Raw genomic sequence first — 57,671 nt, 5'->3', positions numbered from 1 at the left:
GTAGGTGCGCAGGTACGTGTCGTGAGCGCCCGCCGAACGCAGAACCGTCACCCACGCCGGCGACGACGGTCGGTCGCCCGCGCGGGACAGCAGCATTCGCGCCAGCATGTCGACACGTTCGATCGAGCGGCCGAGCAGCAGGAAGCGGTAGCCGTCGTCACGACTCATCGTCGAGTCGGCGAGACCGGCGAACATCGCCGCGCGCTCCTCGACGTAGCGGAAGAACTCGTGCGGCCCTAGGCGTTTGGCTGCACGTTCGCGTTCCGCCAGACCGTTGTACGTGGCGTTGAGGCACTCCCACATCTCACTCGACGTAACTTCGCGGGCACCCCTAGCGTTCTCGCGCGCACTGGCGAGCGAGTCGATGATCGAGCCGACCTGATTGCGACTGAAGGCGACGAGTTCGGTGACCGAGCGCACGTCGAGTTCCGTACTCGGAGCAGGGATTCCGAGAACCCGCAGGAGCAGCCGGGACGTTCGGTCCGGATTCACCGACGCATCGTCGAGCAGTTGATGCACCGCGACGTCGAGAATCCGCGCCATGTCGTCGGCACGCTCGACGTACCGGCCGATCCAGTACAGCGATTCCGCGTTTCTCGCCAGCATCAGCCCTCACCCCCACACTTCTGCTGCTGTTGCTGTTGCTGCTGCTGTTGCTGTTGCTGTTGCTGTTGCTGTTGCGACGTACTGAGTTCGGGACCCTGCTCGGCTTCTGCGGTCTGCGCAGGTTCGGTGACGAGTTCCTCGCCCGCGAGTTCCTGTTCCTCATCCGAGGTTCGGCTGGCGAGCACCCAAGTGTCCTTGCTGCCACCGCCCTGACTGGAATTGACCACGAGAGAACCCTCGGGCAGGGCAACCCGGGTCAGTCCCCCTGGCAGCACCCACACGTCCTCGCCGTCGTTCACCGCGAACGGGCGCAGGTCGACGTGCCGGGGCACGAGCTCGTCACCGATCTTGGTGGGCACCGTGGACAACTGGACCAGCGGCTGGGCGATCCATCCCCGCGGATCTGCCCTGATTTTCCGGGTGATCGTGTTCAGTTCCTTGGGTGAGGCGTCGGGACCGAAGACGATGCCGTAGCCACCCGAGCCTTCCACCGGTTTGATGACCAGTTCGTCTACGCGGTCGAGCACCTGCTCGCACTCGTCGTCGAGCCAGCACCGGAACGTGTCGACGTTCGCGAGCAGCGGTTTCTCACCGAGGTAGTAGTCGATGATCTGCGGCACATAGGTGTAGACCAGCTTGTCGTCGGCGACACCGTTTCCGACGGCACTCGAGATGACGACGTTGCCGGCCCGCGCGGCGTTGAGAACACCGGCCACACCCAATACCGAATCCGGCCGGAAATGCATCGGGTCGAGGTAGTCGTCGTCGATGCGGCGGTAGATGACGTCCACCTGGCGCTCACCCTCGGTGGTGCGCATGTAGACCATGTTGTCGCGGCAGAAGAGGTCGCGGCCCTCGACGAGTTCCACCCCCATCTGGCGCGCGAGCAGTGAATGCTCGAAATAGGCAGAGTTCGCGACACCGGGAGTGAGCACCACCACGGTCGGGTCGGCCTCGTTGAGCGCGGCGGACGCCCGCAGCGCGCGCAGCAGATGCGTGGAGTAGTCGCCGACCGAACGCACGCGATGGGACATGAACAGGTCGGGGAAGACGCGCGCCATGGTGCGGCGATTCTCCATCACATAGGACACTCCCGACGGCGACCGCAGGTTGTCCTCGAGTACGCGGAACACCCCGTTCTCGTCACGAACGAGGTCGATACCGGCCACGTGAATGCGCACACCGTTGGGTGGAACGATGCCCGACGCCTCCCGGTGGAAGTGCTCACACGAGGTGACCAATCGTTTCGGGAGGACGTGATCGCGCAGGATGCGCTGCTCCCCGTAGACGTCGTGGAGGAACATCTCCAGCGCTTTCACGCGCTGCTTGATCCCTTTCTCGAGGCGCGTCCACTCCGCGGCGGCGATCACCCGGGGGACGAGATCGAGCGGAAACGGCCGTTCCTGACCGGAGAGGGAGAATGTCACGCCCTGGTCGATGAAGGCCCTGCCCAGCGCCTCGGAGCGGGCGGCGAGATCGGCGCTGTCGGCCGGCTCGAGGGCCTTGAAGACACCCTTGTAGGGCGGCCGGACACTGCCGTCACGGTCGAACATCTCGTCGAACGCCAGCCCGTACCCTCCCACGTCGACATAGCCGTCGAACACGTGCGCGGCCCGCGCCGGCTTGCGTGATCGGGTCGTCACAGAGGCTCGCGCCTGAGCTGCTGACGCTTTCACGCCCTTCTGTCTGCTGTCGCCCGAGATGGGAGCCGGCGCCTTCGTGCTTCCCTGCGACTTCGTTACTGTTGACGACTTCGATGCTGGGGGCGTCATCCCAGACATGCTGCTACATGTACACCCGTTCAGCAGCGCAGCCGCCCTGTCCCCGGCGCGTCCGGGGTCCGGTTTGAGATCGGACCCCGATCACTGGTAATCTCGCCTGTCGGTGCATAAGTGTGCGCCCACAGCTTTCTAGACCGTATCCAGCTTAAGACGACAGGATTTTACGCGTGGCCAACATCAAGTCCCAGGTGAAGCGGATCCGTACCAACGAGGCGGCCCGACTCCGTAACCAGTCGGTGAAGTCCTCGCTGCGCACGGCCATCCGCTCGTTCCGCGAGGCTGCGGCGGCCGGTGACAAGGACAAGGCCAACGAGCTCCTCGTCGCCACCAGCCGCAAGCTCGACAAGGCGGCCAGCAAGGGCGTCATTCACGCCAACCAGGCTGCCAACAAGAAGTCTGCTCTCGCGCAGGCTCTCAACAAGATCTGACGACACCTTCGTCGTAGCTCTCCAACAGCCGCTCGGTCCTCGGATCGAGCGGCTGTTGTCGTGCGCCGATCAGAGCTGCCGTAGCAGCGATACGCGTCCGACCGCGCTCTCGACGGCATAGTCCGCGTCTGCAGCGGCACCTTTCACGTCTGCGTTGAGAGCGGCGACGATACGCAGCGCTTCGCCGACGGACGCCGGAGTCCACCCTTTGGCGATAGCCTGCACCTTCTTGATCTTCCAGGGCGGCATGCCCAGCTCGGACGCCATCCGAAACGGATCCCCCCTGCCTGCGGGCGCCACGCGCGCAATCGAGTGCACCGCGTCGGCGAGCGCGTCGGCGAGCAGCACGTGCGGTACCCCGCGCAGCATTGCCCATCGCAGCGCTTCCCTGGCACCCGCCGTGTCCCCGGCCACAGCCTTGTCCGCGACATCGAACCCGGTCACCTCGGCCTTGCCCGAGTAGTACCGCTGAACGGCAGCCACGTCGATCTTCCCGCCGGTGTCGGCGGTGAGCTGTGAGCAGGCGGCCGCAAGTTCCCGCAGATTCGAGCCCACACCCTCGAACACGGTCTGGACCACTTCCGGTGACACCCGGACGCCGAGCGTTCGGAACTCGCCGCGGATGAAGCCGATGATGTCACCGGACTTCAACTTGGCGCACTGGTGAGTGACCGCGCCGAGTTTCTCGAGGGAGCCGGTCATCGCCTTCGCACGCCCACCGCCGGAGTGCAGAACCACGAGTACGACACCGGGCGGCGGGTCTGCTGCGGCGTCGAGAATGAGCGCGACCGCATCCTTACCCGCCTCCGCTGCGGACTCCAGCACCACCACCCGGTCTTCCGCGAACAGGGACGGACTCAGCAGCTCGGCCAGTTCTGCTGCACCGGCATCACCGGCCCGCAGACGGTTGACGGGCAGTTCGGCACCCTGCGCGACGGCAGCAGTGGCCCGGACCTGGGCGACCACGGTCGACACCGCGCGTTCGACGAGGAATTCCTCGTCGCCGAGGACCAGGTGAAGTTGTTCGAGCTGGGTTGGGGTGCTCACGCGACAATCGTGCCACGGGCGGCGGACACGGACGGCGACCCCCGGCGCCTATCGGACGGACGCGACCTCAACTGATCACCTCTCGCGTCAGGAATGCCAGTACGTCGGCCAGTGAGCCGCGCCGTTCGAACTCGGCGCGTTGCTGCTCTGCGCCCGTTCCGTCACGGAGCATCGAATCGAGTCCGGCCTCGAGGAAGGTCCGATCCTCGGCGCCGAGGACGTCACTCACCGTTTCGTGCAACAACTCGAGTTGCCGCCGGATCGCCAAAGGCCGGGTCGAAACCGGACTCGTGCATTCCCCGTCCAGCCCTTCTCGGGCCGCCCGCCACTGCTCGGCACGTAAGAGTTCGATCCTCGGTGAGTCGACGGACACCCCGTCGTCGATATACCGCAACGCCCGCGCGACCAGCCCCTTCACCGCAATGGCGTACACGGACGCGTGCGCGGCGGTCATGGCGACGTCCGCGATCCGAATCTCGATGGTCGGCTGCGCGTCGGACAGTCGAACGTGCCAATAGATCATGCCGCGGTCGAGAGCAGCGCCGCTGGCAATCATCGCGGTCACGGTGTCCTCGTACTCCTCGGCGGAGTCGAAACGCGGCGGCGGGCCTGCGGACGGCCAGCGCGACCACAGGATGTGACGCCAGCTGTGGTAGCCGGTGTCCTGCCCGCTGTGAAAGGGCGAGTTCGCGGCCAGCGCCAGGACGACGGGCAGCCATCCTCGGATGTAGTTGCTCACCTGTACACCGATCTGACGGTTCGGTATCCCCACGTGAACATGGCAGCCACACGTAGTGACCGAATCGACGATCGGCCCGAAACGACGCGCCATCTTCTGGTAGCGCGGTGTCGGCGTGATCGCAGCGGGACCTTCCTCGACCATCAGCGGGGTGCCACTGGGCAGGAGCAGGAGATCGCGGTCCGCGGCAACCTTCACCAGACTGCTGCGCAGAGTGCGCAATTGCTCGTGCACCTCTTCACCGGTGGAGCACACACCGGTCGCCGTTTCGATCTGGGGCCGGGACAGTTCCCGCTGCAGTCCCTGGATTTCCTCACCGGCTTCCGCCACCACATCGGGTCCCGCGTCGGAGAGATGCCCCGAGGAGTCGACCAGGAAAAACTCCTCCTCGACGCCGACGGTGAGGTTTCGAACCGATTCCCTTGCTGCAGCGCCCATCCGAGAGGTATCCCCCGATCGGTCGATACGAAACCGGAGCACCCGCTCACGTGAAGCCGATCACCTCTTCACCCCACGCACGGCGAAGATCCCGATCGGGGTCCGCCGCCACCGCATCCGCCTTGCCGATCAACAGCGTGGCGCGGTCCGTCTCGTCGTACCGTGGCCAGGGCGTTTCGGTTTCCCCGCCGTCCGGGTTGCCCGCCGACGCGAAGGACAGCCACCGCCGCTGAATCCGATCGGATACGTGAGCGGCGGCCCGGCGGCCACCGAGCTTGAAGGTGGGGTCCCGGGGGACGACACCGAAGTTCCCGAACACATAGGGCACTTCCGTCCCGTGGGTCGCACCGATTCGCGCCGCCCGGAGAAAAGGCGTGGCGTAATCGAACCGATACAACCACGTGGGTGCGACGCGACTGTGGGCCTCTGCGATCCACAAAGTGGGCATCCGGAAAGCAGCGTCCCGTGAGATCTCCATTGCGGACCGCCTCTTCGGGTAATCGGGGTATGCCGCCTCCACCTGCTGCTCTTCGTCCACCGGCAGGTCGGGGTTGTCGGCCGCGATCGCCACGAACATCTGGTGGACGGCGTCCGGGGTGATGGGCATGAGCGGAGACTTCATCAGCCGGAACATCGACGCCTCGTCCTTGTTGGTCCCGATCAGCAGCGGCACCTTGTGCGCGAGGCCGTGACGGAACGCGGCCACCGGGTAGTGCGGTACCACGTCACCGTCCACGGTGGGCGCAACCGCCAGCGTGCCGGGGACGCGAGCAGGCACCTGCTGCACGAGTTCCACGCAGGCCGCAGTCAACACGTCGACGGGAAGATCGCGGAGACGTCCCACCTCGGCGGGAGCCAGGCCGACCAGTTCGAGGAACGACTCGGCAATAGACGCCGCGCGGTCGCTGCCGTAGACCGAGGTCGCGGGTGAACTTTCGGCGATCGCCCGGTGGAAGAGTCCTTCCGCGGCGGGCGACGTCATCAGCGTGGTCACCGCGCCGCCCCCCGCGGACTCGCCGAACAGTGTCACATCGGCCGGGTCGCCACCGAACGCGGCGATGTTCGCTCGCACCCACTTCAGCGCCTCGATCTGATCGCGGAGACCGAGGTTCGTATCGAAAGGCTGCTCTGCCGTCGAGAACGACGAGAAGTCCAGGAAACCGAGAGCACCCAGTCGATAATTGATCGTGACCACCACGACGTCGCCGCGCTCCACCAGATGGCAGGCATCGAACATCCGCTGCGCCGAGGACCCGAGGTAGTAGGCACCACCATGAATCCACACCATGACGGGGCGTGGTCGATTCTGCGGACCTTCGGGGGCCCAGATATTCAATGACAGGCAATCCTCGTCGACCGTGAGGCCTGGGTCGATGGGCAGCGGCCCGTGCTCGTTCTGCGGTGCTATCGGCCCGAACACCGAGCAGTCGCGCACGCCCTCCCACGCCGCAGCAGCCTGTGGGGCGCGGAAGCGCAGGTCGCCGATCGGCGGAGCCGCATAGGGTATCCCCTTCCACACCAGTGCGCCGGCGAAGCGCACGCCTCGCGCGGTTCCCTGAGCGATGGTCACGAGTGGACTATCGGTGGACGGCACCATGCCGCCATCTTCTCTGCCGACAAGAATTCACGAGTCGGTTCCAGCAATTCTTCCGGCCGGGGCACGGCCCGACCCCCATCTGGCAGACTGGGCGTCAACACTGGGCGTGCCCGGATGTGGAGGACCCGATGCGGGACGACGAGCAGGAAGCGACTCGCTCACAGCCTGTCGACAAAGCGTCGGCATCGTTGACAGGATTGGCCGAACTGGTATACGCTGGCGCGGACTTTCGGGATGTCCAGCAAGCAGTCTGCGATGTCGCCCCCATTCTCGTCGACGGCTGTTCCCACGCCAGCCTGATGCTTCACGAGAAGGGTCGATTCGTCACCGCCGCGGCCAATGACACCATCGCCGCCCGGGTGGACGAATTGGAGCGGAGCGAAAACGAAGGTCCGTGTGTCGATGCCATCGTCGAGGAGACACCGCAATTGGTACCGGACCTGACCGCCGCACACGAGTGGCCACGATTGGTGCGCCGGGTGCTCGCCGAGACCCCGGTTCGCGGTGCAGCCGGGTTCCGCCTCGTCGTCCGGCGTCGGAAGGTCGGCGCCCTCAACCTCTTCGCCGATACGCCCGGCGCGTTGACGGCAGCATCCGTCGAACAGGGGATCATGCTCGCATCGTTCGCCGCCGTGGCCCTCACCGCGGCGCATGAGCACCTCGAAGCGGAGACGTTACGGGCGGGGTTGACCAGCAATCGGGAGATAGGGAAGGCATTGGGCTTGATGATGGCGTTTCACAACATCACCGAAGACCAGGCGCTGGCGATCCTGCAGGCGACATCTCAGGAAATGAACGTCAAGATCTCGGCGCTGGCTGAGGAAATCATCGTTCATCACCACAAGAACCTGAGCTGACCGGCACCAGTTCAGCCCCCGACTTCACTCCAGCTCGGCGGCCTCCGGGTTCCCGGCAATGCCCAGCATGGACAGCAGCAACCGGCAATCGTCGGCGTCCAGCGATGATGCGGCGACAACGCGCTGCGCCCGGCGAACCTGACCCGCGTCGAGGACATCGTCCACATCGAGATCTGCCTGCTCAGCTTCCGACATACCTCTCACCTCCAATGCGGATGCACTTCAGGACCATTCGCCGCAGTATTTGTCACCGGATGGTAGTCGCAGTTGCCGCGCGGCATACACACATCGCGCATCGAATCCGCAATCGGTGCGGCCTACGGAAGTGCCCGTAACGGTTCGCTCAGTTCGTTCGCGAAGAATTCGAAGAATCCATCGACGTCGGGACCCGCGTTGATCAGCGCCAGACGATCGAACCCGGCGTCGACGAACTTACCTGCCACCTCCAGATGACGCTGCACGTCAGGACCACACGCCATCCCTTCCTGGACATCCTCCGGACGTACTGTCGCCGTGGCCGCCTCGAAGTTGATCGGGTTCGGCAGCTCCGCCTGCACCTTCCATCCCGTCATACCGAAACGGAACTTGTCGTGCGCCGAGTTCACGGCCGACTCCACGTCCGGCGCCCACGCGAGCGGCACTTCACCGTACTTGGGCCCCGATCCGCCGGCGTCGGAGTACGCCCGCACCAGTTCGGCGTCGGGTTCGGTGGCGAACAACCCGTCCCCCAGTTCCGCGGCGAGCCGCGCGGCGTCCGCGCCCCCTGCCGCGACGGCAATCGTGGGCGGCACCTCGGGCAGGTCGTGCACGCGGGCGTCGTCCAACGTCAGGTGCTTGCCCTCGTAGGAATGGTAGCCACCCGACCACAGCAGTCGAATGATGTCGAGCGATTCGCGCAGCATCTCGTGCCGCACCCGCACCGACGGCCACCCACCGCCCACCACATGTTCGTTGAGACGCTCTCCCGAGCCCAGACCGAGTGTGAAGCGCCCTTCGCTCAGCACTGCGGTGGTGGCGGCGGCCTGCGCGATGATTGCGGGGTGGTAGCGGACGAACGGGCAGGTGACACCCGTTGCCAAGCCGATCGTGCTGGTTCGGGCGGCGGCCGCGGCGAGCATCGACCACACGAATCCCGAGTGGCCGTGGCTGTAGAGCCACGGATGGTAATGATCGCTCACCTCGACGAAGTCGAAACCCGCACGCTCGGCCTCCACCGCTTGGCGCACGATTTCCCGTGGATCGAACGTTTCGGCCATGAGCTTGAAACCGACCTGCATGAGGAATCCTCCTGTGTCGTCGAGTTCCGAGCAGGTTGCCCGCACGGCGGCGTACTCACACAGCGCCGGCGAGAGAGGCAGGCCACACCGGTGCCCAGAGCAGCGCGAGACCGACCGCGGCCCCGAACAGCAGCAGGCGGAATCGTCGGAAGCGCAACGCCACCCCGATCAAGACTGTGCAGGCGAGGACGGACAGTGCGCCTACCGGCCCCGACGGGACCGGTATCGACGCCCCGGGGATCCGCGACCCCTGGTCGGCCACGGTGACGAGCCACCAGAGTGGCCACTGCGTCAGGCGTACCGTCACTTCCGCGACCGGCACCGAGACCGCTGATACGAGGGCGGTGACGGCGCCGAGCACCGTGACGATTCCGATGACAGGCGCGACCAGGAGATTGGCCCCCACCGACACCGCGCTCACGGTCCCCGTCATTGCGGCGACGATGGGCGCGGTCACCGCGAAGGCAGCCACTGCGACGGCCACCATTTCCGCTGCCGCGCGCGGCCATCGCCGCTCAACGAGAAGGTCCACCCAGACCGGCGCGACGACGATCAACGCCGCGGTGGCCGTGACGGACAGGAGAAACCCGAAGTCCACAGCCAGCGCCGGAAAGCACATCAGCAACACGATGACACCCGCGGCGAGAGCCGGTACCGCCTGCTTTCGCCGACCGCTCACGAGAGCGAGCAACGCAACCGAGCCCATCGCCGCGGCGCGCAGCACGCTGGGCGACGGCCTCGCCACCACGACGAAAGCGACCAGCGCGCCGACCGCCAGAACGGCGCCGGCCCGCGGGCCGAGTCCGAGCGCCCGGACCAGGAGCAACACCGCCCCCAGGAGGATGCTGACGTTCGCGCCGGACACCGCCGTCAGGTGTGTCAGTCCGGTTGTCGTGAAATCGTCCTTCACTTCGGCCGACAGCGACGACGTATCCCCCACCACCAGCCCAGGCAGCAGTCCGGCCTCGTCGGGCGGCAGAACGGCGGCCGCGACTGTGAACCGGGCGCGCAGGGTGCCCGCCCATCGCTGGTGAGGAGGTGCCGGTCCCACTTCCGAGGGTGGACCGGACACCCGGACCGTGGCCAGAGTCAGATCGCGGTGCATCGGCGGGCTCACCTGCCCTCGCAGGACCACCTCCTGTCCCGGCAGCAGACCGGACCACCCATCGGACGGGGCGAGTACGACTATCGACCCACTCGCGTGAACAGTCTCGGTGGCTTTGCGTATCTCGCGCAGATGCGCGTCGACGCGGACCCGTCGGCCGAAACTCGCGAGCTGCTGTGGGTCGTCGGCGATTTCGATCACCAACGTCACCCACGCACCGTTCGACGCCAGGTTCACCATCGGGTGCGTCTCGGCGGCCTGTACCCGCACGGCGACGGCCGTGCTACACACGCATCCGAACAGAAGAAACGCCAGTGCCGTCGTCCGATGCGCTGTCCACTGGGAGTCACCCGACCGAACACTCGCCGCGACCAGCGCGACAGCAACGAGAAACGAGCCACCCACCACGCACCACGCGGTTCGTGAACCCCACAGGATCCCGCCTCCGGTCGTTGCCCAGCAGGCCGCAGCGAAGGGAACGAGGCGGACGTCGAGCCGGTGCGACTCCCGCTCGGACCTCACACGGTGACCTGCGACCGTAGCTTCTCGAGGCGCACCGGCCCGATCCCGTCCACCTCGCCGAGTTGGGCCACGTCCGTGAACTTCCCATTGGTGGTGCGCCACGCAATGATGGCTGCCGCGGTCACCGGGCCGACGCCGGGCAAGGCATCGAGCTCGGTCTCCGTGGCCGTGTTCAGATCGACGAGCCCGCCCGTCGTTGCCTTCCCGTCCGCCGGTGCGGCGCCCGGAGTGGAGACGCCGCCCACCGCACTGGGCGCCGCTCCGGGCGCGGCCACCCCAACCACGATTTGGTCACCATCGGAAAGTCGTTGCGCCAGATTGAGAGCGAGAGTGTCTCCGCCGGTGCGCACTCCTCCCGCGGCGGCGAGTGCGTCGGCAACCCGTGAGCCAGGCGGCAGCCGCACGAGCCCGGGCGTGCTCACCAAACCGACCACGCTCACCACGATTTCGTCCACCGGCGGCGGAAGCTGCGGCCGAGCTGCCTCGGCCGGCTCCGCGGCGGGGGTGGCCTCCGAACGGACGTGCGCAAGGGGAAGGGAGGGCACGGCCTGCGCCTCCGGCTGACCGCTGCGAACACTGATCACGGCGACTGTCGCCAGAATCAGCCCCACTATGACGAGGACGGCTGCGCCTGCGCGGCCGGGGTCGACGCGCGCATCCCGCCAGCGTTCCGGAAGGGCGCGGGACCATCGCCCTTGCGCAGACCACGACGGCGCGTCCTCGGTTTCGGCGTCCTCGGCGTGCGCCAACCATCCCGGTGTGGAGGGGCCGGACGGGGCTACCGCACCCGGAGGAAGATGCGCGTCCTCCCCCGACGTGATGAACGTAAGACGGCTCCGTCCTCGCGAACGCTCTTCCCTGTTGCCCATGCAGAGAAGGTAGAACGTCGCGGCGGCCGATCAGCGAGGTTGTGGGTGAGAAAAATTGGCCTGTGGATCAGCTCGAGGTTGTGGATGAATCGGCGTCTGCATAGCCCTCGGCGGGCTCCGGGCAGAGAACGACGCCGATAGCGCCTGCCCCCACGTGGGCCCCGATCACCGAACTGAAATCAGTGACTACGAGGTCGCTGACCTGCGGAATTCGTTCTTTCAGCCGCTGCGCGACCGACTCGGCCCGGTCGGGTGCATGCATGTGATGCACAGCCACCGAGGTTCTGTCCACCCCTGCCAGCTCGACGGCGGAATCGATCATCTTCGCCATCGCCTTGGTGGAGGTCCGGGTTTTCTCCTTCAGGACGAGTCGTCCATCCACGAGATGCAGCACCGGTTTCATCGCCAGCGCGGTGCCGAGCAACGCGGCCGCCGCGCCGATCCGCCCCCCGCGGCGCAACTGATCGAGCCGGTCCACGACAATCAGGCAACGGCTGCGACCCGCTACGTCGACAGCCCGCCGGTACACCGTCTCGAGGTCGGCACCGCTCATCGCCAACCGTGCTGCTTCCAGCACCGGGTATCCCAAACCCATTCCAGCCGACTGGGAATCGACGATGCGCACGCGACCGTCGAACTCCTGCGCCGCCTGTCGTCCGGCCTCCCAGGTTCCCGACAACTGGCGGGAGATGTGCACGGCGACCACGCCGGCGCCCTCGCTCGCTTCCCACGCCGCCGCGTAGGCCTCGGACAGCTCGCCGGGCGAGGCACCCGCGGTGGTGACGCCGGCGAGGTCCTCCGGAATGACGTCGATTCCCTCGCGAAAGTCCTCGTCGCCACTGAGAACATGAAGGGGCACGACCTGGATTGCTTGCTCCTCGACGACCTCGGGAACGAGCGAGGCCGACGAATCGGTGACAACGACAACGGGCATGGGACTACTCGGCCCTGCTCGACACCGCGTCCGCGGCAGTGATGTCTTCGCCCAGCGTCGGTGCCGCTCCGGTGGCACGAAGAGCGGTCAGCATGGCCGCCGCTACCTGGGCGTGACCGTCCCAGCCCCAGTGGATTCCGTCCGGATTGCCTCGGCCACCGAAGATGTCGGCTCGCACAGCCTCCGCGAGGTCGACGAGCGGAACGTTCTTGTCCTCCGCCCACCCCGTGATGGCCGCGACAGCACCCGGCCGGCCGGAGTGCACCTTGCCGTAGGCCTCACTGCGGTGGACGGACGGGAGAGTGCCGACGACGGGCAGTTCCGGTCGCATGTATTCGAGCGCCGCCCGGGAGCTTTCGAGGTACTCGACGCTCAACTTCGGGGGCAACGCGACCGGCCATCCGAGCGGAGACAGCCGCGGCTGCAACCATTGGTAGGCAGTACGCACGACCCTGCGCAGCGCCGGCGGACGAATGTAGCGAAGCTGCTCCCGCATCGCGGTGGGCAGCGGGGACGGCAGAGAGTCCATTCCCCCGACCGCGAACACGACAGCACCCGCCCGCGGGACGGCCGACCACACACGGGGGTCCTGGGTCAGGGCCCACCAGACGTCACGACTGGTCCAACCGATCCGCGCAACAAGCTCCACGTCCCAGTCCAGCTCGCGCCCAACGATGTTGGGCCAGATGTCGGGATGGTTGGACGGCAAGCCGCCCTTGGGCCCGTAGTAGGACAGTGAATCGGCGAGCACGAGAAGGACCGGCCGCTCTCCGGAACCGGCCTCCATGTCAGAGGACGTCACTTGCCACGCTCGCGGATGCGTTCCAGACGTCCAGGCGCCAGCTCGGCGAGTCGGAGTTTCCGTGCGCACTGAGCTGAACCCAGCTGGTGTTACCGAGACCACCGAGCACCGGCCAATGACTGACAGGAAGATCGAGAAGCGCCGCGGTGAGTGCAGCAATCAATCCGCCGTGGGCAACCAGCACGACGGGCTGTTCGGCCCAATCCTCGTACTTCTCGAGAAGCTCGGCCACCACCGGCGTGCTGCGGCGCGCGACATCGACACGGCTCTCTCCGCCGGGCGGTGCCCACGTCGCGTCGCTACGCCACGCCGCGCGAGCACCCGGCGCCCGCGCGTCGACGTCGAGGTGAGTCAGCCCCTGCCACTCACCGAGATGGGTTTCCCGCAGACGCTCGTCGATCTGCACCGGCAGTCCGGCGTTGTCGCCGATCTCCACCGCCGTGTCGTACGCACGCCGCAGGTCCGAGGACACGATAGAGATCGGTGAGCGACCGACGAGGACGGCGGCAGCAGCGCGGGCCTGCCTCCGGCCGAGTTCGGACAGGTCGGTGTCGAGCTGACCCTGCATGCGGTTTCCGGCGTTGTACGCGGTTTGGCCGTGCCTCAGCAGAATGAGCCGTCGCGGGGCGCGCGGAGCGTCCGTCACTGCTCGGATTCCTCACTGTTCGCGGAGCCGGGATCAGCACCGTTGGTCGCGGGGGCGTGCAGGCCGATCCCGTCGACCGGGACGGTGGGGCAGTCCTTCCAGAGCCGCTCGAGTGCGTAGAAGTTACGTTCCTCGTTGTGCTGCACGTGGATGACGACGTCCACGAAGTCCAGCAGCGCCCACCGACCCTCCCGGGTGCCTTCACGGCGCACCGGCTTGTGACCGGCCTCACGCAGACGTTCCTCGATGTTCTCGACTATCGCGTTCACCTGGCGCTCGTTGGGCGCCGACGCGATGACGAAGCAGTCGGTGATGACCAGCTGCTCGGAAACATCGAGCACCACCACATCGGAGGCCAGCTTCTCGTCGGCCGCCACTGCCGCGATGCGTGCCATCGCGATGGCTTCGGTCGTTGCGCTCACTCGATGTTCTCCAGTTCGTTGAAAAAGTGCTAGCTCTTGGTCTTGCCGGGGGCCGGTTCGGACATCGTCGTCGCACCGTCCAGGCGCTCGGCGTCCGGCGGCCGATACAGGTTCCGCTTCGAGATGTACTGGACCACGCCGTCCGGCACCAGATACCACACAGGCCGGTGCCGGCTGGCGCGCCGCCGACATTCCGTCGAGGAGATCGCCAGCGCCGGTATCTCGATCAACGTGACCGCGTCCTCCGGCAGCGCGTCGAGATGAGCGGCCAGATGTTCGGTATTGAGATCGAATCCCGGGCGCGACACTCCCACAAATTTCGCCAGTGAGAACAGTTCCTCCCAGTCCTGCCACGACAGAATACTCGCCAGGGCATCGGCACCGGTAATGAAGTACAGCTCGGCGTCGGGATGGAAGCTGCGGAGATCGCGCAGAGTGTCGACGGTGTAGGTGACTTTCCGGCGGTCGACGTCCACCCGGCTCACCGAGAACCGTGGGTTCGACGCAGTGGCGATGACCGTCATCAAGTACCGGTCCTCCGCGGGGCTGACCACTTTCCCCTGCTTCTGCCAGGGCCTGCCGGTGGGTACGAAGATCACCTCGTCGAGGCCGAACCGGTCGGCGACTTCGCTGGCGGCCACGAGGTGACCGTGGTGAATGGGGTCGAAGGTGCCGCCCATGACCCCGAGACGGCGCCGACGTGCGCCCGTTGTTCCCTGTTCCACGAGTGCCGAGCTTACGTGGTCATACCGGGAGCAACCCGGCGACCACCGAGGCGAGCTGCTGCGCGGAGCGGCACTCGTGCATGCTGATGACCTCGTTGTACACCTTGGCGGCCGAATCCCCGGAACCCCACTGTCCGCGTGGCTCGGGGTTGAGCCAGTGCGCATGCTTGGCCACCGACACCAGACGCGCCAGCGCCTCCAGATTGGGGTCGCGATAGTTGTTGCGGCCGTCCCCGAGGACGAGCAGTGAGGTGCGCGAGGTAATGCTCGAGGTGAACCGCTCCGCGAACACACCGAATGCGTTGCCGTAGTCGGAGTGCCCGTCGTAGCTGACGAGGTCGGCCTCGCGGATCATCCGCGACATCGCGTTTCCGAGGTCTGCGCCGGTGTCGAAGAATCGGGTGACTTCGTCGGTGGTGTCGATGAAAGCGAACACCCGCACCCGCGAGAACTGCTCCCGTAGCGCATGGACGAGCAGCAATGTGAAGTGGCTGAACCCCGCCACCGAACCCGACACGTCGCACATCACCACCAGTTCCGGGCGGGCGCGTCTCGGCTTGCGCTGGACGAGATCGATGGGCACTCCCCCGGTGGACATCGACTTGCGCAGGGTCCGCCGGAGATCGATCGACCCGGCGCGATGACGACTGCGGCGCACCGCGAGCCGGCTGGCCAGCAGTCTGGCGAGCGGGGTGACGTTACGTTTGAGAGCGGTCAGCTCGGAGTCCGACGCGCGCAGGAAGTCCACTTCCTCGGCCAGCCGCGGCACGCCGTACGACGCCACCCGCTCCTTGCCCAGGTTCTCGGCCGACCGCCGACGCGTCTCCTTCTCGACCATCTTGCGGAAGTCGGCGATCCGCTGCGCCGCGGTGCGTTTGGCCACCTCGGATTCGTAGCTCTCCGTCATTCGGGCTTCGCCGACCTGCTGATTGCCCAGGAGTCCGTCGAGGATCTTCTTCAGCAGGGTCTCGGGCGCCACGTCCCGCAACGCCTGGTAGGCGGAGAACGACGGCCCGTTCGCCGACTGGTACTGCCCGAGTTCTTCGACCATCTGCGCGGTCAGGAGTTCGGTGAGTTCGAGCGCTTCGGGCGACCCGTCGGCAAGGAGTTCGACGATCAACTCACGCAGGGCGTCGTAATCGATGTCGCCCTTCTCGGTTCGCGGAAGCCTGGTGTCGACGGCCCCGCTCGACCGATTCCCGACGGCCGCGGGGAACCACAGATCGAAAAGAGCGTCGAACGTGGAGCGGTGAGTGGGACGGCGTAGCAGGGCGCACGCCAGTCCCTCTCGGAGTGCCTCGCGGTCGAGGAGATCGAGGACGGACATGACCTGCCCGGCGTCGACGGTCTCCGACGGGCCCACCATGATGCCGCGCCGCCGCAACGCCTCGACGAAGTCGACCAGGTGGCCGGGTAACCCGTGCGGCGCGGCGGGCCCCGATGTTGCCGACCGGGACGTGGGAGGACCACCTGCAGCCATGGGAACCCTCAGTTCAGTCGCAGTTCGGCAGCGGCGCGCTGCTGGTCGGATTGGTGTTTGAGGACCACGCCCAGGGTGGCCCGCACGGCGTCGTCGTCGAGGGTGTCCAACCCGAGCGCGAGGAGCGTGCGGCCCCAGTCGATCGTCTCGGCTACCGAGGGCAGTTTCTTCAACTGCATTCCGCGCAGCACCCGGATGGTCGCCACCAACTGCTCGGCGATCGCTTCCGGAAGCTCCGGGACTCGACTCGCCAGAATCTTGCGTTCGAGTTCGGCATCCGGGAAGTCGAGGTGGAGGAAGAGGCAGCGACGCTTGAGCGCCTCGGACAACTCACGGGTGGCGTTTGAGGTGAGAAGCACGAACGGCTTCCGGACGGCCGTGATCGTTCCCAGCTCGGGAACGGTGACCGCGAAATCGCTGAGCACCTCGAGGAGCAGGCCCTCGATCTCGACGTCCGCCTTGTCGGTCTCGTCGATGAGCAGCACCGTCGGATCCTCGCGCCGGATCGCAGTCAGCAGCGGACGCGACAGCAGGAACTCCTCCGAGAAGACATCCGCCTTGGTGGAGTCCCAGCTGCTGTCGCTGCCGTGAACATTCCCCGTCGCTGCGCTCGCTCCGGCCTGGATGCGCAGGATCTGCTTCGCGTGGTTCCACTCGTAGAGCGCGCGAGCCTCGTCGACGCCCTCATAGCACTGCAACCGCACCAGTTCGGCGTCGGTCGTCTGTGCGACGGCTCGGGCCAGCTCTGTCTTGCCGACACCCGCCGGTCCCTCGATGAGCAGGGGCTTACCGAGCCGGTCGGCGAGAAACACCGCGGTCGCGGTGCCCTTGTCTGCCAGGTAGCCGGTTTCGGCGAGCCGGGCGATCACGTCGTCGACGCTCGCGAACAACGGCGTCGTGGTGGGTAGTGCGCGATCCACGCTCGCTCCTTTCGATGGGCTTGCGGAAATTGGTGGTCGAACTGCGGTGCTAGGCCGGACGCGTGTGCCCGTCCCCCCACACGATCCACTTCGTGGAGGTGAGTTCCGGCAGCCCCATCGGACCGCGGGCGTGGAGCTTCTGGGTGGAGATCCCGATCTCGGCGCCGAAACCGAACTGCTCGCCGTCGGTGAAGGCGGTCGACGCGTTGACCATGACGGCGGCGGCATCGACGCGGGCGGTGAACTCGCGCGCGGCCGACAGGTCGGCGGTCACGATGGCCTCGGTGTGACCGGTTCCATATCGATCGATGTGCTCTACCGCGGCATCGAGATCGTCGACGACCTTCAGCGCCACATCGAGGGTGAGATATTCGTCCGACCAGTCTGTCTCGGTGGCGGGCACCATGCCGGGAAGATCTCCGTGGACGGTGACACTGTGCGTCTGCAGCGCCTGCAGGAGCTTCGGGACGGCGACGTCGGCAATGGCGGCGTCGACCAGAACCGTCTCCGCGGTATTACAGACGCTCGGCCGCCGCGTCTTCGAGTTGAGCAGGATTCGTTCGGCCATCTCCAGGTCCGCGGCGGCATGGATGTAGACGTGGCAGTTACCCACGCCCGTCTCGATGGTGGGGACGGAGGCGTCTCGTACGACGGCGCTGATCAGTCCGGCGCCGCCCCGAGGGATGACGACGTCAACCAAACCGCGCGCCTGGATGAGATGGGTGACACTCGAGCGGTCCTCGGTGGGCAGTAATTGCACCGCGTCTTCCGGCAGCTCCTGCGCAGCCAGCGCGGCGCGCAATGCGACGACCAGCGCCGCATTCGACTTCGCCGCGGACGAGGATCCACGCAGAAGCGCAGCGTTGCCCGACTTCAGGGCCAGGCCGAACGCGTCCACGGTGACGTTGGGACGGGCCTCGTACACCATGCCCACCACACCCAGCGGCACTCGGAGCTGTCGCAGTTCGAGTCCATTGGGCAGTGTGGATCCGCGCACCACTTCACCGATCGGATCGGGCAGACCCGCTACTTGACGGAGTCCGGCGGCGATTCCCTCGATCCGAGCCTCGGTCAGCCGGAGCCGGTCGAGAAGGGATTCCTCGGTGCCGGACGCCCGGGCCGACTCGATGTCGGCCGCATTGGCGGCAAGGACGTCAGTCGTAGCTGCCAGCACCGCATCGGCCGCGGCGTGCAGGACCGCGTCTTTCTGCGCGGTGGTGAGCAGAGCAAGGACCCGCGACGCGGTGCGGGCACGACGAGCCGCCGCGTGAACGGCCTCACGGGTGTCCACGGCACCGGTCGACGCGGTGGAGGTCACTGCAGTCATGAAGACAGCCTATATACCGCGGTCTGTGCAGCGCGGCGCGGGAACGACCGGGAATGATTTCGTCCCCCGCGCAGGTTGCGACTGGTCGAGACCATCAGAGGCAGGAGTGCTGTAGTGGGCGTGTTGTTCGAACCCATCACCTTCCGCGGAGTCACCGTCCCCAATCGGGTGTGGATGGCGCCGATGTGCCAGTACTCGGCCGACGTGACGGGCCGCGATGTGGGAGTTCCCAATGACTGGCACCGGACGCACCTCGTGACGCGCGCCATCGGCGGTGCCGGCCTGATCCTCACCGAGGCGACGGCAGTCAGCCCGGAGGGCCGCATCAGCCCCGCCGACATCGGCATCTGGAACGACACCCAGGCCGAGGCCTTCGCGGAGATCAACGCACAGCTCGAGTACTTCGGCGCGGTCCCGGGCATCCAGCTCGGTCACGCCGGGCGCAAGGGCTCCGCGCACGTCCCGTGGCGCGGGGGTGGGAGCCTCGACGGCGACGATCGGTTGTCCTGGCAGACGGTGGCGCCGAGCGCGATCGGTTTCGGCGACCACACCCCGCCTGCCGCGGCGACGTCCGCCGACATCCGGAAGGTGGTCGCCGATTTCGCCGCCGCCGCCGAGCGGGCGTCGCGGGCCGGTTTCAAGGTGGTGGAAATCCATGCGGCACACGGCTATCTGCTGCACCAGTTCCTCTCACCGGTCAGCAATCACCGCACCGACGAGTACGGCGGCAGCTTCGCGCGCCGCATTCGCCTCCTGCTAGAGGTCGTCGACGCGGTACGCGGGGTCTGGCCGGCCGAGTTGCCCGTCTTCGTCCGGTCTCGGCAACCGACTGGCTCTCGGAGGAGCCCGGCCTCGACGCGGACAGCTGGACGCCGGATCAGACCGTGTCCCTCGTGCAGGCCCTCGCGGACCTCGGCGTCGACCTCGTCGACGTGTCCAGCGGTGGCGTCGCGTCCGCCCGGATCCCCGTCGGGCCCGGCTACCAGGTGCCGTTCGCCCGTCGCATCCAGAACGAGACCACGGTCCCGGCCGCCGCCGTCGGGCTCATCACCGAGCCGGAGCAGGCCGAGCGAATCGTGGAGTCGGGAGAAGCCGTCGCCGTGTTCCTCGGGCGCGAACTGCTCCGCGACCCGTATTGGCCGCGAAAAGCCGCACTGGCATTGAATGCGCAGGTGACGCCGCAGATTCCGGCGCAGTACGCCCGGGCGTACTGAGGCTCGAGCCGACAAGCCCCCGCATCCTTTGCTACGGTAATCGCTCTTACAGCTGGTAGTCCCGCACCCCGGACGGTGGGCGGGACCAGCCACGAGCCAGAGCCGATCGGCGGGGGCCGCATCGCGCCGAAGGGTCCGTGGCCAGGAGACCCGACCAGCACTTCACCCGGCGGGCGACGAAAAGATGCGTGCATCAGGTACGTGCCCCGCGTGGGTGATACCGGCGCTGGGGAGCGCACGACTCATGAATGCACCAGATCACTCCATCACCGCGGACGAGGTGGCGCAGTCACCCGACGTCACCGTCATCGACGAGGCCTCGGTCTCGCGGGCCGTCAAAGCGACCATGCTCGGCAACGCCATGGAATGGTTCGACTTCGGCGTCTACGCCTACCTCGCGACCACCATCGGCCAGGTGTTCTTTCCCGAGGCCAGCGGCACGGCGCAGCTACTGTCGACGTTCGCAATCTTCGCCGCAGCCTTCATCGTCCGGCCGCTCGGCGGTTTCTTCTTCGGTCCGCTCGGCGACCGTATCGGCCGCAAGAAGGTGCTTGCCACCACCATCATCCTCATGGCGGGAAGCACTTTCGCGATCGGCGTGATCCCGAGCTACGAATCGATCGGCATCCTGGCACCGATCCTTCTCGTACTCTTTCGCCTCGTACAGGGATTCTCGACCGGCGGCGAATACGGTGGCGCCAGTACGTTCGTCGCCGAGTACGCGCCCGACAAGCGTCGCGGCTTCTTCGCGAGTTTCCTCGAATTCGGCACGTTGGCCGGGTATGTCGCGGCGGCGGGGCTCGTCACCGTCATCAGCAGCGCAGTCAGCGCCGACGCTCTGGTCGACTGGGCATGGCGAATCCCGTTCCTGCTCGCCGGTCCCCTGGGACTCATCGGCCTCTACCTGCGCCTGCGGCTCGAAGAGACGCCGGCCTTCCAGCAGCAACAGCAGGCTGAGGAACGTTCTCTCGCAGAAGAATCCACCGGCCGAAAATTGCGCGAGACACTGGTCGACAATTGGCGGCCCCTCGTACTGTGCGTCATCCTCGTCGCCGCCTACAACATCGCGCACTACGGTCTGCTCAGCTACATGCCGACGTACCTGTCGAACACGCTCGGCTACGACGAGTCGCACGGCCTCGTCCTCATGATCGTCGTGATGCTCATCATGATGGTGTGCATCAGCTTCGTCGGAAAGCTGTCCGACCGGGTGGGTCGTAAACCGTTGCTGCTGACCGGCTTCGTCGGATTCTTCGCACTGTCGCTGCCCGCGTACCTGCTGATCGGTGTCGGGCACTACGTCACCGTCTTCGTCGGCCTCGCGATGCTCGGCGGACTACTGCTGCTGTTCGTCGGCGTCTTCCCCTCGGTCCTTCCTGCACTCTTCCCGACGGGAATCCGCTACGGCGGCCTCGCGATCGGATACAACCTCGCCGTCTCGATCTTCGGTGGTACCACGCCTCTGGTGCTGACCGCCCTGCAGGACGCGACCGGCAGCGATCTCGTCGCTCCGATGTACATGATGGTGGCCGCAGTGATCGGGGCCATCGCGGTCCTCCTCATCTCCGAGACCGCCCGCAAGCCGCTCGACGGATCGCCGCCTGCCGTCGCCACGGAGGCGGAAGCTCGTCGTGTCCTCGGCCGGTTGCGGCGGACGAAGGCCGGCGAGTCACCGAGGTCCGAGCACGAGGCGGACGCCGTCGACGCGGGATAGTCTTTCCATCATGTCCGCTCCCAGGATCGCCGTGGTCGGCAGCGTCAACATGGATCTGCTGACGGCGACCGAACGATTACCCGCCCCCGGCGAGACCATTCTGGGCAGCGCCTTTGCCGCCACCCCCGGCGGCAAAGGCGCGAATCAGGCCATCGCCGCGGCGCGGGCAGGGGGACGGGTCACATTCATCGGCGCCGTCGGATCCGATACGTTCGCCCTCGAACTGCGCCAAACCCTGGTGGAGGCCGAAGTCGACACCACCCACCTCCGCGAGGTCGACGGGCCGAGTGGAATCGCGACCATCACCGTCGACGCCGCCGGACAGAACAGCATCGTGGTGGTCCCGGGCGCCAACAGCACCCTGACCGATCTCGAACCGGCAGATCTCGAGGCCATCGCGGCCGCCGACGTGCTCCTCTGCCAACTCGAGATACCGGTCGCGACCGTGCTCGCCGCAGCCGCGCACGCCGCCGAACACGACACGGTGGTGATGCTCAATCCCTCACCCGCTCAGCCGCTTCCCCGAGAACTCGTAGCACTCGTCGATGTGCTGGTGGTCAACGAGACAGAAGCCGCGCAACTCGGACCCGACGTGATTTCCGCCGTCCCCCACCTGGTGACCACACTCGGCGGATCCGGCGCCGAGTACACGAACCCCGGCGGCGCCGCCGTACATGCCGACGCCCCCTCGGTCGAGGTAGTCGACACGACGGGTGCCGGTGACGCGTTCGCAGGCGCTCTGGCGGTGTCGTGGATGCGCGGCCCCGAGGCCGCGCTGCCGTTCGCGACCGCGGCAGGCGCACTCGCGACCACCCGGCGAGGAGCCTCGACATCCTCCCCCACCCGCACCGCCATCGAGACAGCTCTGCACCGCTGAGCAGGCCGTTCCCCCTCGCCGCAGGTGGAGTGTCACAGCAGTCGTGCACCATGGGGTCATGACCACCGCCACCACGCCCGCACTCCGCGACGAGGCCGAACGCCTGCTCCGAGAGCTGGCAGGACCCGAAGCGCGGCTGCGGGACGACCAGTGGACTGCCATCGAGGCGCTCGTCGTGGGCCGACGACGCGCGCTCGTCGTCCAGCGGACCGGGTGGGGTAAATCAGCTGTCTACTTCATCGCGGCCAAGCTGTTGAGGGCCGACGGGCACGGGCCGACCGTCATTGTGTCGCCGCTTCTCGCCCTCATGCGGAATCAGGTGGCGTCGGCAGAACGGGCGGGGGTCCGGGCCGCCACGATCAACTCGGGCAACGTCACGGAGTGGGACGACATTCACGCCCGTGTCGCGGCGCAAGAGCTGGATGTCTTGTTGGTCAGCCCGGAACGCCTGAACAACCCCGACTTCCGCGACCAGGTTCTTCCTTCCCTCGCCGCCGACGCCGGCCTGGTCGTCGTCGACGAAGCCCATTGTGTCTCGGATTGGGGCCACGACTTCCGCCCGGACTATCGGCGCATCCGCACGCTCATCGGCGAGCTCGGGCAGGGTATTCCCGTGCTTGCGACCACGGCTACCGCAAACGACCGCGTGGTCACCGATGTCTCGACCCAGCTCGGGGTGGGCGGCGGCGAAACGCTGGTGTTGCGCGGCGGGCTCGAACGCGAATCGCTACATCTGTCGGTGGTGCAGATTCCTGAGGCCACGGCCCGCGCCGCGTGGCTCGCCCAGAAGCTCGACAGCCTGCCCGGGTCGGGGATCATCTATGCGTTGACGGTGTCGGCGGCACGAGATCTGGCTAGCTTGCTCACCGAGCAGGGGCACACCGTCGCCGCCTATACGGGACAAACCGATGCCGGCGAACGGGAAGGCCTCGAGCAGGATCTACTCGACAACCGCGTGAAAGCCCTGGTGGCTACGTCGGCGCTCGGCATGGGCTTCGACAAGCCCGATCTCGGATTCGTGGTGCACCTCGGTGCCCCGTCGTCACCGATCTCGTACTACCAGCAGGTGGGCCGTGCGGGCCGTTCCACTGATCGCGCCGAAGTGATCTTGCTCCCCGGCTCGGAAGACCGGCAGATCTGGAGCTATTTCGCATCGGTGGCGTTTCCCCGTGAGCACATCGTGCGGCGGGTCATCGAGGTTCTCGACCCCGACCGGCCGCAGTCCACGCAGGCCCTGGAGCCACTGGTGGAACTGGGGCGGACGCGGCTCGAGATGGTGTTGAAGGTTCTCGATGTAGACGGTGCGGTTCGCCGGGTCCGTGGGGGCTGGGTGGGAACCGGGCAGCCTTGGACCTACGACGCCGAACGCTACGAACGTCTCGAACGGGCCCGTGAGTCCGAGCAGCAGGCCATGCTCGACTATCAACGCATCACCACGTGCCGGATGGCGTTCCTGAGGGAGCAGCTCGACGATCCGGGACTGGTCGAGGGGGCGTCCGACTGCGGCCGGTGCGACAACTGCACCGGCGCGCACTACGACACCGCTGTGGATGCAGACACCGTGGCTCAGACCCGATCGCGGCTGGAGAGGCCGGGCATCGACCTGGCGCCTCGGAAACAGTGGCCTTCGGGACTGAAGAAGCTCGATGTCGCGTTATCGGGGAAAATTACGGACGGTCCGGAACCGGGCCGTGTCCTCGGCCGATTGTCCGACCTCGGCTGGGGACAACGACTGCGCACTCTGATGGACGGACCGGACGGTCCGGCACCGGAGAACGTCTTGCAGGCCTGCATCGCCGTGCTGGCATCGTGGGACTGGACGCAGCGGCCCACCGCCGTCATGGCCGTCGAATCGACCACCCATCCCCTTCTCGCGGCCTCCTTGGCGGAGCGGCTCGCCCAGATCGGACGGCTCGAGCATCTGGGAGTCCTGAGGCAACGACCCGGCCATCCGCCAGTCTCTGCGGCGAACTCCGCCTACCGGGTGGCCGGTCTGGCAGACGCGTGGGAAACCCCCCAACTTTCGGGTTCCACGGGGCCTGTTCTCCTCGTCGACACCCTCACCGACACCGGCTGGACCCTGACGATGGCTGCCCGGACGCTGCGGGCGGCGGGCGCCACCTCGGTGCTGCCTTTCGCCCTGGCAGCCGTGAAGTGACTCCGCAGCGGCGGTCGAGTGCCCTGAGATCTCGAAATGGACAAGTGTGTCGCTTGCGGATCGTCGAAAAGTTACATAACGTGAGCAGCGTCACATTGCCCGTCTCACCTGCGAAGGCTCCGTGCCCGGACGGGCCAATTTCGCGACGCACGTGAAATCGGCATAGATGGTTGTTAGGTTGGTTTTTCCAATGACGCCTGTTCAGAAGAGTGCCATCCCGACCACCGCGCCGGACGCGGTGTTGTTTCGAAGTCCACAGATCTCTGATGGAGTCCGGCTCTGGGAGATCGCCAGGAACACGGAAGTGCTCGACCTCAACTCGAGTTATGCCTACCTGTTGTGGTGCAGAGATTTCAGCCGCACGTCGATCGTCGCAGTGGTCGACGAACGAGTAGTGGGATTCGTTTCGGGCTACATCCGCCCCGAATCCCCGGCGACACTGTTTGTCTGGCAGGTCGCCGTAGACGCAGACCAGCGTGGCAAGGGAATTGCCGGACGCATGCTGGGCGCCTTGCTCGATCGTCTTGCGCCTGAAGGGATCACCCATCTCGAGACGACGATCAGCCCCGACAACGAGGCATCGATCGCGTTGTTCACCGCATTGGCGCGTCGCCGAGATACGGCGATCACTAAGCAGACGTTATTCTCGCCCAACGATTTTCCCGATGGACACGAAGCCGAAGATCTGTACACGATCGGCTAAGAGCATGCCCCGGAGGAATGCAGCAACATGACTGACAGCAGTACGACTAACGCTCATACCGATATCTTCGAGAGCCTCGAATCCGAGGTTCGCAGTTACAGCCGCGGGTGGCCCACCGTTTTCGAAACGGCGTCCGGATCGTGGATTCGCGACGAGAACGGCAAGGACTACCTCGACTTCTTCGCCGGAGCCGGCTCGCTCAACTACGGGCACAACAACCCGGTGCTCAAATCGGCACTCGTCGACTACATCGTCGGTGACGGAATCACCCACGGTCTCGACATGTCGACCGTCGCGAAACGCGAACTGCTCGAGACCTTCGAGGACAAGATCCTGAAACCGCGGGGCCTCGACTACAAAGTCCAGTTCCCCGGCCCCACCGGCACCAATACCGTCGAGGCCGCGCTGAAGCTTGCCCGTAAAGTCACGGGCCGTTCGTCGATCATCAACTTCACCAACGCGTTCCACGGCATGACGCTCGGCGCGCTCTCGGTCACCGGTAACTCGATGAAACGTGCCGGGGCCGGTATCCCGCTGGTGCACGCCACTCCGATGCCGTTCGACAACTACTTCGACGGGGTCACCGAGGACTTCCACTGGTTCTCCCGGGTCCTCGACGACTCGGGCAGTGGCCTGAACCGTCCGGCCGCCGTGATCGTCGAAACCGTTCAGGGCGAAGGTGGCGTCAACGTTGCTCGGGCCGAGTGGCTGCGCGCCTTGGCGGAGCTGTGCGCGGAGCGCGACATCCTGCTGATCGTCGACGACGTTCAGATGGGGTGCGGGCGCACCGGCCCGTTCTTCTCCTTCGAGATTGCCGGCATCACCCCCGACATCGTCTGCCTGTCGAAGTCGATCAGCGGTTACGGGCTCCCTATGGCGCTCACGCTGTTCAAACGCGAACTGGACGTGTGGGGTCCGGGCGAGCACAACGGCACGTTCCGCGGCAACAATCCCGCATTCATCACCTCCAAAGTGGCGTTGGACCAGTACTGGTCCGACGACGCCCTGCATCAGTCGACGCTGGCCAAGGGCGAGAAGATTCATCAGGCGTTCACCGCACTGTCCAACCAGTTCGAGGGCAAGGTCTTCACCCGCGGTCGCGGCCTCGTTCAGGGTCTCGTCTTCGACGAGGCCGAGAATGCGGGCAAAGTCTGCAAACTCGCCTTCGACGAGGGACTGCTTGCCGAAACCTCCGGACCTTCCGACGAGGTGGTCAAGCTGCTACCGGCGCTGACCATCACCGACGAGGAACTCGACCACGGACTCGGCATTCTCGCCGAGGCCACCGGCAAGGTTTGCAGCTAGAGAGGATGGGAGTACCCATGATCGTTCGCACCACCGCAGAAATCACCGACACCGAGCGCGACATCACCAGCGAGGACGGCAATTGGCGCAGCAAGCGCATCGTCCTCGGCGGTGACAAGGTGGGCTTCTCCTTCCATGAAACCACGATCAAGGCGGGAACTGTCAATGAGTTCCACTACGCCAACCATGTCGAGGCCGTGTGGCTGGTCGAGGGCACGGGCAAATTGGTCGATCTCGACAACGACAAGGTTTACGACCTCGGACCCGGATCGATGTACCTGCTGAACGGGCACGAACGGCACCGCGTCGAGCCGGAGACCGAAATGCGCATGCTCTGCGTGTTCAACCCGCCCGTGACGGGACGTGAGGTACACGATGAAAATGGTGTCTACCCGTTGATCGAGGTTCCCGCGTAGCGTCGAACCATGGCCGACGACGTTGCTGTTCCAGCTGTTGCCATCGGACCCGCCCCGGACCCGCTCCTCGAGGACGCGGTGCGCCGGGGCGGCGCCCGTCTGTCGCCCTTCGAGTCCGCCGATGCGTTGGTGTGGACCGCGGGCCCGATCGGGTTTCCCGACCCGCTCCCGGACAATATTCGGTGGGTGCAGCTCGATTCCGCCGGAGTCGAGCAGTGGTTCGATGCGAAACTCATCACACCCGATACCCAGATCATGTGGACGTCGGCTGCGGGTGCGTTCGCGGCCACAGTCGCCGAACATGCCCTGACGCTCCTCCTGGCCGGAGTGAGGGTGCTGCCGGAACACATGGCGGCCCGAACGTGGCGTCAGCACGATTTCTACTCCAAGGTCGGCACGCTGCGCGGTGCGACGGTCGCCATGGTGGGAGCAGGCGGCATCGGCCGGGCACTCATTCCCATGCTGGCTGCGCTCGGAGCCGACGTGATCGCCGTGAATCGCTCGGGCAGCCCCGTTCCGGGTGCCATCGAAACGCTTCCGACCACCAGGTTGAACGAGGTGTGGCCGCGGGCCGACCATTTCGTCATCGGGGCGCCCGCGACGTCCGCGACGCATCACCTGGTGAGCGCCGCCGAACTGGCTCAGATGAAGTCGACGTCGTGGGTGATCAACGTGGCCCGCGGGTCGCTCATCGATACCGATGCTCTCGTGCACGCATTGCGGAACGGCAGCATCGGCGGCGCCGGGCTCGATGTCACGGATCCGGAGCCGCTTCCCGACGGTCACCCGCTCTGGGAACTGCCCAATGTGATCATCACCCCCCACGATTCCAACCCGCCGTCCGTGCGTCCGCCCGCTTTCGCCGATCATGTGGCGTTGAACGTGACCCGTTTCGTCGCCGGTGAGCGGCTCACCGCCCTGATCGATCCGGTCGTCGGTTACTGACCCGGCGCTACCCTGGAGTGCGTGTTCGACCGACTGCTCGACGTACTCAGCGGCCGGCGTCTGTGTGTGGTCACCGGCGCCGGCATTTCCACGGATTCCGGAATCCCCGACTACCGGGGTCCCGACTCTCCCCCGCGCAACCCGATGACCTTCCAGCAATTCATCGGCGACCCGGACTTCCGTCGTCACTACTGGGCCCGGAATCATCTCGGCTGGCGGCACATGGACGCAGCCCGGCCCAACGCCGGTCATCGGGCCCTGGCCGGTCTCGAACGCGCAGGCGCCGTGCACGCGGTGATCACGCAGAACGTGGATCTGCTCCACACCAAGGCGGGCAGTCGCCGGGTCATCGATCTACATGGCACGTACGCACAGGTGCGTTGTCTCTCGTGCGGTGCACTGATCTCGCGGGCAACACTGGCCGAGCGTCTCGAGCGAGCCAACCCCGGGTTCGCCGAGACCGTGGCCGCGGCGGAGGGAGTCGAGATCGCACCCGATGCGGACGCCGTCGTCACCAGTACGGAGCACTTCCGGATGGTCGACTGTGAGGCCTGCGGCGGGCTCCTGAAACCGGACATCGTGTACTTCGGCGAGTCGGTCCCCAAGCCGAGGGTCGCGGCTGCCTACGCCGTGGTCGACGAAGCGGAAGCGCTGCTGGTGGCCGGTTCGTCGCTCACCGTCATGTCGGGACTACGGTTCGTCCGGCACGCCGCCAAGCGCGCAATACCGATCGTGATCGTCAACCGCGGGTCGACGAGAGGTGACGAGTTCGCCACCCTCACACTCGATGCGGGTTGCTCGGACGCGCTGCGGGCGCTGCTCGACGTATCCACCACGATGTCGGCGTGACAGGCACCCCCGTCAGAGCGGTACGAGGTCGTCGGCGTGCACCACGGGTCGCTGCATCTCCGGCGGTAACTCGGTTGTCGACTTCCCCAGGATGTCGTTGATCTCGGTGGAGTCGTAGGCCACCACGCCCCGCGCTACGGGACGCTCCTCGGGTCCGAGCAGGGAAACCACGTCGCCGCCGTAGAACCGGCCCGAAACGGCAGTGATCCCGGCGGGCAGCAGCGACCGCCGCTTGGTGACGACGGCACGGACCGCGCCCTCGTCGATGTGGAGGATTCCCTGTTCGTCCGCGGCATGCCGCACCCAGAACTTGCGTGCGGACAGCCGGGTGGGCCGAGCCGCGAAAGCTGTTCCCACGGCGGCGTCCTGCAGCGCCGCACCCGCCTGCGAGGCTGCCGCGAGCAACACCGGCACACCGGCATCCGAGGCGAGGCGGGCCGCGGACAGTTTGGACGCCATGCCGCCCGTCCCGAGGGCACCACCCGAACCGGCGACCACTCCGTCGAGGTCCTCGGGGCTGTTCACTTCCGGGATCAGAGTGGCGTTCCCCTTGCGTGGATCGCCGTCGTAGAGACCGTCGACGTCCGACAACAGGATGAGTGCGTCGGCACCGACGAGGTGCGCCACGAGCGCAGCGAGGCGGTCGTTGTCACCGAACCGGAGTTCGGCGGTGGCGACGGTGTCGTTCTCATTGACGATCGCCACGGCATGCAGCGCCCGCAGACGGTCCAGGGTCCGCTGGGCATTGCGATGCTGCGCACGGCGCGCGATGTCGTCGGCGGTGAGCAGCACCTGCCCCACGGTGCGGCCGTACCGGGAGAAGGACGTTCCCCAGGCGTGGGCCAGGGCCAGCTGCCCGACACTTGCCGCGGCCTGCTTGGTGGCCAGGTCGCGCGGTCGCCGCGTGAGCCCCAGTGGCGCCAGACCGGCGCCGACGGCACCGGACGACACCACGATCACGTCGGAGCCGGCACGCATCCGTGCCTCGATTGCGTCGGCCAGCGCATCGAGACGACCCACGTCGAGTCCGTCGACCAGGCTGGTCAGCGCCGACGATCCGATCTTCACGACAATGCTGTCGGCCGACGCAATCGTGCGCCGGGTGGCGCTCACTGCTCTTCGGGGTCGAGGCCTTCGAGACCGCGACGGATCCTGTGTGCGTGCTTGCGCTCCGACGCGCCGATACGTTCCACCTGATCGAGACGTGGGTCGGTACCGCGGCCGGTGCGAGTGAGATCGACACCTGCGGGCGTCTGAGGTTCCCACTCGAAACTCACGTCACCGATCGTGACGGACGCGCCGGGTTCGGCTCCCTGCTTGACGAGGGCGTCCTCCACTCCGAGTCGAGCGAGACGGTCGGCCAGGTAACCCACAGCCTCGTCGTTGTCGAACTGGGTCTGCCGCACCCAGCGCTCGGGACGTGTTCCCCGGACGATGAAGCCGCCGGGCACCTCCGGGTCGGCTATAACGCTGAAGCTGTTGTCCTTGTTGGCAATCGGGCGAATCACGGGCCGCTTGGGGACTTCCGGCGGATGTGCCGTGCGGTACTCCTCGACGAGTTTCGCCAACGCGAAGATCAGCGGACGCAATCCTTCGCGGCTCACCGCGGAGATCGTGAACACCGGCCAACCGCGGGCCTCGAGGTCGGGGGTCACCATCTCGGCCAGCTCAGCAGCTTCCGGAATGTCCGCCTTGTTGAGGACCACGATGCGAGGACGATCGGCGAGGTCACCGAGGCTGGCGTCACTGGACAGCGCGGGTTTGTAGGCCGCGAGCTCAGCTTCGAGGGCGTCGATGTCGGAGATCGGGTCACGACCGGGGTCGAGGGTCGCACAGTCGACGACATGCGCCAGCACAGCACAGCGCTCGAGGTGGCGCAGAAAGTCCAGACCCAGGCCACGTCCCTCGCTCGCCCCGGGGATCAACCCGGGCACGTCGGCGACGGTGAAGGTGGTATCACCGCTGGATACGACACCGAGGTTGGGGACGAGAGTGGTGAACGGGTAGTCGGCGATCTTGGGCTTTGCCGCCGAGAGCACGGACACGAGGGAGGACTTGCCGGCCGAGGGAAAGCCTACGAGCCCGACGTCGGCGACAGACTTGAGTTCGAGGACGAGCTCGCGTTCGACGCCGTCCTCACCGAGGAGGGCAAAGCCGGGCGCCTTGCGTGCCTTGGAAGACAGCGCGGCGTTTCCGAGCCCACCACGCCCACCCTGGGCGGCCTCGAACCGGGTGCCGATACCGATCAGGTCGGCGAGAACCTTGCCGTTCTCGTCGAGGACGACGGTGCCGTCCGGGACCTTCAGGACGAGGTCGTCACCTTGGGCGCCGTCCCGGTTACTTCCCATCCCCTGCTTGCCGTTGGTGGCCTTCGCATGGGGATGGAAGTGGAAGTCGAGGAGGGTGTGGACATTGCCGTCCACCTCGAGCACCACGTCACCGCCACGCCCGCCGTTACCGCCGTCCGGGCCGCCGAGCGGCTTGAACTTCTCCCGGTGTACGGAGGCGCAGCCGTTGCCGCCTTTGCCGGCGCTGACGTGCAGCACGACGCGGTCGATGAATCGGGACATGACTGCCGGATCCTTCCTCAGTCAATAAATGAACTCTGAAAAAACAATAGGGGCGGACCGGGTATCTCGACCCTGGTCCGCCCCTATTCGGGAGCTTGGTACGTCCTATGTCAGGACGGTACATACTCGCGGCAGGACTAGGCCTCTGCCGCCGCCGGAACGATGTTCACGGTCTTGCGTCCACGCTTGGTGCCGAACTCGACGGCACCGGCGGAGAGAGCGAAGAGCGTGTCGTCGCCGCCACGTCCGACGTTGACGCCGGGGTGGAAGTGGGTTCCGCGCTGACGCACCAGGATCTCGCCGGCGCTGACGGACTGACCGCCGAAGCGCTTCACGCCGAGTCGCTGTGCATTTGAATCGCGCCCGTTACGGGAGCTGGATGCACCCTTCTTATGTGCCATGTTTCTTGACCCTCCTCGGGTGAAATCAGCTCTGAAGCTCTAGTTACTTGATACCGGTGACCTTGAGGACCGTCAGCTTCTGCCTGTGGCCCTGACGCTTGTGGTAGCCGGTCTTGTTCTTGAACTTGTGAATGCGGATCTTCGGGCCCTTGGTGTGCTCGACGACCTCGCCGGTGACCGAGATGTTGGCCAGCTTGTCGGCATCGGTGGTCAGATCGGATCCGTCGACGACGAGAACGGGAGCAAGCGAGACAGCAGTGCCGGGCTCACCCTCGATCTTCTCGACCTTGACGAGGTCACCAACAGCGACCTTGTACTGCTTTCCGCCGGTCTTGACGATCGCGTACGTTGCCATCGGAGGGCTACCCCTTGCTTCTTCGAACTTGCTCGCGCCACGAAGTGCGCGACTGGTCTGTTGGTACGGCTAGCTCGGTCGAGATCGCGCAGCCTTCACAAGTGAAGGCACAGCTGACCCTTATCGCCGAGTAGCGACTGGTCAAGGTTACAGGAAGGCAACCGTTCCATACAAACTGGGCGGATTGCCTTCCCGCAGCCTCTGATCAGCTGTCGGCGTCCACCGGCGGACCGGCGGGACGCGCCGCTGCGCGACGCCGCTGCCGACGAGGCGCAGGCTGCACACCCGTGCCGGTGGGCGAGGAACCGGCCGACCCGCTCGGCGCCGATGAGGACATCGCCGGTTCCGGAGTTGATTCCGGAGCCCTCTCCGACCGAGACTCCGACTCCGACTCCGACGAGGCAGGAATCACGAAGACGGTGCCCGCTGCCGGGGTTTCGGACACCGGTGCGGCCGCTGCCCTCGACACTCGGCGACTACGACGCCGCTGCGGAGTCACGGGTCCGGATGTCACAGCAGGTTCCTGTGCGACAGCAGGTTCCGGTGTCACCGCAGTCTCCGGCGTCACCGCAGTCTCCGGCGTCACGGGCTCGACCACGGGTTCCGGTGCGGTCACTGCTTCGCCGGCGACGGCCGCCGGTGCCTCGGCAACAGCTTCTTCGATTCCGGCCAGGTCCGCCGTGGGCGTCCCCTCCGTCGTCTGCTCCGCCGCGGTAGAAGCGACGAACGGTTGCTCCGTAGCCTCGGCGGCCACCGCGGCCGGAGCATCCATCTGCGCCGCCTCGGCAGCACGCACGTCGTGCACAGCCTCGCTACGAGGTGCGTCGTGCACAGCCTCGTCACGAGCGTGCTGCGCTGCCGTTTCGCGGGGCCGCTCGGGCGCTGCCGCGTCCTCGTGATGGTGGTGCGCCATCGCCAGAGCCACCGGATGCGCCCGCTTCACGGTGGCATCCACGGCCGGGACGACAGCCTCCTGCGGGGGCGTCGGCGACACATCGGCACCGGCGGACTTGTCGCGACCGCGCTTCTTGCGGGAGCCGCCGGCGTCGCCGCGGGAGGACCCCCGTGCCCCGTTGTCCTCGGAGACCTTCGCGTCGATCGGCTCGGTGTGGACGATGATTCCGCGTCCGTGGCAGTGCTCACAGGTGGTGGAGAACGCCTCGACGAGGCCGGTACCCAACTTCTTACGGGTCATCTGCACCAGGCCGAGGGACGTGACCTCCGACACCTGGTGGCGGGTGCGGTCGCGGCCCAGGGCCTCGGTGAGACGTCGCAGCACCAGGTCCCGGTTCGATTCGAGCACCATGTCGATGAAGTCGACGACGATCATGCCGCCGATGTCGCGCAGGCGCATCTGCCGCACGATCTCCTCGGCGGCTTCGAGATTGTTACGAGTGACGGTCTCCTCGAGGTTGCCGCCGGCGCCCGTGAACTTGCCGGTGTTGACGTCGACCACGGTCATGGCCTCGGTGCGGTCGATCACGAGCGTGCCACCCGACGGCAGCCACACCTTGCGGTCCAGTGCCTTGGCCAGTTGTTCGTCGATGCGGTGCGCTTCGAAGACGTCGATACCGTTGTGTCCGGTGTGCTGCTCGAGCCGCGGCAAGAGGTCGGGAGCCACGGACTTGATGTAGGACTCGACAGTCGACCACGCCTTCTCACCCTCGATGACGAGTTTGGAGAAGTCCTCGTTGAACAGGTCGCGAATCACCTTGACCAGCAGGTCCGGCTCCTCGTAGAGCGCCTGCGGGTTCCCGGACTTGCCGGCGTCCGCCTTGGCGGCCTGCTCTTCGATTCCGGCCCACTGCTCCTGCAGACGGGTGACGTCACGCGCCAGCTCTTCCTCGCTCACACCTTCGGAGGCGGTGCGGATGATCACACCGGCGTCCGCCGGAACAATGTCGCGGAGGATGTCCTTGAGGCGCTTGCGTTCCGTGTCGGGCAGCTTGCGGCTGATTCCGGTGGAGGTGCCGCCCGGCACATACACGAGGAATCGGCCGGCCAGGCTGATCTGCGTGGTCAGCCGCGCACCCTTGTGCCCGACCGGATCCTTGCTCACCTGCACGAGGACCTGGTCGCCCGGCTTGAGCGCCTGCTCGATCTTGCGGGAGTTCCCACCGAGCCCGGCGGCCTCCCAGTTGACCTCACCTGCATACAAGACGCCGTTACGGCCGCGGCCGATGTCGATGAACGCCGCCTCCATGCTCGGCAGAACGTTCTGCACACGTCCGAGGTACACGTTCCCGACCATGGAGGCCGACGCGGACGTGGTCACGAAGTGCTCGACGAGAACCCCGTCCTCGAGAACCGCAACCTGCGTGGTGGCGTGGGGCTGCCCGGTGGCGATCCGGTCACGGACCACCATGACGCGGTCCACCGCCTCGCGGCGAGCCAGGAATTCCGACTCGGTGAGAATCGGCGGGCGACGGCGGCCGGCATCGCGACCGTCGCGGCGACGCTGACGCTTCGCCTCGAGTCGTGTCGACCCGGTGATGCCTTGGACTTCGTCCTTCGCCCGGCTCTTGTTGCGGGGCTCACGCTCGTGGACGACGGTATTGGGCGGATCGTCCTCGGAAACGCTCTCGCCGGAAGCATCGGTACCCGACTTGCGCCGACGACGGCGGCGACGGCGACGGCTCGAACCGTCCGAGTCGGCGTCGCCGGAATCCTCGTCACCGGTCTGATCCGAATCCGTCTCGTCCGACTCCGCGGCCTCGGCCTCGGCCGGCTCCGTCTCGGCTGCTTCGGCGGATTCGCGGGCAGGCTTCTCGGCGGTCTTCTCGTCCCCCGCCTTCTCTTCCCCTGTCTGCTCGACCGTGTCGACAGTGTCCGAGGACTCGGTGTCCGAGTCGGTCTCGGTGCCCTGCTCGTTCTGCTGCTCGCCGCGGCCGCGGCCGCGGCCACGGCGTCCCCGGCGGCGGCGCCGCGGCTGGTCGCCATCGGCATCGGCATCGTCGGATTCGGCTTCTGTGGTTCCGGTGTCGGCGGACCGTGCGGGCTCAGCGGGGACGTCCCGCTTCTCGGGGGCGGGTTGCGCCTGCTCGGAAGCGGCGTCCGGCGTTCCGGCGTCCCGACGGCTGCGACGACGACGCGGCGTCTCGACCGCAGCGGGGTCGGGCTGCAGGAACAACGGAACCTGCGCGACGACGGGAGTGGTCTCGGGGCCGGGCTCCGCTGCGGGGGCTTCGACCTCGTACGCCGAGGTCGTGAACAGGTCGCGGCCGAGTTCCTTCTCAGCCCGTACCTGGTCGGGCGCGCTCGCCTCGGGTGCGGCGTCCTCGACCGCCGCCGCCGGCTCGGCTGCAGCTACTGGCTCGGCTGCAACTACCGGCTCGGCCTCGACGGCCTGTTCGGCTTCAGCGACCGGTTCGGCTTCAGCCGCCGGTTCAGCTTCGGCGACCCGTTCTGCTTCAGCTGTCGGTTCTGCTTCAGCTGTCGGCTCGGCTGCAGCTACCGGCTCGGCTTCGACGGCCTGCTCCGGTTCGGAAACGGCCTGCTCCGGTTCGGAAACGGCCTGCTCCGGTTCGGAAACAGCCTCAGGGGCGACTGCCGGTTCTGGTTCAGCCGCCTGCTCGGGCTCAGGAACGGCCGGTTCGGCCTCGACGGCCGGCTCAGGGACGTCGGCGGGCGCGAACGCTAAGTAAACGCGCTCGGCTACCTCACGTTGAAGACTGGACTGCGCGCTGCGCAGTTCGGTTCCGAGGGCCGCAGCCTCGGCGAGAACCTGCTTGCTGGTGACGCCCAGGATCTTGGCCAGAGCGTGGACGCGCATCTTTTCCGGAAGAACAGGAACCGTACGTCCTGCGCTGTCGGCGTTCGGTTCTGAATTTGTGGGCGGCGCTTGATCGGCCACGTAGTCTCCTCAGCCCCCGGGCGCGTCCACTCCCCTGTCTGGGAATGTCACGCGGCCACGCGAGGGCGCAGTGTGTGTACTCGCGCCACTGCTGTGAGCGCGAGATTGTCTGGTCTCGCTCCACACGGCGCATGCAGTGTCCGTTTTCACTGCACATCCATGTAGTGCCTTGCGGATGGCGTGAGTCCGCGGCGCGAGCGCCTGATCATCCAGCTTGCCGATACGCCCAGGTACTTCCTGTTGACGTAGGGGCAGCGATGAAGGGCATCGAGCCGAGGTGTCATCCGGTCGAAGCCGCGTGAAGCACAATTTGCGGTTCAACCGCCCTCAGTATCCCACACGTGTGCCGCACTCCGTGCCAGCGGCGCACCGATCCGTCTGCAACACGTTCTGACGGACGCCACGCCGCGGCGCGGGAAGCATTGGTCAGCGTGAGGCGAGGTGCGGGAACCAGAGGGCGATCTCCCGCTCGGCCGACTCGACCGAGTCGGAACCGTGCACCAGATTATTCTGGGCCTCCAGCCCGAAGTCGCCGCGGATCGTTCCCGGCAACGCCTTCTCCACGGGGTCGGTGCCGCCGGCCAGCTGACGGAACGCTGCGATTGCCCGCGGACCCTCGAGTACCGCCGCGACGAGCGGTCCCGAGGTGATGAACTCGAGCAGGCTCGGGTAGAACGGACGTCCTTCGTGTTCGGCGTAGTGGGTTGCCGCGACGTCGGTGGGTGCGGTGCGCAGGTCGAGCGCAGAGATCGTCAAACCCTTCCGCTCGATCCGACCGAGGATTTCTCCTACATATCCGCGGGCAACAGCATCAGGCTTGATCAGTACAAGGGTGCGCTCAGTCACGGCGGACAGCCTAAATGGTCAGTCCCGTTGCCCAGGAAGCAGGCCCCGCTCCATTCTTTCTCGGACATTCTTCCGAAAGTAGAGAAGGTATCCCCACAGGATGGCGAAGACCACGCCGACCGCGCCGATCGACACGTGCACGAAAAAGCCGAAAAGGAGCGCGACCTGCAGCAAGAGGTTGTAGGTCATCGCCCAGGACCGGCCTTGCAGGCCGGCTCCGAGGATCATCAGCACGGCGAGACCCACCAAGTAGGAACCCGACACCCAGGTGATTCCCCCACCCACGGTGGCGACGACGGGCAGGGCGAGGAGCACGACGATCGCTTCGAGGACCAGCGATCCGGCGACCACACCGCGGAAACCTTTCCAGGGATCCTTGGCCGGCGGGCCGAAGTCCGGGGCACTCGAATCTGGCTCGCTCACGCTGGGTCCTTTCCGAAGAGGGTGCGGGCCGAACCGGCGGTCACCACGGATCCGGTGACCACGACGCCCGCACCCGATACTGCCTCACCCGGTTCCGCAACTTCCTCGGCCAGACCGATGGCTGTCTCCAGCGCATCCGCGAGAGTGGGAGACACGACGACGCGCTCGTCACCGAACTTCGCGACCGCCCGATTGGCGAGGTCCTCGACGTCCATGGCGCGAGGCGAGCCGTTGTGGGTCACCACAAGTTCGTCGAAAACGGGCTCCAGCGCTGCGAGGATGCCCTCGACGTCCTTGTCCCCCATGACGCTGACGACTCCGACGAGCTTGCGGAAGTCGAACTCGGCGGTGAGCGCCGCGGCGAGCGCCCTTGCGCCGTCGGGGTTGTGGGCGGCGTCGAGGAAGACGGTGGGGGCGCTGCGCACACGCTCGAGGCGACCGGGGTTGACCACCGAGGCGAAGGCCGTCCGAATCGCCTCCTGATCGAGTTGGCGGTCGGGGCCGGCACCGAAGAACGCCTCGACGGCAGCCAGTGCGAGAGAGGCGTTGCGCGCCTGATGTTCTCCGTGTAGTGGCAGGAAGATGTCCGTGTACACGCCGCCGAGGCCCTGCAGTTCCAACTGCTGACCGCCGACGGCGATCTGCCGCGCCAGGACAGTGAATTCGGCCCCTTCCCGAGCCACGGCAGCGTCGACCTCCACGGCTCGGCGCAGGAGCACGTCCATGACTTCGGGCGTCTGCTCGGCGATGATGGCGACCGCGTCGCGCGGCACGACGGCATCCTCGCGCCCCTTCTTGATGATCCCGGCCTTCTCCGCGGCAATTCCGGCGAGATCGTCGCCGAGATACTCGGCATGGTCGAGGCTGACAGGTGTGATCACGGCGACCTCGCCGTCGATCACGTTCGTCGCGTCCCAGCGTCCGCCGAGACCCACCTCCACCACGGCCACATCGACCGGCGCTTCGGCGAAGGCCGAGTAGGCCATCGCGGTGAGTACTTCGAACTTGCTCATCCGCGGCCCACCCGCAGCTTCCGACTGCTGGTCGATCATCTGGACGTAGGGTTCGATCTCGCGGTAGGTGTCGACGTACCGACGGGGTGACACCGGACGCCCGTCGATACTGATCCGCTCCGTGGCGAGCTGCAGGTGGGGACTGGTGGTGCGTCCCGTCCGGCGGTGCAGTGCGGTCAGCAGGGCGTCGATCATCCGCGTCACCGACGTCTTGCCGTTGGTTCCGGTGACATGGATAGCGGGGTATCCCCTGTGTGGCGAACCGAGCACGTCCATCAACGCTGCGATCCGAGTGAGAGAGGGTTCGATCTTCGTCTCGGGCCAGCGTTTGTCGAGTTCCGCCTCGACCAATGCCAGTTCGGCGAGGTCGACCGGGCTGACTTTCTCCGGTGTGGAGTCGGGCGAGGTCACGCGCCTTCCAGCTCCTTCAGTCGCTTGGTGATGCGTTCGATCTCTTCGGTGGCGATCTGCCGGCGGGTGCGGATCTTCTCCACGACAGCGTCGGGAGCCTTCGCCAGGAATGCCTCGTTGGACAGCTTTGCGGCAGTGCCCGCGAGTTCCTTCTCCGCCGCAGCGAGGTCTTTCTCGAGCCGGGCCTTCTCCGCGCCGAGGTCGACGTTCCCGGAGGTGTCGAGGTCGACGGTGACGGTGCCCTTGCTGAGGCGCACCTCGACGGACGCCGATACCTCGAAACCCTCCTCCGGCGCCGTCAGCCGTGCCAGCGACGTGATGGCGGCGACCTGGGTGTTCAGGTCCGCCTCCACGATGCCGCTCACGCGGGCAGGCACGCGCTGCGAGGGCTTGAGCCCCTGATCACTGCGGAAACGGCGCACCTCGGTCACGAGGCGCTGCATGTCCTCGATGCGCTGGGCTGCAACCGGATCCGCCGCCGCGCCGGTGCTCTGCGGCCATTCTGCGACAACGACGGATTCACCGCCCGTCAGCGCCTTCCACAGCGTTTCGGTGACGAACGGAATCACCGGATGCAGCAGCCGGAGCACAGCGTCCAGCACGGTGCCCAGAACGCTTCGGGTGGTCGCGGCAACGGTGTCGTTCTCGGCGAACTGCACCTTGGCCAACTCGAGATACCAGTCGCAGACCTCATCCCACGCGAAGTGGAACAGCGCCTCACAGGCCTTGCTGAACTCGTAACGGTCGAAAGCTGCATCGACCTCGCCGCGCACCTGCTCGAGACGGTCGAGGATCCACCGGTCGGCGTCGGTCAGCTCCCCGCGATCGGGAAGCGGAGCGGGCGCAGCGCCGTTCATCAACGCGAACTTGGTCGCGTTGAACAATTTGGTGGCGAAGTTCCGCGACGATTGCGCGTGATCCTCACCGACCGACAGGTCGCTGCCGGGGTTGGCACCGCGGGCGAGAGTGAAGCGGAGCGCATCGGCGCCGAAGCGGTCGACCCAGTCGAGGGGATCGATGCCATTGCCCCGCGACTTCGACATCTTCTTGCCGAACTGGTCGCGGACGAGGCCGTGCAGGAAAACGTCTTCGAACGGAACCTGCGGGCCGTACTTTCCGGCCGCAAGGGCCTCGTCCTCCGACACGTAGGTGCCGAACATCATCATCCGCGCCACCCAGAAGAACAGGATGTCGTACCCGGTGACGAGAACGCTGGTGGGATAGAACTTTTCGAGCTCGGGGGTCTTCTCCGGCCAGCCCATGGTCGAGAACGGCCACAGTCCGGAAGAGAACCAGGTGTCGAGAACATCGGGATCCTGCTCCCAGCCCTCGGGCACGGTCTCGTCGGGCCCGAAGCACTCCACCTGACCGTCGGGTCCATACCAGATGGGAATCCGGTGGCCCCACCACAGCTGGCGCGAAATGCACCAGTCGTGCATGTCGTCGACCCAGGCGAACCATCGTGGCTCCTGGCTCTTCGGGTGGATCACGGTGTCGCCGTTGCGCACCGCATCGCCGGCCGCCTTCGCGAGGGACTCGACCTTCACCCACCACTGCAGCGACAGGCGCGGTTCGATGGACTCACCGCTGCGCTCCGAGTGGCCGACACTGTGGAGATACGGGCGCTTCTCGGCGACAACGCGGCCCTGCTCGGCCAGCGCCTCTCGCACCTTGACCCGCGCCTCGAAACGATCGAGTCCGTCGAATTGAGTTCCTGTGTCGGCAATTTTGCCGGTCTTGTCCATGATGGTCGGCATCGGCAGGTTGTGCCGAAGACCCATCTCGAAGTCGTTGGGGTCGTGCGCCGGCGTGATCTTCACTGCACCGGTACCGAATTCGGGATCGACGTACTCGTCCGCGATGATCGGGATGTCGCGCCCCGTGAAGGGGTGCTCGAGCGTCGTTCCGATCAGGTGCTTGTACCGCTCGTCGTCCGGGTGGACGGCCACGGCGGTATCACCGAGCATCGTCTCCACGCGGGTGGTGGCGACCACGACGTGCGGTTCGTCGTCGTTCAACGAGCCGTAACGAAGCGACACCAGCTCGCCCTCGACGTCCTCGAACTTCACCTCGATGTCGGAGATGGCGGTCTGCAGCACGGGCGACCAGTTGACGAGACGCTCGGCCCGGTAGATGAGGCCGTCGTCGTACATCCGCTTGAACATGGTCTGGACGGCCCGGGACAGTCCCTCGTCCATGGTGAAACGGTCGCGGCTCCAGTCGACGCTGTCGCCGATGCGGCGCATCTGCCCACCGATGGTTCCGCCGGACTCGCGTTTCCAGTCCCACACCTTGTCGATGAAGAGTTCGCGGCCGAAATCTTCCTTCGTTTTGCCGTCGGCGGCGAGCTGCTTTTCCACCACGCTCTGGGTGGCGATGCCGGCGTGGTCCATGCCGGGCAGCCACAGCACTTCGTAGCCCTGCATGCGCTTGCGGCGACTCAGTGCGTCCATCAACGTGTGGTCGAGTGCGTGACCCATGTGCAGACTGCCGGTCACGTTGGGCGGCGGCAGCACGATGGAGTAACCGGGCTTGCTGCTGGAAGGATCCGCACGGAAGTAACCGGCGTCTACCCAGCCCTGATACAGGTCGGCCTCGACGGAGCTGGGATCCCAGCTCTTCGGGAGGGCATCGGCGCGGTTCTGGGAATTTTCGGGAGCTGCACTGGTCACCCGTCGAGTCTAGTGAACGCGGACGCGGCCCTCGAACGTGCGGGCCGCCGAGAGCGACCGACAGCGGTGTAGGGCTGCCGACTGCTGCACTCTACCGGTCGCTGAACAGTGTGAGGTGAATCTCGGTTGCCGTGGGATGGTGGGCGTCCACGGACTGCGCCGGCTCGTCGCCCTCGTCTCCACGCGGGAGTGGCGTGGTTCCGGCGGGCGGGTGCTGCTCGGAGAAGAGCTGCACATGCTGGTTGGTCAAGGTTTCCTCCGGTTCGTCTGCCGTAGCGGGCCGCGGCAGTTCCGCTGATTGAAGCGGGTGGGGGCCGTGTACACATCTCCGGGTTCCCGAGATTCGGTCCGGCCTCTATGTCGAGTATGCCCCCAACTCGCTGCGGACCGCGCAGTTGACGCTGCAACACGCGCACCAATCGTTCGCTACGACCGCTCGGCGTCCCGCTTTGCGATCGCAAGCTGCATTTCCCAGCCTCGGGAATTGTCGTCGAGAGCGGCAGCCCGTCGTTCTGCACTCGCATACAGTGCGTCGAATCCACTCTCGACGACCCGCAGCATCGTGCCGTCGCGGTGCTCGGACAGGAAGAATTCGACCAGCGTGGAGTTGCCTCGTTCAGGGGCGCACCAGGCTCGTCTCCCCCACGGAACGAGACGTAGTGCGGAGCGTCGGCCCGGACGGGCAGAACGGGGAACCGTCCGTACGGCGGGTATTCGACTACGTAGACGTCGCCCTCACGAACGATGGTGCGTGCACTCGGGTCTCCGTCACCGATGAACCAGCCGGGCTCGCTCACCAGCCGGTACACCCGCTCCACTGGGGCCGCGATGAAGATTTCGCGTTCGATCCGGTCGGTCGACACCTCGGAAGTGCTCATGGTCATCCTCACCTCGCCGCATATGTGCTACCCCAGGGTTGCACGTCGATCGCCGTTGAGCAACCCACTGGTTGCACAGAGGGCGAGGTGTCGGGGGTCCTTCAACGGAAAACCGCACCGCACCCCCGAATGGCGGTGCGGTGCGGTTCCCGAAGCAGTGTCAGCTGAAGTGAGCCAGCAGGGCGTCACGCTGGCGATCACCCAGGCCACGAAGGCGCCGAGTCGGGGCGATCTCGAGGTTGGCCATGATTTCCTGAGCCTTGACCTTGCCGATCTTGGGCAGAGCTTCGAGGATGGCGCTCACCTTGGTCTTGCCGATGATGTCATCCACGTCGGCCTTGGACAGGACCTGCTTGAGAGTGACGTCACCCGACTTGAGCTTGCCCTTCAGTTCTGCACGCGCACGTCGAGCGGCTGCGGCCTTCTCGAGAGCTGCGGCCCGCTGTTCGTCAGTGAGCTGGGGAAGTGCCACGATGTCTCCTTCATTTCGGGGTGCTTATCGAACACCGTAGCGAGAGAATCGCTACTTCACGTCATCCAGCCGACGTGTCGCACGTTGTGTCCGAATTGCCCACCTGCCTCTCGGCGCCTCGGCGAGAGGCCCCTCGGAGGATTTCCGGGCCGATCATCCGAGGATTTCCGGTAGGGGTGCCTCTTCGCCGAGAACATGTTCGGACAGGAACGACAACACCACCTGGTACCAGATCTTCGCGTTCTGAGGGCTGAGGATCCAATGGTTCTCGTCCGGGAAGTACAGGAAGCGGTGCGCCGTGCGGCCCTCGTCGTCGGCGGGCAGCCCCGACTCCGAGAGCAGTTCGTACCACAACCGCAACCCGTCGCCGATGGGAACGCGGAAGTCCTTGTCGCCGTGGATCACCAGCATGGGCGTCACGATGTCGGCGACGTAGAGGTGCGGTGAATTCTCCACGGCCATCTCGGGAGTCATCTCCCGCTGCCAGTACCAGGCGGCGTCCGTGGTGGGTCCGAACTGGTCCAGCGCCCACAGGCTCGCATGGGTGACGATCGCCTGGAATCGGTCGGTGTGCCCGGCGATCCAGTTGGCCATGTATCCGCCGAACGATCCGCCCATCGCTGCCGTACGCTTGTCGTCGATCTCGGGTAATGCCACCGCCGCATCGGTGATCGCCATGAGGTCGGTAAACGGCGCCTTGCCCCACTGTCCCCAGCCCCGCTGCACGAACTCCTGACCGTACCCTGTGGACAGTGCCGGGTCGGGCAGCAGCACCGCGTAGCCGCGTGCCACCAGCAACCACGGGTTCCAACGCCACGACCACGTGTTCCACGAACCGAGCGGTCCGCCGTGCACCCACAACACCAACGGGACGGGTGCGTGCGCGGACGCGCCGTTCGGCAAGGCCAGCCAGGCCCGCACGGGCACCCCGCCGTCCGCGGTGGTCTCGACCTCGGTCAGCGTTCCGGGAAGCTCGGGGGAATCCTGCGGCGCCTGCAACACTGTGACCGCGCCCGTGGCGAGGTCGACGCGCACCGGGTGGGGCGGAGCCGCGTACGACGCCCGCAGGGCGAACACCGCGGATCCGTCCGGGGCCACGTGGATATCGGTGTAGGCGTAATCATCCGTCGTCACCCGCGTCGGTTCCGCACCGCCGCGGACAACGAAGACGGGCGCGCGGCCGTGGTCGTCGGCCGTCAGCACCAGCCCCGAGCCGTCGGGTAGCCACTGCACGGAAGTGGCCCAGCGGTCCCAGCCCGGTGCCACGTCCGCCACGGTTTGCGTCTCGAAGCTGTAGCGGTGCAGCGTGAATCGAGGTGCACCGTCCGGAGTCGCGTGAGACTCCCTGCTGAAGACCACGTACTCGCCGCCGGGCGAGATCACCGGATTCGACAGGTCGGCGGCGGGATCGTCGACGAGTGTCGTCCGATTCCCTGTCTCGGTATCGATGCGCACGAGGATCGTCCGGATGGAGGCCGTCGGACCGGGAACCGTCCAGGACGTGACGACGAAGGTACCGTCCTCGCTCAGCGCGTAGTTCGCTTCACGCAGTGCAGGGCCGGGCATGGATGTGAGGTCGACGAGGTCCGTTACCGCCTCGTCCTGCGACGCGTCGCCCAGCGTCCCGGACAGCAGATGGGGAACGTCGGGTCCGAGGTCGTGGTCCCAGTACCGGATCGGGTAACCGGAGTGCAGGATCGCGGACACCTTCTTGTCCTTGCGCTCGGCGCGCAGGCGCTCGTCCTCGTCCGTCTCCCCCGACCGTCCCAGCACGCCGGTGGTCACGACGAACCGCGGAGCACACCGCGCCGCCCGCACCCCGGTGATCCCACCGCTCCGGTGAGCGATCACGGCCGCCTCACCACCGCCCACGGGGAGCCGCCACAGGGATTCGGGCAATTCCTCCTCGTCCTGCGTCGGCCGCGAGGACGTGAAGAGGAGGTCACCGTTGCTCGTGAACGCCGGATTGGTTTCACCGGTCCGCCCTCGTGTCAGTCGACGTGCCGCCCGTTCCCCGGTGGGATCGATCTCCCACAGCGCCGTGACGTATTTGGTCGCTTTCGCGTCGAGTGTCGACTGCGTCACGACGACACGGCGCCCGTCCGGGGACAACACCAGGCCGGCGAGGCGGCCGAGAGCCAGATAGTCGTCGAGATCGTCGAAAGGAGTTCCGGCGTGGAGTTCAGGAATCGCGGTCACGGTTCGTTGGTACCACGGACGCGCCGCGTGTCGTCGGACATCGCCGAGCGTCGCGCCGCCGAAGGGCCGAGACGTTCGATACCGCGCGTGGTCAGTCGATGAGCGGTGTGATCCGCGGCGGAATCTCGGTCAGGGCGTACGGCAGGCTCAGCACCGTACTCCAGGCCATCGCCTCGGCGGCGGCGTCCTCGAGGATGATGGTGCGGCCCGCTCTCACCACGTCGAGTTCTTGGTAGATCGGCGTCTTGGCGAGTTCTTCGCGCAACTTGTCACCGTAACCACCACCGGCGTACCAGACGAGCAGATCCACATTCGCCAGCGACAGCTGCTCGGTGCTGATCTCCGCGAAGTTGCCGGTGATCTGCTGGGTGACAGGAGGATTGACGAAGCCGAGGTCGGTGAAGAATCGCACCTTCGGGTCTTCCGGCCCGTACACCCCGAACTGCCCCGGACCCTTGAGTGCGCCCACGAGCACGGTCTTGCCGGCGAAAGACGGGTTGGCGGCTCGGACGTCGGCGTACTGCTTCTCCACCGCGGACACCAGTTCGGCTGCCTTGTCCTCCTTACCGAGGGCAGTGCCGAGAACGCGCGTCTGGTCCTGCCAGGGAACGCCGTAGTCGGCGAAACCCAATGGCTGCGCCACTGTCGGAGCGATGGCCCCGAGTTTGTCGTACTGCGCCTGCGTCAGGCCGGAGTAGGTACCGACGATGAGGTCGGGCCCCACCGTCGCGACCTTTTCGAAGTCGATGTTGGTGGAGGCGGTACCGACAATTTCCGGCTGCGCGTCGCCCAGCAGATCCTGCGCCCAGGGCCAAACTCCGTACGGGTAGTCGCCGTACCAGTCGAACGTGCCGGCGAGAGTGCCACCGAGAGCGAGAATTGTGTCGTGATCGTTGTAGCCGACGCTCACGATGCGCTGCGGATCCACCGACACCTGGGTTTCCCCGTATTTGTGCGCCACCAGGGGTCCCGAGGACTCGTCACCGCCCGAGTTCCCGGAACTGCTGCAGGCCGCGGCGAAAGCGAGCAATGCTCCCCCGGTACCGACGAGGAAACCGCGGCGGCTCAGGCCGGCTCTCTGTTGACCCAGGTTCATGCAGGCGACCCTCTCGTTCGCCGGGCGAAACGTTCGCTCGGGTTCAGGCTTGGCGAGCCTATCCTAAGGGATCCCTCTTGGGCTCTCGCCACATCGCCCACACTGGGGGGCCACCGTCGGGTATCCGGATCTCCCGCGTGACCTCGAAGCCGAAGCGCTCGTAGTACGGGATGTTTCCTTGCTTGCTGGACTCGAGGTAGGAGGGCAACCCTTCGGCGTCACAGCGGTCGAGCCGCGACTGCATCAGTGCCTTGCCGTAGCCACCGCCACGGCCGGCACCCGACGTCCCGATCGTCGCGAGATACCAGTGCCGCGGCTCCGCCGGGTGCGCCGAATCGATGGTTCCGCTCACTGCCGCACCGACGCCGAGGCGCCCACCGAAGGCCTGCACCAGGCGCGGAAGGCTGAGAACCGACGACCACGTGGACTGCTTCCACCGCCCGGGCGGATCCCACATCGCGGCGCCGCGCACGACGCCGTCGGCATCGACCGCGAGTTCGGCCCCTCCCCCGGCAAGGTGGTGATATTTCATATCGGCCGCGAAGAGCAGGGGCAGTCCGCGTCGTCGGCGAGCCGGATCGGGCCACATCCACTCCATGACGGGGTCGTCGAAGAAGGCGTCGGCAAGGACCCGGGCCGACTCGGAGATGTCTTTCCTGGTTACGGCTCGAACGCGCACACCCATGCGTCGAGGGTACGGCCGCTGCGCGTCGCGCCGTCGTAATAATTCGGGGTCGGTCCGCTTTCCCGCGAGGATTCCTACGGATTCGGGGCGCCGATCAACTGGTGGCGGGCGAGTTCGCGGTACAGCGGGCTGGTGGTCAACAGTTCGTCGTGGGTACCCACAGCGGAGATGCGGCCGGAGTCGAGGACGACGATCTGGTCGGCGTTCTTCACCGTCGCGAGACGATGCGCGACGATGAGCACCGTCTGATCGGAGGCGGTGGCGTCGAGAGCGATCTGGAAGATTTCCTCGTTGCGGCTGTCGAGACTCGACGTGGGCTCGTCCAGCAGAAGCAGCGGCGGCTCGGTGAGAAGAACACGGGCGAGCGCAAGCCGTTGCCGCTCCCCGCCGGACAGGCGGACACCGTTCTCGCCGATCTGTGCGTCGAGCCCCGTGGGCTCGGCATCGACCCGGCTGAGGAGGTCGACAGCTTTCAGCGCCGCGCGGCACCGCCCGTCGCTCACGTGCGGGGCTCCGAACGTGAGGTTGTCGCGGATACTCCCGGCCACGGCGGGCGAGTTCTGCTCCACGTACCCGATCTGCTCGCGCAGGACTGCGCGGGGCAACTCGGTGATGTCGATGCCACCGATGGCGATTCGGCCGCGGTCGATGTCGTAAAAGCGTTCGATCAGGGCCAGGAGTGTGGTTTTACCGGCCCCGGACGGCCCGACCACTGCGGTACGTGAGCCGCGCTCCACGCTGACGCTCACCCCATTCAGCACGACATACCCCGGCGTGTAGGCGAAGTGCACGTCGTGGAATTGCAGCATGGGTCCCGCTGTGTGCGGCAGAGCGCGGTGGCGGATGGTGTCGGCGGCGTCCTCGGTGGGCACGCGGCGGATTTCGGTGATGCGTTGCAGGGCACCGAGCGCCCCCGCGACGGACTGCACCGCGGCGAATCCGACATTCACCGGGCCCATGAACAAGAACATGAAGAGAACGAAGGTCACCAACTCGGCCACCGTCATATTTCCCGCGGCCACCCGGAAGCCGCCGATGCCGAGGACGATCAGCAGCGACGCCTGACCCGCGGCCCGTCCGAGCGGTTGTATCGCAGCGCTCGACCGTGCCGCGCGCACGCCGACAGCGAATGCGGCTGCAGCCCGCTCGTCGAGCCGAGCCTGTGCCCGTTCGGTAGCGCCGTTGGCACGAACCACGGTGACGGCGGACAGTGTTTGGGTCAGATCGCCGGTGAGGTCGCCGAGGCGGCTCTGGGTGTCGAACATCAAATTGCGCAGTCGGTTGCCCACCAGCAGGGAGACGGCCACGACTATCGCGATCACCGTCACCGTCACCCCCGCGAGCACCGGGTCGAGGAGCAGCATCGCTGCCAGCGCACCGACCAGAACGAAGACGCCGCCGAGTGCATCGACGAGCCCCTCGGTCAGTGCACCTCGAAGCAGCGTCGTGTCCGATCCCACCCGGGAGACGAGATCACCGACATCACGGCGGCGGTACTCGCTGATCGGTAAGCGCAGCACGTGACGGATCAGATCGGTGCGGGCACCGAGGACCACACCTTCGGCCGTCCGATGCAGCAGGTAATACTGCATCGTCCCGACGCCGACTTCGACGGCCAGCAAGCCGACCAGCGCCCACCCCAGCCCGCCCCATGATCGTCCGTCGCTGACTGCGGCAATGATTCCGCCCACTACCAGGGGTTGCGCGAGACTCACCCCGGCCGCAGCCACCGACAACACCACCGCCGCACCGAGAAGCCGCCGATGCTCGCGCGCGTACGGCCACAACTCCCGAATACCGGGCCGAGTCGCCGCATCCGTGGTCCGTGCGTGCGCCGTTCCTGCGTGCGGTCTTCCCCGATGCGACTCCACAGATCCCCCTGCTGCCCCGCCGATCCGTGCACTCCGCCGACCCCTGTACTCCGTCGACACCTGCACTCCGCACGAACGGGACGTTCGTTGCGTCAGATCGAACGAACGTACCGCTGGTACGACCCCGGGGCGAGGCCGACACGGGGCAGCCAGTCCGGCGGGGGATGAAATCCACTTGATTTCAAGTACTGATGGGCGGGATCGGCACCCGTACCGTCTTCTCGGGTTGTCCGGGGAAGTACGCCCGGCACGGTGGAAGGAATTGTGTTCGTGACGAATGTGGACGACGGCAGAAGCGAGCAGCGACCAGCCGAACCGCCCGTTCCGCCCGGGGCGCGGGGATACGAGGGATTCGGCGGGCGTATCGGGCGAACCAGCGCCGAGTCGACTCCCTGGTGGGGTCCTGAGACCACAGCTCCGCCCGGCGCACCGAACATCGTCGTGATCCTGGTCGACGACATGGGCTACGCCGACATCGGACCGTTCGGCTCCGAAATCGACACCCCCAACCTGAACCGGCTCGCCGACAGCGGTTACCGACTGTCTAACTATCACACCACCTCGGTCTGCTCACCGGCTCGCGCGGCGCTGCTCACCGGCCTGAACCCGCACCGCGCCGGCTACGGCAGCGTCGCCAACTTCGATCCCGGCTTCCCCGGACTGCGGATGGAACTCGCCGACGACGCACTCAGCCTCGCCGAGATTCTGCGCGCGAACGGCTATGCCACGCATGCGGTCGGCAAGTGGCATCTCGCGCGCGACGCCAACCTCGCGCCGGGCCGCACCCGCGACTCCTGGCCACTGCAGCGTGGATTCGACAGCTACTACGGCTCGCTCGAGGGACTGAATTCGTTCTACTACCCGAACGAGCTGATCTCCGACAACTCCGTGGTCGACGTCGAGGAGTATCCGTCGGACTACTACGTCACCGATGACATCACGGACAAGGCGGTCGCCCAGATCAAGAGCCTGCGCGCCCACGACGCCGACAAGCCGTTCTTCCTGTACTTCTCGCACATCGCGATGCACGGACCGCACCAGGCCAAGCCCGAAGACCTGGCCAAGTACCGTGGCCGCTACACCGAGGGCTGGGACGCTGTGCGGCGCCGCCGCTTCGACGCACAGGTCGAGGCGGGGTTCTTCCCGCCCGGCACCCAGATGGCCGAACGCAACACCGAACCCGGCTACGACGCGCCACCGTGGGACGAGCTCACCGAAGAAGAGCAGCTTCGGTTCGCCCGGTACCAGGAGGTCTACGCCGCGATGGTCGACAGCATCGACCAGAGCGTGGGCCGGGTTCTCGACACCCTCGACGAACTCGGCGAGACCGACAACACCATCATCGTGTTCACGTCCGACAACGGGGGCACCGCCGAGGGAGGCGCAGCGGGAACACGCTCGTACTTCAGCCAATTCGTGCACGGACCCGTCCCCGACGACTGGGTGCGTGACGTTCCGCACGACGAGGAACTGATCGGCTCGGAGAAGATCGGCGTCCACTACCCGCGAGGCTGGGGGCAGGCGTCGAATACCCCGTTCCGCTTCTACAAGGGTCAGACGTTCGCCGGTGGTGTGCGGGTGCCCTTCCTGCTGTCCTGGCCGGCCGGGCTCCGGCGTGCTGCCGGTGACAGCGGGCTGCGCAAGCACTACTCGTACGTCACCGACATCACCCCGACCCTCCTGGACCTCGCCGGACTCGTGACTCCGAGCCACCGGAACGGACTTCCCGCCCAAGAGCGTGACGGCGTCAGCATCGCCGACATCCTGCGGGACGCTGCGCAGCCCACACCCCACACGGAGCAGTACGCCGAGTTCGGCGGTCACCGCGGGTTCTACCGGGACGGCTGGAAATTGCTGTCGCTGGCCTCGGATCCGACCCGGGTCGACGATCCGCAGTGGCAGCTGTTCGACGTCGAGTCCGACCCGGCCGAGACCACCGATGTCGCACATCTGTTTCCCGAGAAGGTGCGCGAACTCGCCGAGGCCTGGGACCGGGCGGCCTGGCACAACACGGTGTTCCCCATCCTGAACGACCGCAAGGCCGTGCAGCGGCGCCCCGACGAGCGTCGGCTGGCAGAGCCGGTGAAGATCCTCGCGGGCACGCCGACGCTGGAACGCTATCGGTCCAGCGTGCTGATCCAGTACCGCGACTTCACCATTGACGTCGCCACACACGAGATCACCGGGGACGACGAAGGCGTGCTCGTGGCCCACGGCGACCCGCACGGCGGATACGTACTCTACGTCGAAGACGGTCGAATTGTGTTCGCCGTCAACAGCTACGGCCGGGCTGCGCATACCTCCGCGCCCCTCGGCGCGGCTGTGGTGGGCGTGCAGGTGCGGGCACAGGCCACCGAATCCGTCCGGTGGAACTTCACCGTCGCCCTCACCGACTCGGCCGGGGCCAAAACGGACGTGGCCACCCTCGACGACCAGTTCCAGCTGGTCGGCATGGCGCCCTGGACCGGGATCTCGGTGGGCGTCGACGCCCGCGGACCCGTGGTGTGGGAGCTTCGAGAACGCCGCGGGACTTTCCGCTTCACCGGCAGACTGCGATCGGTCACCTACACCCCCGGTACGGTCCGTGTGCCCGAACCGGTCATCCAGGAGGTCGAGGAATTGGCAGAGGCGATGGCCGACTGAGGTCGCCGCCGCTGCCGCTCGAATCCTACTTTCTTCCAGGTCCCCCTCGATGCAGCGGGAGCGGCAAACTCACAGGGTGATCCACGTAGCGGAGGCACGACCGAGTTCACGTTCGTCGGCTCCGTAGGCCGTCGTCGCAGTCCACACCTTGCGCCCTTCGGAGCCGATCAGTCGGCCCGTGATCACGCAGTTCTCGCCAGGCTCGGGCAGCGCCGATATCCGAGCGGTGATTCGGCCCAGCACCATGGGTCGATCTTCGATCGGTGCGGCCCAGCCGCCAGGGCAATCGAGCGCCGCCCACACGAAAGCCGCCTGCCCCGCGAGGTCGGGGTCGACACACCACACGCACGCGGTGCTGCCGTCTGCGATCCGGCCGGGGAACAGGCGCATGCCATCACCGGATGCGCGGTCGGGGCCGCACACGAAACATTGCGGGAACGGATGACGGTCTCGGCCGGGATAGTTCTCGGACGCGGCACGAGCAACGTCGAGGCCCACTGCCGCGACCTGGGGTAGCTCGTTGACAGTGGCCGACTCGGCGTCGGCGATGGTCGTGCCGTCCCGGTCCTGGGCGCTGGAGCGCCCTTCGCTTCTCACCACCTTCAGTGGAACTTCCAGCGGTGGCGGTGTGCGCAGGGTCACGGTCACCGGAGCCCCCGGGGCGTCGTCGTGATCCAGTGTCGCGGCTAGAAGTCCAGCGACGTACCCGCCGTTGCCCGACGCCGTGGGGCCGCGAAAACGGTGAGGTACGAGCAGGACCATGCCGTCCACACTATCGCCGGAGGGAGGAGTGCGTCCGGTCAGTTCGTGCCGTGCACGAAGGTCCGGAGCAACCGTGCGCCGAGAAGAACGACACCCCCCGCGAACACGGCGGTTACCAGGGAGATGCGCGCCGTGCCGTCCAGGGCAGCCGCACACAACCGGTACAGCTCCTCCTCCGACACAGCCTGTCGACCCTCCGGAGTGACTGCGAGGCTTTCCCGAGGAGTGGGTGAAAACGGCGATCCGCACTCGACGAACGCACCGTTCGAGTCGTCCAGCGGGTAGTTGAGTGAACCGAAATACCAGGCGGCACTGATCCACATCAGGAATGCGGCGAGGAGAAGCGTCGCGGCCGCGCGGAACGGGAACCGCCGGCGCACGGCTCGAGCAGGTGGGTCTGCAGTCACCGCCCCATCATGACCGCACGAGGAGGGTAACGGGGAACGCCGGCACACACTGACCATGCAGGCCCGATTACGCCCAACCGCCGTGCAGCCGGGTCTACGGTGGGTGTACCACGGCGGGGAGTCGCCGAACACGTGGAGGCGGGAAGGTCTGCGATGACTGATGACGACGCGCATCTCCAACCCGCGGTCGCTGCAGAATTCTCGGCACTCGCCGATCAACTCGAGGCACTCTCTGACGCACGGTGGGACACGCCATCGCTCTGCGAAGGGTGGAGGGTGCGCGAAGTGATTGCCCATCTGACCATGGCGGCGCGCTATTCAGGCGACGAATTCATGGCCAAGTTGCAGGACTGCCAATTCGACTTCACCCGGCTGTCCAACCAGATCGCCCGGGAGGATGCCCGCCTCCCGGTAACCGAGCTCGTGGACAACCTGCGTTCCGAGGTGATGCAGCACTGGACACCGCCGGGCGGTGGTTATCACGGCGCCCTCAACCACGTGGTAATCCACGGCCTCGATGCCACCGTGCCGCTCGGATTCACCCGCCGGGTACCCGACGAGACCATCCGGGCCGTGCTGGACGATCTCACGCACGGCGGCGGACACGCTCGCTTCGGCATCGACATCGAGGGCCGGCGGCTGGTGGCCACGGACATGGACTGGGCATTCGGGTCGGGTACCGAACTCCTCGGCTCGGGCGAAGACCTCGCCCTCGTGATGTGCGGCCGGACCGTGCCCGCAGGACGAGTCGCGGGCCTCCCGCTGTGACCCCCATCGGCTGACGAAGGAGCCGACGAGGATCCGTGCGCCCTCCGAAGTGTTGGATCACACGGAAGTCTCGGACTACACGGTGGCGTCGACCAGCAGCGTGGCGCCCGTTGCCGCCTGCACCTCGTCGATGCTGTGGCCGGGCGCGGTCTCGACGAGGCGCAGACCGTTCGCCGTCACGTCGATGACGGCAAGGTCGGTGACGATCTTCTGTACGCACCGCTTGCCTGTGTACGGCAGCGTGCACTCCTCGAGAATCTTGTGCTCACCCTTCTTGGTGAGATGATCCATCATCACGATGACTTTGCCTGCACCGTGAACAAGGTCCATGGCGCCGCCCATCCCCTTGACCATTGCCCCGGGAACCATCCAGTTGGAGAGGTCGCCGTGGCTGCTGACCTGCATGGCGCCGAGAACGGCCACGTCCACGCTGCCGCCGCGGATCATCGCGAACGAATCGGAGGACGAAAAGAACGCCCCACCGGGTGCCACCGTGATGGTTTCCTTGCCCGCATTGATCAGTTCGGGGTCGACCTCGTCCTCGGTGGGGTACGGCCCGACGCCGAGGATTCCGTTCTCCGAATGCAAGATGACGTCCTTGCCGGCCGGGATGTGGCCGGGGATCAAGGTAGGCATCCCGATGCCCAGATTCACATACTGTCCGTCTTCGAGTTCTGCGGCGACTCGTGCTGCCATCTCGTTCCGCGTCCAACTCATGCCCGCACCGTCCTGTTCTCGATTCCCGTTTCCTGCTTACCGACCTCGACCACACGCTGAACGAAAATGCCGGGTGTGTGGACTTCGGCCGGATCGATCTCACCGGGTTCGACCAGGTACTCGACCTGCGCGATGGTGATGCGACCCGCGCCCGCGGCATCGGGGTTGAAGTTACGGGCCGTCTCGCGGTAAACGAGATTGCCGAGTCGGTCACCCTTCCAGGCGTGGACCAGCGCGAAGTCGGTGCGGATGGCCCGTTCGAGGACGTAGGCCTCGCCGTCGAATTCGCGCGTTTCCTTCGGCTTGCTTGCCACGGCGATACCGCCCTGGCCGTCGTAACGGATCGGCAGTCCGCCCTCCGCAACCTGCGTTCCCACCCCCGCAGGGGTGTAGAAGGCGGGAATGCCCGCTCCCCCGGCGCGCATGCGCTCCGCCAGCGTGCCCTGCGGAGTGAGTTCCACCTCGAGTTCGCCGCTCAGGTACTGGCGCGCGAATTCCTTGTTGGCGCCCACGTATGAGCTGATCGTGCGGCGGATACGGTGCTGCTCGAGCAGGAGTCCGAGACCGAAACCATCGGTGCCGCAGTTGTTACTGACGGTCTCGAGGTCGGTCGCACCCTGCGCGAGGAGGGCGTCGATGAGCACCGAGGGGATGCCGACGAGGCCGAAGCCGCCCACGGCAAGGGACGCACCGTCGGGGACATCGGCAACAGCCGCGGCCGCTGTTGGGAAGACTTTGTTGACCATGTGACCCAGGCTACCCGAAAATGTTCACACAGTGAACACCCATCCACATTGCGAACAAACACCGCCCCGGCTGTTGGCCCCATCACAGATCCCGCCTACTATGTACGTATAGCGGGCGACTGTTCACATCGAGAACGCGAGGATTTCATGCTGCACCTACCAGCGCACCGGGCTGGGCACGAAGCCAATGCGCCGTTGCTCTTCCCCGAGTACAAGACGACCCGGTTACGCAGCCCCAAGAATGATCTGATCCTGATTCCCCAGCGTCTGGGCGAGATCACGGGCCCGGTCTTCGGTGACGGCGATGTCGCCAAGGGCGAGAACGACATGACTCACGCCAACGGTGGCGAGGCGCAGGGCCAGCGCATCATCGTCCACGGGCGGGTCCTCGACAGCGCCGGCAAACCGATTCCCGACACCCTCATCGAGGTGTGGCAGGCCAACGCCGGCGGACGCTACCGCCACAAGAACGACTCGTGGCCGGCACCTCTCGATCCCCACTTCAACGGTGTGGCTCGTTGCCTGACGGACAAGCAAGGCCACTACGAATTCACCACCGTCAAGCCCGGCGCCTACCCGTGGGGCAATCACCACAACGCCTGGCGGCCGGCGCACATCCACTTCTCCCTGTTCGGTCAGGCGTTCACGCAGCGACTGGTCACCCAGATGTACTTTCCGGACGATCCGTTCTTCTTCCAGGATCCGATCTACAACTCGGTTCCCGAAGCCGCTCGCGAGCGGATGATCGCCACGTTCGACTACGACCACACCCGCGAGAACTGGGCGGTCGGGTTCAGATTCGACATCGTCCTGCGCGGCCGGGACGCCACCCCGTTCGAGCCGTCCACCGAGGCAGGGGGCCACTGATGATCGACACCCAGAATCCCGACGCACCCCGCTACCCCGTCTTCGCGCGCAGTCAGGACGAAGTGCCCTTCGGCGTCACCCCCTCCCAAACGGTGGGACCGTATGTGCACATAGGCCTGCTACCCCGCTGGGAGAACAGCGGCACCACTGTTCCCGAGGATGCGCCGGGACGCGTCGACGTCTCCTTCACGGTGCTCGACGGCGCCGGGCAGCCCATCGTGGACGCGATGATCGAGACGTGGCAGGCCGATGCCGAAGGCCGCTTCGACACTCCCGCCGATCCCCGCGGTGCGGCGGAGGCGACTCCGGCCGGTTTCCGGAGTCTGGCACGAGTATTCGCCGACGACACCGGCACGATCGTGGTGCACACGGTCAAACCCGGCGCTCTCCCCGCGGAGAACGGCACCGCGGAGGCGCCGCACATCAACGTCGGTCTCTTCGCCCGCGGAATGCTCGAGCGTCTCTACACCCGTCTCTACTTTCCCGAGGACACCGAGGCTCATGAAGCGGACCCCGTCCTCGCCGCCGTTCCCGAAGCGGACCGTCCGAAGTTGATCGCCGCAAAGACCGATCGCGGGTACCACCTGACCATCCACGTGCAGAATGCGGAAGGACGGGAAACGCCGTTCTTCGCCCTGTAACCGATCGGTGAAAGGATCTCGCGTGAATTCGCCCATCCGAGGCGCATTGTTCGACCCGACGTTCGGCGCCGGGGAGTTGTCGACGCTGCTCTCCGACCGGGCATGGGTGACCGCGATGGTCGAGGTGGAAGCTGCCTTGGCCAGGGCGGAGGGAAAATGCGGGGTCATCCCCACCACGTCCGCCGACACCATCTCGTCGTTGTTCGGGCGGTTGGTTGCCGAGGGCACCATCGACGTCGGTGACCTCGGTGAGGCAGCGGCGGCGGGCGGCAATCCCGTGATACCGCTCGTGAAACTTCTGCGTACCGAACTCGCGGCCGCCGATCCGGTCGTCCCCGGAAGTCATGTCCACAAGGGTGCGACCAGTCAGGACATCCTCGATACTGCGCTCGTGCTTCTCGCCCGCCGAGCGGGCGCTCATGTGCTGGCATTGCTGGATGAGGCGCTCGTGTGCGCCGAGGCGCTGGCGCGGGCGCAACGCACCACGCCGATCGCCGGCCGCACGCTCGGACAGCAGGCACTGCCCACCACCTTCGGTGTTCTCGCCGCCGGCTGGATGACCGCACTGCACAGGGCTTCCCGCAACCTGGACGACGCGCTCATTGATCTGCCTGTGCAGCTCGGCGGCGCGGCAGGAACGTCGGCGGCCCTCTATCCGCACGGCCTCGAGGTCGCGGACGCCCTCGCCGACGAACTCGGTCTGCCGCGTCAGGACGTCCCGTGGCACACCGACCGCACACGCATCGCGATCCTCGCCTCGGCCCTCGGAACCGCGGCCGGTGCGGTCTCCAAGATCGCCACCGACATCGTCTTCCTCTCCGCCACCGAAATCGGAGAGGTCAGCGAGGGCACGCCCGGTGGTTCCTCCGCCATGCCACACAAACGTAACCCGGTGGCCGCCATCGCCGCCCGTGCCGGCGCCCGACGCGTTCCCGGCCTCGTTGCCACAGTCCTCGCCTCCATGGACCATGAGCAGCAACGGGCGGCGGGAGCCTGGCACGCCGAATGGGAAACACTCACGGACCTGCTGCGTCTCACCGGCGGGGCCGTCGCCCGCATCGCCGACTGCCTCGGCGACCTCGAGGTGCATCCCGACGCGATGGCCCGCAACCTCGACCTCACCGGGGGACTTCTGCTCGCCGAACGGGTCACCGGCGCCCTGTCCACGCGCACCTACAACGCGCGCGACCTCGTGACTGCCGCCTGCCGCACGGGACGTCCCCTCGACGAGGATCCCGCGCTTCTCGAACACCTCGAGGCGCACGAGATCCGCGCGCTTCTCGACCCGGCCGGCTACCTCGGCCACGCCTACGACATCGTCGACCGCGCACTGGACACAGTGACTCGCGGACGGGAAGGAACGCGATGACAGTCGCACTCGCACATGAAGTCTCCGGCCCCAGGAACGGATCGCCCGACGCCCCCGTCGTGGTACTGCTCGGCTCCCTCGGCTCCAATCGGTCGATGTGGGATCCGCAGATCGCAGCGCTGTCCGACGACTGCCGGGTGGTCGCCGTCGATCAGCGCGGCCACGGCGAGTCGCCCGCACCGGACGGGCCGTACTCCGTGCGCGAACTCTCCGAAGACGTCCTCGCGGTGCTCGATGTCCTCGATGTCGACGCCGCCCACATCGTGGGGCTCTCGATGGGCGGCGCCATCGCGCAATGGCTCG

52 protein-coding genes and 2 pseudogenes (2 of these 54 running past the window's edge) are annotated in these 57,671 nt (G+C 66.5%); 17 read left to right on the top strand and 37 right to left on the bottom strand.

Annotated features, from left to right (window positions below; translation table 11 throughout):
• Both ACH49N_RS16570 and ACH49N_RS16565 read right to left on the bottom strand, forming a co-directional pair.
• Positions 1-606, bottom strand: partial view of an alpha-E domain-containing protein gene (locus ACH49N_RS16570; RefSeq protein WP_159921439.1) — the 5' portion only. Its footprint begins 366 nt before the window's first position; only the first 606 of its 972 coding nucleotides appear in the window; the start codon lies at positions 604-606; its stop codon lies off the left edge, out of view.
• Positions 606-2,249 carry a circularly permuted type 2 ATP-grasp protein gene (locus ACH49N_RS16565; protein ID WP_358274461.1) on the bottom strand — a complete coding sequence of 548 codons (1,644 nt, stop codon included), beginning with the start codon at positions 2,247-2,249 and terminating at the stop codon, positions 606-608. The genes ACH49N_RS16570 and ACH49N_RS16565 overlap by 1 nt, the downstream gene beginning before the upstream one ends.
• Before the next feature lie 305 nt (positions 2,250-2,554).
• On the opposite strand from ACH49N_RS16565, the gene rpsT reads away from it, so the two are divergent.
• Positions 2,555-2,815 carry a 30S ribosomal protein S20 gene (rpsT, locus tag ACH49N_RS16560; RefSeq protein ID WP_109328964.1) on the top strand — a complete coding sequence of 87 codons (261 nt, stop codon included), beginning with the start codon at positions 2,555-2,557 and terminating at the stop codon, positions 2,813-2,815.
• Between the two features lie 69 nt (positions 2,816-2,884).
• On the opposite strand, the gene holA is transcribed toward rpsT, so the two are convergent.
• The 3 genes from holA to ACH49N_RS16545 all read right to left on the bottom strand — a co-directional run bounded on the left by holA (position 2,885) and on the right by ACH49N_RS16545 (position 6,636).
• Entirely contained in the window at positions 2,885-3,862 is a 978-nt protein-coding gene (gene holA / locus ACH49N_RS16555; RefSeq protein WP_159921435.1) for a DNA polymerase III subunit delta, read from the bottom strand.
• A gap of 67 nt (positions 3,863-3,929) precedes the next feature.
• Positions 3,930-5,039, bottom strand: a complete 1,110-nt coding sequence (locus ACH49N_RS16550; protein ID WP_358274463.1) for a glutamate--cysteine ligase — start codon at positions 5,037-5,039, stop codon at positions 3,930-3,932.
• Positions 5,040-5,085: 46 nt separating this feature from the next.
• Positions 5,086-6,636, bottom strand: coding sequence for a carboxylesterase/lipase family protein (locus ACH49N_RS16545; protein ID WP_358274465.1), 1,551 nt, complete (start codon positions 6,634-6,636; stop codon positions 5,086-5,088).
• Between the two features lie 128 nt (positions 6,637-6,764).
• On the opposite strand from ACH49N_RS16545, the gene ACH49N_RS16540 reads away from it, so the two are divergent.
• Entirely contained in the window at positions 6,765-7,493 is a 729-nt protein-coding gene (locus tag ACH49N_RS16540) for a GAF and ANTAR domain-containing protein (protein ID WP_250771420.1), read from the top strand.
• A gap of 24 nt (positions 7,494-7,517) precedes the next feature.
• On the opposite strand, the gene ACH49N_RS16535 is transcribed toward ACH49N_RS16540, so the two are convergent.
• The 12 genes from ACH49N_RS16535 to ACH49N_RS16480 all read right to left on the bottom strand — a co-directional run bounded on the left by ACH49N_RS16535 (position 7,518) and on the right by ACH49N_RS16480 (position 18,522).
• Positions 7,518-7,688 (bottom strand): hypothetical protein, encoded by a 171-nt coding sequence (locus ACH49N_RS16535; protein WP_204164911.1) that lies wholly within the window; start codon positions 7,686-7,688, stop codon positions 7,518-7,520.
• Between the two features lie 122 nt (positions 7,689-7,810).
• Entirely contained in the window at positions 7,811-8,770 is a 960-nt protein-coding gene (locus ACH49N_RS16530; protein WP_358274467.1) for a TIGR03557 family F420-dependent LLM class oxidoreductase, read from the bottom strand.
• 55 nt (positions 8,771-8,825) lie between these two features.
• A complete protein-coding gene (locus tag ACH49N_RS16525) occupies positions 8,826-10,397 on the bottom strand; it encodes a ComEC/Rec2 family competence protein (RefSeq protein ID WP_358274469.1) in 1,572 nt (523 codons plus the stop codon).
• Positions 10,394-11,266: a ComEA family DNA-binding protein gene (locus tag ACH49N_RS16520; RefSeq protein ID WP_358274471.1), complete on the bottom strand. Its 873-nt coding sequence runs from the start codon at positions 11,264-11,266 to the stop codon at positions 10,394-10,396. The genes ACH49N_RS16525 and ACH49N_RS16520 overlap by 4 nt, the downstream gene beginning before the upstream one ends.
• A gap of 67 nt (positions 11,267-11,333) precedes the next feature.
• Entirely contained in the window at positions 11,334-12,200 is an 867-nt protein-coding gene (locus ACH49N_RS16515; RefSeq protein WP_358274472.1) for a DegV family protein, read from the bottom strand.
• Between the two features lie 4 nt (positions 12,201-12,204).
• The gene (gene octT / locus ACH49N_RS16510) at positions 12,205-13,002 is read right to left on the bottom strand and encodes a diglucosylglycerate octanoyltransferase (protein WP_358274474.1); all 798 of its coding nucleotides are present in this window, start codon (positions 13,000-13,002) and stop codon (positions 12,205-12,207) included.
• Positions 12,989-13,648: a histidine phosphatase family protein gene (locus tag ACH49N_RS16505; RefSeq protein ID WP_358274475.1), complete on the bottom strand. Its 660-nt coding sequence runs from the start codon at positions 13,646-13,648 to the stop codon at positions 12,989-12,991. The genes octT and ACH49N_RS16505 overlap by 14 nt, the downstream gene beginning before the upstream one ends.
• A complete protein-coding gene (gene rsfS / locus ACH49N_RS16500; protein ID WP_109328947.1) occupies positions 13,645-14,070 on the bottom strand; it encodes a ribosome silencing factor in 426 nt (141 codons plus the stop codon). Before rsfS ends, ACH49N_RS16505 begins: the two co-directional genes overlap by 4 nt.
• Before the next feature lie 29 nt (positions 14,071-14,099).
• A complete protein-coding gene (nadD, locus tag ACH49N_RS16495; protein WP_109328945.1) occupies positions 14,100-14,795 on the bottom strand; it encodes a nicotinate-nucleotide adenylyltransferase in 696 nt (231 codons plus the stop codon).
• Positions 14,796-14,814: 19 nt separating this feature from the next.
• Positions 14,815-16,275: a VWA domain-containing protein gene (locus tag ACH49N_RS16490; RefSeq protein WP_358274478.1), complete on the bottom strand. Its 1,461-nt coding sequence runs from the start codon at positions 16,273-16,275 to the stop codon at positions 14,815-14,817.
• An 8-nt stretch (positions 16,276-16,283) separates the two neighbouring features.
• Positions 16,284-17,195, bottom strand: a complete 912-nt coding sequence (locus tag ACH49N_RS16485; protein WP_159921413.1) for a MoxR family ATPase — start codon at positions 17,193-17,195, stop codon at positions 16,284-16,286.
• Between the two features lie 49 nt (positions 17,196-17,244).
• Entirely contained in the window at positions 17,245-18,522 is a 1,278-nt protein-coding gene (locus tag ACH49N_RS16480; RefSeq protein WP_159921411.1) for a glutamate-5-semialdehyde dehydrogenase, read from the bottom strand.
• Between the two features lie 114 nt (positions 18,523-18,636).
• Between ACH49N_RS16480 and ACH49N_RS16475 the strand changes: the two are divergent.
• The 9 genes and pseudogenes from ACH49N_RS16475 to ACH49N_RS16435 all read left to right on the top strand — a co-directional run bounded on the left by ACH49N_RS16475 (position 18,637) and on the right by ACH49N_RS16435 (position 28,703).
• A pseudogene (locus ACH49N_RS16475) lies at positions 18,637-19,736 on the top strand (NADH:flavin oxidoreductase/NADH oxidase).
• Between the two features lie 244 nt (positions 19,737-19,980).
• The gene (locus ACH49N_RS16470) at positions 19,981-21,450 is read left to right on the top strand and encodes an MFS transporter (RefSeq protein ID WP_358274480.1); all 1,470 of its coding nucleotides are present in this window, start codon (positions 19,981-19,983) and stop codon (positions 21,448-21,450) included.
• Between the two features lie 10 nt (positions 21,451-21,460).
• On the top strand, positions 21,461-22,327 hold the full coding sequence (locus ACH49N_RS16465) for a ribokinase (RefSeq protein ID WP_159921405.1): 867 nt from the start codon (positions 21,461-21,463) through the stop codon (positions 22,325-22,327).
• 58 nt (positions 22,328-22,385) lie between these two features.
• Positions 22,386-24,485 carry a DEAD/DEAH box helicase gene (locus tag ACH49N_RS16460; RefSeq protein ID WP_358274483.1) on the top strand — a complete coding sequence of 700 codons (2,100 nt, stop codon included), beginning with the start codon at positions 22,386-22,388 and terminating at the stop codon, positions 24,483-24,485.
• A gap of 190 nt (positions 24,486-24,675) precedes the next feature.
• Complete coding sequence (gene ectA, locus ACH49N_RS16455) at positions 24,676-25,188, top strand: diaminobutyrate acetyltransferase (RefSeq protein WP_159921401.1); 513 nt, start codon at positions 24,676-24,678, stop codon at positions 25,186-25,188.
• Between the two features lie 27 nt (positions 25,189-25,215).
• Entirely contained in the window at positions 25,216-26,493 is a 1,278-nt protein-coding gene (gene ectB, locus ACH49N_RS16450; RefSeq protein WP_159921399.1) for a diaminobutyrate--2-oxoglutarate transaminase, read from the top strand.
• Positions 26,494-26,510: 17 nt separating this feature from the next.
• Positions 26,511-26,909 (top strand): ectoine synthase, encoded by a 399-nt coding sequence (locus tag ACH49N_RS16445; protein WP_109328926.1) that lies wholly within the window; start codon positions 26,511-26,513, stop codon positions 26,907-26,909.
• Positions 26,910-26,918: 9 nt separating this feature from the next.
• Positions 26,919-27,854 carry a D-isomer specific 2-hydroxyacid dehydrogenase family protein gene (locus tag ACH49N_RS16440; protein WP_358274484.1) on the top strand — a complete coding sequence of 312 codons (936 nt, stop codon included), beginning with the start codon at positions 26,919-26,921 and terminating at the stop codon, positions 27,852-27,854.
• Positions 27,855-27,875: 21 nt separating this feature from the next.
• Complete coding sequence (locus ACH49N_RS16435; RefSeq protein ID WP_358274486.1) at positions 27,876-28,703, top strand: NAD-dependent protein deacetylase; 828 nt, start codon at positions 27,876-27,878, stop codon at positions 28,701-28,703.
• 12 nt (positions 28,704-28,715) lie between these two features.
• On the opposite strand, the gene proB is transcribed toward ACH49N_RS16435, so the two are convergent.
• From proB to ACH49N_RS16355, 16 genes and pseudogenes are all read right to left on the bottom strand, one after another.
• Positions 28,716-29,816, bottom strand: coding sequence for a glutamate 5-kinase (gene proB / locus ACH49N_RS16430; RefSeq protein ID WP_358274488.1), 1,101 nt, complete (start codon positions 29,814-29,816; stop codon positions 28,716-28,718).
• On the bottom strand, positions 29,813-31,273 hold the full coding sequence (gene obgE / locus ACH49N_RS16425) for a GTPase ObgE (RefSeq protein WP_358274490.1): 1,461 nt from the start codon (positions 31,271-31,273) through the stop codon (positions 29,813-29,815). Before obgE ends, proB begins: the two co-directional genes overlap by 4 nt.
• Before the next feature lie 137 nt (positions 31,274-31,410).
• Positions 31,411-31,674 carry a 50S ribosomal protein L27 gene (rpmA, locus tag ACH49N_RS16420; RefSeq protein WP_005248077.1) on the bottom strand — a complete coding sequence of 88 codons (264 nt, stop codon included), beginning with the start codon at positions 31,672-31,674 and terminating at the stop codon, positions 31,411-31,413.
• Positions 31,675-31,717: 43 nt separating this feature from the next.
• Positions 31,718-32,029, bottom strand: a complete 312-nt coding sequence (rplU, locus tag ACH49N_RS16415) for a 50S ribosomal protein L21 (protein WP_109328917.1) — start codon at positions 32,027-32,029, stop codon at positions 31,718-31,720.
• Between the two features lie 205 nt (positions 32,030-32,234).
• On the bottom strand, positions 32,235-35,882 hold the full coding sequence (locus ACH49N_RS16410; protein ID WP_397504716.1) for a translation initiation factor IF-2 N-terminal domain-containing protein: 3,648 nt from the start codon (positions 35,880-35,882) through the stop codon (positions 32,235-32,237).
• Between the two features lie 426 nt (positions 35,883-36,308).
• Positions 36,309-36,728: a nucleoside-diphosphate kinase gene (ndk, locus tag ACH49N_RS16405; RefSeq protein ID WP_159921389.1), complete on the bottom strand. Its 420-nt coding sequence runs from the start codon at positions 36,726-36,728 to the stop codon at positions 36,309-36,311.
• An 18-nt stretch (positions 36,729-36,746) separates the two neighbouring features.
• Positions 36,747-37,151 (bottom strand): DUF4233 domain-containing protein, encoded by a 405-nt coding sequence (locus ACH49N_RS16400; protein ID WP_109328911.1) that lies wholly within the window; start codon positions 37,149-37,151, stop codon positions 36,747-36,749.
• Positions 37,148-38,575 (bottom strand): folylpolyglutamate synthase/dihydrofolate synthase family protein, encoded by a 1,428-nt coding sequence (locus tag ACH49N_RS16395; protein WP_358274494.1) that lies wholly within the window; start codon positions 38,573-38,575, stop codon positions 37,148-37,150. Before ACH49N_RS16395 ends, ACH49N_RS16400 begins: the two co-directional genes overlap by 4 nt.
• Positions 38,572-41,247, bottom strand: coding sequence for a valine--tRNA ligase (locus ACH49N_RS16390; RefSeq protein WP_358274495.1), 2,676 nt, complete (start codon positions 41,245-41,247; stop codon positions 38,572-38,574). Before ACH49N_RS16390 ends, ACH49N_RS16395 begins: the two co-directional genes overlap by 4 nt.
• Before the next feature lie 91 nt (positions 41,248-41,338).
• Positions 41,339-41,497 (bottom strand): hypothetical protein, encoded by a 159-nt coding sequence (locus ACH49N_RS16385; protein ID WP_213572572.1) that lies wholly within the window; start codon positions 41,495-41,497, stop codon positions 41,339-41,341.
• Positions 41,498-41,673: 176 nt separating this feature from the next.
• Positions 41,674-42,131, bottom strand: a pseudogene (locus tag ACH49N_RS16380) (SRPBCC family protein).
• Positions 42,132-42,285: 154 nt separating this feature from the next.
• A complete protein-coding gene (mihF, locus tag ACH49N_RS16375; RefSeq protein ID WP_109328903.1) occupies positions 42,286-42,597 on the bottom strand; it encodes an integration host factor, actinobacterial type in 312 nt (103 codons plus the stop codon).
• Positions 42,598-42,750: 153 nt separating this feature from the next.
• The gene (locus ACH49N_RS16370) at positions 42,751-44,796 is read right to left on the bottom strand and encodes an alpha/beta fold hydrolase (protein ID WP_358274497.1); all 2,046 of its coding nucleotides are present in this window, start codon (positions 44,794-44,796) and stop codon (positions 42,751-42,753) included.
• Positions 44,797-44,887: 91 nt separating this feature from the next.
• Complete coding sequence (locus ACH49N_RS16365; RefSeq protein WP_358274499.1) at positions 44,888-45,892, bottom strand: iron-siderophore ABC transporter substrate-binding protein; 1,005 nt, start codon at positions 45,890-45,892, stop codon at positions 44,888-44,890.
• Positions 45,893-45,950: 58 nt separating this feature from the next.
• Positions 45,951-46,577, bottom strand: coding sequence for a GNAT family N-acetyltransferase (locus ACH49N_RS16360; protein ID WP_358274501.1), 627 nt, complete (start codon positions 46,575-46,577; stop codon positions 45,951-45,953).
• A 74-nt stretch (positions 46,578-46,651) separates the two neighbouring features.
• The gene (locus ACH49N_RS16355; protein WP_358274503.1) at positions 46,652-48,448 is read right to left on the bottom strand and encodes an ABC transporter ATP-binding protein; all 1,797 of its coding nucleotides are present in this window, start codon (positions 48,446-48,448) and stop codon (positions 46,652-46,654) included.
• Between the two features lie 279 nt (positions 48,449-48,727).
• On the opposite strand from ACH49N_RS16355, the gene ACH49N_RS16350 reads away from it, so the two are divergent.
• Complete coding sequence (locus ACH49N_RS16350) at positions 48,728-51,091, top strand: arylsulfatase (RefSeq protein ID WP_358274623.1); 2,364 nt, start codon at positions 48,728-48,730, stop codon at positions 51,089-51,091.
• Positions 51,092-51,160: 69 nt separating this feature from the next.
• On the opposite strand, the gene ACH49N_RS16345 is transcribed toward ACH49N_RS16350, so the two are convergent.
• Both ACH49N_RS16345 and ACH49N_RS16340 read right to left on the bottom strand, forming a co-directional pair.
• Positions 51,161-51,853, bottom strand: a complete 693-nt coding sequence (locus ACH49N_RS16345; protein ID WP_358274505.1) for a hypothetical protein — start codon at positions 51,851-51,853, stop codon at positions 51,161-51,163.
• A 38-nt stretch (positions 51,854-51,891) separates the two neighbouring features.
• Positions 51,892-52,260: a hypothetical protein gene (locus ACH49N_RS16340; RefSeq protein WP_358274506.1), complete on the bottom strand. Its 369-nt coding sequence runs from the start codon at positions 52,258-52,260 to the stop codon at positions 51,892-51,894.
• Positions 52,261-52,413: 153 nt separating this feature from the next.
• Here ACH49N_RS16340 and ACH49N_RS16335 point away from each other — a divergent pair, with 153 nt between their 5' ends.
• The gene (locus ACH49N_RS16335) at positions 52,414-53,028 is read left to right on the top strand and encodes a maleylpyruvate isomerase family mycothiol-dependent enzyme (RefSeq protein ID WP_213572580.1); all 615 of its coding nucleotides are present in this window, start codon (positions 52,414-52,416) and stop codon (positions 53,026-53,028) included.
• Positions 53,029-53,103: 75 nt separating this feature from the next.
• On the opposite strand, the gene ACH49N_RS16330 is transcribed toward ACH49N_RS16335, so the two are convergent.
• Positions 53,104-53,745: a CoA transferase subunit B gene (locus ACH49N_RS16330; protein WP_358274507.1), complete on the bottom strand. Its 642-nt coding sequence runs from the start codon at positions 53,743-53,745 to the stop codon at positions 53,104-53,106.
• Positions 53,742-54,491: a CoA transferase subunit A gene (locus tag ACH49N_RS16325; RefSeq protein WP_358274509.1), complete on the bottom strand. Its 750-nt coding sequence runs from the start codon at positions 54,489-54,491 to the stop codon at positions 53,742-53,744. Before ACH49N_RS16325 ends, ACH49N_RS16330 begins: the two co-directional genes overlap by 4 nt.
• A gap of 147 nt (positions 54,492-54,638) precedes the next feature.
• On the opposite strand from ACH49N_RS16325, the gene pcaH reads away from it, so the two are divergent.
• The 4 genes in view from pcaH to pcaD are tightly spaced (at most 22 nt apart) and all read left to right on the top strand, a layout consistent with a single transcriptional unit that may run on beyond the window.
• Positions 54,639-55,358: a protocatechuate 3,4-dioxygenase subunit beta gene (pcaH, locus tag ACH49N_RS16320; protein ID WP_317767442.1), complete on the top strand. Its 720-nt coding sequence runs from the start codon at positions 54,639-54,641 to the stop codon at positions 55,356-55,358.
• Positions 55,358-55,999, top strand: a complete 642-nt coding sequence (gene pcaG, locus ACH49N_RS16315) for a protocatechuate 3,4-dioxygenase subunit alpha (protein ID WP_109328884.1) — start codon at positions 55,358-55,360, stop codon at positions 55,997-55,999. The genes pcaH and pcaG overlap by 1 nt, the downstream gene beginning before the upstream one ends.
• 22 nt (positions 56,000-56,021) lie before the next feature.
• The gene (pcaB, locus tag ACH49N_RS16310; RefSeq protein WP_358274511.1) at positions 56,022-57,368 is read left to right on the top strand and encodes a 3-carboxy-cis,cis-muconate cycloisomerase; all 1,347 of its coding nucleotides are present in this window, start codon (positions 56,022-56,024) and stop codon (positions 57,366-57,368) included.
• Positions 57,365-57,671, top strand: partial view of a 3-oxoadipate enol-lactonase gene (pcaD, locus tag ACH49N_RS16305; RefSeq protein WP_358274513.1) — the start only. Its footprint extends 887 nt past the window's final position; the window shows 307 of its 1,194 coding nt (coding positions 1-307); it begins with the start codon at positions 57,365-57,367; its stop codon lies beyond the right edge, outside the window. Before pcaB ends, pcaD begins: the two co-directional genes overlap by 4 nt.

It is taken from the genome of Rhodococcus sp. NPDC019647 (assembly GCF_044389235.1).
In the GTDB taxonomy this organism is placed as follows: domain Bacteria; phylum Actinomycetota; class Actinomycetes; order Mycobacteriales; family Mycobacteriaceae; genus Rhodococcus_F; species Rhodococcus_F oxybenzonivorans.
This window is presented reverse-complemented; position numbering and strand designations above follow the sequence as displayed.

Coding starts and splice junctions, on each gene's coding strand:
- obgE (WP_358274490.1), bottom strand. CDS start 31,273: ATGTCCCGATTCATCGACCGCGTCGTGCTGCACGTCAGCGCCGGCAAA.
- ACH49N_RS16480 (WP_159921411.1), bottom strand. CDS start 18,522: ATGACTGCAGTGACCTCCACCGCGTCGACCGGTGCCGTGGACACCCGT.
- ACH49N_RS16470 (WP_358274480.1), top strand. CDS start 19,981: ATGAATGCACCAGATCACTCCATCACCGCGGACGAGGTGGCGCAGTCA.
- ACH49N_RS16530 (WP_358274467.1), bottom strand. CDS start 8,770: ATGCAGGTCGGTTTCAAGCTCATGGCCGAAACGTTCGATCCACGGGAA.
- rpmA (WP_005248077.1), bottom strand. CDS start 31,674: ATGGCACATAAGAAGGGTGCATCCAGCTCCCGTAACGGGCGCGATTCA.
- ACH49N_RS16440 (WP_358274484.1), top strand. CDS start 26,919: ATGGCCGACGACGTTGCTGTTCCAGCTGTTGCCATCGGACCCGCCCCG.
- ACH49N_RS16335 (WP_213572580.1), top strand. CDS start 52,414: ATGACTGATGACGACGCGCATCTCCAACCCGCGGTCGCTGCAGAATTC.
- ACH49N_RS16465 (WP_159921405.1), top strand. CDS start 21,461: ATGTCCGCTCCCAGGATCGCCGTGGTCGGCAGCGTCAACATGGATCTG.
- ACH49N_RS16540 (WP_250771420.1), top strand. CDS start 6,765: ATGCGGGACGACGAGCAGGAAGCGACTCGCTCACAGCCTGTCGACAAA.
- ACH49N_RS16330 (WP_358274507.1), bottom strand. CDS start 53,745: ATGAGTTGGACGCGGAACGAGATGGCAGCACGAGTCGCCGCAGAACTC.
- pcaH (WP_317767442.1), top strand. CDS start 54,639: ATGCTGCACCTACCAGCGCACCGGGCTGGGCACGAAGCCAATGCGCCG.
- ACH49N_RS16360 (WP_358274501.1), bottom strand. CDS start 46,577: ATGGGTGTGCGCGTTCGAGCCGTAACCAGGAAAGACATCTCCGAGTCG.
- ectA (WP_159921401.1), top strand. CDS start 24,676: ATGACGCCTGTTCAGAAGAGTGCCATCCCGACCACCGCGCCGGACGCG.
- ACH49N_RS16490 (WP_358274478.1), bottom strand. CDS start 16,275: ATGGCTGCAGGTGGTCCTCCCACGTCCCGGTCGGCAACATCGGGGCCC.
- ACH49N_RS16515 (WP_358274472.1), bottom strand. CDS start 12,200: ATGCCCGTTGTCGTTGTCACCGATTCGTCGGCCTCGCTCGTTCCCGAG.
- rplU (WP_109328917.1), bottom strand. CDS start 32,029: ATGGCAACGTACGCGATCGTCAAGACCGGCGGAAAGCAGTACAAGGTC.
- ACH49N_RS16535 (WP_204164911.1), bottom strand. CDS start 7,688: ATGTCGGAAGCTGAGCAGGCAGATCTCGATGTGGACGATGTCCTCGAC.
- pcaG (WP_109328884.1), top strand. CDS start 55,358: ATGATCGACACCCAGAATCCCGACGCACCCCGCTACCCCGTCTTCGCG.
- ACH49N_RS16325 (WP_358274509.1), bottom strand. CDS start 54,491: ATGGTCAACAAAGTCTTCCCAACAGCGGCCGCGGCTGTTGCCGATGTC.
- ACH49N_RS16460 (WP_358274483.1), top strand. CDS start 22,386: ATGACCACCGCCACCACGCCCGCACTCCGCGACGAGGCCGAACGCCTG.
- ACH49N_RS16345 (WP_358274505.1), bottom strand. CDS start 51,853: ATGGTCCTGCTCGTACCTCACCGTTTTCGCGGCCCCACGGCGTCGGGC.
- ACH49N_RS16365 (WP_358274499.1), bottom strand. CDS start 45,892: ATGAACCTGGGTCAACAGAGAGCCGGCCTGAGCCGCCGCGGTTTCCTC.
- ACH49N_RS16545 (WP_358274465.1), bottom strand. CDS start 6,636: ATGGTGCCGTCCACCGATAGTCCACTCGTGACCATCGCTCAGGGAACC.
- ectB (WP_159921399.1), top strand. CDS start 25,216: ATGACTGACAGCAGTACGACTAACGCTCATACCGATATCTTCGAGAGC.
- ACH49N_RS16520 (WP_358274471.1), bottom strand. CDS start 11,266: ATGGGCAACAGGGAAGAGCGTTCGCGAGGACGGAGCCGTCTTACGTTC.
- ACH49N_RS16550 (WP_358274463.1), bottom strand. CDS start 5,039: ATGGGCGCTGCAGCAAGGGAATCGGTTCGAAACCTCACCGTCGGCGTC.
- ACH49N_RS16445 (WP_109328926.1), top strand. CDS start 26,511: ATGATCGTTCGCACCACCGCAGAAATCACCGACACCGAGCGCGACATC.